This window comes from Pseudomonas sp. MF09156 (assembly GCF_059862305.1).
Genome location: NZ_JCBCUR010000001.1, coordinates 1,135,861 through 1,190,795, shown reverse-complemented (window position 1 = coordinate 1,190,795; position 54,935 = coordinate 1,135,861). Strand labels below are relative to the sequence as shown.

General features: G+C 63.2%; 45 protein-coding genes and 1 pseudogene (1 of these 46 running past the window's edge). 23 read left to right on the top strand and 23 right to left on the bottom strand.

Going from position 1 to position 54,935, the window contains the following annotated elements; translation table 11 throughout:
• Positions 1-268: 268 nt before the first annotated feature.
• The 8 genes from AC19YY_RS05715 to AC19YY_RS05680 form a co-directional block, all read right to left on the bottom strand.
• Positions 269-1,672: an amidase gene (locus AC19YY_RS05715; RefSeq protein ID WP_170043525.1), complete on the bottom strand. Its 1,404-nt coding sequence runs from the start codon at positions 1,670-1,672 to the stop codon at positions 269-271.
• Positions 1,669-2,940: a Zn-dependent hydrolase gene (locus AC19YY_RS05710; protein WP_169956858.1), complete on the bottom strand. Its 1,272-nt coding sequence runs from the start codon at positions 2,938-2,940 to the stop codon at positions 1,669-1,671. The genes AC19YY_RS05715 and AC19YY_RS05710 overlap by 4 nt, the downstream gene beginning before the upstream one ends.
• A gap of 13 nt (positions 2,941-2,953) precedes the next feature.
• Positions 2,954-3,649, bottom strand: a complete 696-nt coding sequence (locus AC19YY_RS05705; RefSeq protein ID WP_169956857.1) for an ABC transporter ATP-binding protein — start codon at positions 3,647-3,649, stop codon at positions 2,954-2,956.
• Entirely contained in the window at positions 3,649-4,398 is a 750-nt protein-coding gene (locus tag AC19YY_RS05700) for an ABC transporter ATP-binding protein (protein ID WP_169956856.1), read from the bottom strand. Before AC19YY_RS05700 ends, AC19YY_RS05705 begins: the two co-directional genes overlap by 1 nt.
• Positions 4,395-5,405 carry a branched-chain amino acid ABC transporter permease gene (locus AC19YY_RS05695; protein ID WP_169956855.1) on the bottom strand — a complete coding sequence of 337 codons (1,011 nt, stop codon included), beginning with the start codon at positions 5,403-5,405 and terminating at the stop codon, positions 4,395-4,397. Before AC19YY_RS05695 ends, AC19YY_RS05700 begins: the two co-directional genes overlap by 4 nt.
• Before the next feature lies 1 nt (position 5,406).
• On the bottom strand, positions 5,407-6,267 hold the full coding sequence (locus AC19YY_RS05690) for a branched-chain amino acid ABC transporter permease (RefSeq protein ID WP_169956854.1): 861 nt from the start codon (positions 6,265-6,267) through the stop codon (positions 5,407-5,409).
• Between the two features lie 68 nt (positions 6,268-6,335).
• The gene (locus AC19YY_RS05685) at positions 6,336-7,538 is read right to left on the bottom strand and encodes an ABC transporter substrate-binding protein (RefSeq protein ID WP_169956852.1); all 1,203 of its coding nucleotides are present in this window, start codon (positions 7,536-7,538) and stop codon (positions 6,336-6,338) included.
• A gap of 208 nt (positions 7,539-7,746) precedes the next feature.
• On the bottom strand, positions 7,747-8,514 hold the full coding sequence (locus AC19YY_RS05680; protein ID WP_057441603.1) for a FadR/GntR family transcriptional regulator: 768 nt from the start codon (positions 8,512-8,514) through the stop codon (positions 7,747-7,749).
• A gap of 309 nt (positions 8,515-8,823) precedes the next feature.
• Here AC19YY_RS05680 and AC19YY_RS05675 point away from each other — a divergent pair, with 309 nt between their 5' ends.
• The gene (locus tag AC19YY_RS05675; RefSeq protein ID WP_169956851.1) at positions 8,824-9,729 is read left to right on the top strand and encodes a LysR family transcriptional regulator; all 906 of its coding nucleotides are present in this window, start codon (positions 8,824-8,826) and stop codon (positions 9,727-9,729) included.
• Here AC19YY_RS05675 and AC19YY_RS05670 read toward each other — a convergent pair.
• The 6 genes and pseudogenes from AC19YY_RS05670 to AC19YY_RS05645 all read right to left on the bottom strand — a co-directional run bounded on the left by AC19YY_RS05670 (position 9,726) and on the right by AC19YY_RS05645 (position 17,500).
• Entirely contained in the window at positions 9,726-10,421 is a 696-nt protein-coding gene (locus AC19YY_RS05670) for an alpha/beta fold hydrolase (RefSeq protein ID WP_169956850.1), read from the bottom strand. The two genes, AC19YY_RS05675 and AC19YY_RS05670, sit on opposite strands and share 4 nt — an antisense overlap.
• 187 nt (positions 10,422-10,608) lie before the next feature.
• Entirely contained in the window at positions 10,609-11,955 is a 1,347-nt protein-coding gene (locus tag AC19YY_RS05665) for an OprD family outer membrane porin (RefSeq protein WP_170043528.1), read from the bottom strand.
• A gap of 23 nt (positions 11,956-11,978) precedes the next feature.
• Positions 11,979-12,068, bottom strand: a pseudogene (locus tag AC19YY_RS05660) (outer membrane lipoprotein carrier protein LolA); the annotation flags it as partial.
• 34 nt (positions 12,069-12,102) lie between these two features.
• Positions 12,103-13,455, bottom strand: a complete 1,353-nt coding sequence (locus AC19YY_RS05655; RefSeq protein ID WP_262377070.1) for a citrate-proton symporter — start codon at positions 13,453-13,455, stop codon at positions 12,103-12,105.
• Between the two features lie 95 nt (positions 13,456-13,550).
• The gene (locus tag AC19YY_RS05650) at positions 13,551-14,939 is read right to left on the bottom strand and encodes an amidase (RefSeq protein ID WP_500603934.1); all 1,389 of its coding nucleotides are present in this window, start codon (positions 14,937-14,939) and stop codon (positions 13,551-13,553) included.
• A 1,166-nt stretch (positions 14,940-16,105) separates the two neighbouring features.
• Positions 16,106-17,500 (bottom strand): aminotransferase-like domain-containing protein, encoded by a 1,395-nt coding sequence (locus tag AC19YY_RS05645; RefSeq protein ID WP_500603946.1) that lies wholly within the window; start codon positions 17,498-17,500, stop codon positions 16,106-16,108.
• A 131-nt stretch (positions 17,501-17,631) separates the two neighbouring features.
• Between AC19YY_RS05645 and AC19YY_RS05640 the strand changes: the two genes are divergently transcribed.
• Together AC19YY_RS05640 and AC19YY_RS05635 are read left to right on the top strand one after the other, a co-directional pair.
• On the top strand, positions 17,632-18,267 hold the full coding sequence (locus tag AC19YY_RS05640; protein WP_169957171.1) for a LysE family translocator: 636 nt from the start codon (positions 17,632-17,634) through the stop codon (positions 18,265-18,267).
• A 118-nt stretch (positions 18,268-18,385) separates the two neighbouring features.
• The gene (locus tag AC19YY_RS05635; RefSeq protein ID WP_169957172.1) at positions 18,386-19,444 is read left to right on the top strand and encodes a diguanylate cyclase; all 1,059 of its coding nucleotides are present in this window, start codon (positions 18,386-18,388) and stop codon (positions 19,442-19,444) included.
• Positions 19,445-19,505: 61 nt separating this feature from the next.
• Here the strand turns inward: AC19YY_RS05635 and AC19YY_RS05630 are convergent, their stop codons facing one another.
• Together AC19YY_RS05630 and AC19YY_RS05625 are read right to left on the bottom strand one after the other, a co-directional pair.
• A complete protein-coding gene (locus AC19YY_RS05630; protein ID WP_500603933.1) occupies positions 19,506-22,568 on the bottom strand; it encodes an efflux RND transporter permease subunit in 3,063 nt (1,020 codons plus the stop codon).
• A gap of 2 nt (positions 22,569-22,570) precedes the next feature.
• Positions 22,571-23,683, bottom strand: a complete 1,113-nt coding sequence (locus AC19YY_RS05625) for an efflux RND transporter periplasmic adaptor subunit (protein ID WP_500603932.1) — start codon at positions 23,681-23,683, stop codon at positions 22,571-22,573.
• A gap of 286 nt (positions 23,684-23,969) precedes the next feature.
• On the opposite strand from AC19YY_RS05625, the gene AC19YY_RS05620 reads away from it, so the two are divergent.
• Positions 23,970-25,910 carry a TonB-dependent receptor domain-containing protein gene (locus tag AC19YY_RS05620; protein ID WP_500603931.1) on the top strand — a complete coding sequence of 647 codons (1,941 nt, stop codon included), beginning with the start codon at positions 23,970-23,972 and terminating at the stop codon, positions 25,908-25,910.
• On the opposite strand, the gene AC19YY_RS05615 is transcribed toward AC19YY_RS05620, so the two are convergent.
• Both AC19YY_RS05615 and AC19YY_RS05610 read right to left on the bottom strand, forming a co-directional pair.
• Positions 25,907-27,223 (bottom strand): ATP-binding protein, encoded by a 1,317-nt coding sequence (locus AC19YY_RS05615; protein ID WP_500603945.1) that lies wholly within the window; start codon positions 27,221-27,223, stop codon positions 25,907-25,909. The two genes, AC19YY_RS05620 and AC19YY_RS05615, sit on opposite strands and share 4 nt — an antisense overlap.
• 29 nt (positions 27,224-27,252) lie before the next feature.
• A complete protein-coding gene (locus AC19YY_RS05610) occupies positions 27,253-27,990 on the bottom strand; it encodes a response regulator (protein WP_169957178.1) in 738 nt (245 codons plus the stop codon).
• A 179-nt stretch (positions 27,991-28,169) separates the two neighbouring features.
• Here AC19YY_RS05610 and AC19YY_RS05605 point away from each other — a divergent pair, with 179 nt between their 5' ends.
• The 3 genes from AC19YY_RS05605 to AC19YY_RS05595 all read left to right on the top strand — a co-directional run bounded on the left by AC19YY_RS05605 (position 28,170) and on the right by AC19YY_RS05595 (position 31,100).
• Positions 28,170-29,045, top strand: a complete 876-nt coding sequence (locus AC19YY_RS05605) for a pirin family protein (RefSeq protein ID WP_432755411.1) — start codon at positions 28,170-28,172, stop codon at positions 29,043-29,045.
• A gap of 70 nt (positions 29,046-29,115) precedes the next feature.
• Entirely contained in the window at positions 29,116-30,558 is a 1,443-nt protein-coding gene (locus AC19YY_RS05600; RefSeq protein WP_170057887.1) for a mechanosensitive ion channel family protein, read from the top strand.
• A 104-nt stretch (positions 30,559-30,662) separates the two neighbouring features.
• Positions 30,663-31,100, top strand: coding sequence for a carboxymuconolactone decarboxylase family protein (locus AC19YY_RS05595; RefSeq protein WP_169957183.1), 438 nt, complete (start codon positions 30,663-30,665; stop codon positions 31,098-31,100).
• A gap of 174 nt (positions 31,101-31,274) precedes the next feature.
• Here the strand turns inward: AC19YY_RS05595 and AC19YY_RS05590 are convergent, their stop codons facing one another.
• Positions 31,275-33,437 carry a TonB-dependent siderophore receptor gene (locus AC19YY_RS05590; protein ID WP_500603930.1) on the bottom strand — a complete coding sequence of 721 codons (2,163 nt, stop codon included), beginning with the start codon at positions 33,435-33,437 and terminating at the stop codon, positions 31,275-31,277.
• A 192-nt stretch (positions 33,438-33,629) separates the two neighbouring features.
• On the opposite strand from AC19YY_RS05590, the gene AC19YY_RS05585 reads away from it, so the two are divergent.
• Positions 33,630-34,409 carry an acetoin reductase gene (locus AC19YY_RS05585; RefSeq protein WP_169957189.1) on the top strand — a complete coding sequence of 260 codons (780 nt, stop codon included), beginning with the start codon at positions 33,630-33,632 and terminating at the stop codon, positions 34,407-34,409.
• Positions 34,410-34,620: 211 nt separating this feature from the next.
• Here AC19YY_RS05585 and AC19YY_RS05580 read toward each other — a convergent pair whose 3' ends face one another.
• Positions 34,621-36,483, bottom strand: coding sequence for a sigma-54-dependent Fis family transcriptional regulator (locus AC19YY_RS05580; protein WP_500603929.1), 1,863 nt, complete (start codon positions 36,481-36,483; stop codon positions 34,621-34,623).
• Between the two features lie 309 nt (positions 36,484-36,792).
• Between AC19YY_RS05580 and AC19YY_RS05575 the strand changes: the two genes are divergently transcribed.
• From AC19YY_RS05575 to AC19YY_RS05565, 3 genes are read left to right on the top strand one after another with little or no spacing between them, the layout of a single operon-like run.
• Positions 36,793-37,773: a thiamine pyrophosphate-dependent dehydrogenase E1 component subunit alpha gene (locus tag AC19YY_RS05575; protein ID WP_500603928.1), complete on the top strand. Its 981-nt coding sequence runs from the start codon at positions 36,793-36,795 to the stop codon at positions 37,771-37,773.
• 23 nt (positions 37,774-37,796) lie between these two features.
• Positions 37,797-38,816, top strand: coding sequence for an alpha-ketoacid dehydrogenase subunit beta (locus tag AC19YY_RS05570; RefSeq protein ID WP_432755415.1), 1,020 nt, complete (start codon positions 37,797-37,799; stop codon positions 38,814-38,816).
• On the top strand, positions 38,813-39,916 hold the full coding sequence (locus tag AC19YY_RS05565) for an acetoin dehydrogenase dihydrolipoyllysine-residue acetyltransferase subunit (protein WP_500603927.1): 1,104 nt from the start codon (positions 38,813-38,815) through the stop codon (positions 39,914-39,916). Before AC19YY_RS05570 ends, AC19YY_RS05565 begins: the two co-directional genes overlap by 4 nt.
• Before the next feature lie 114 nt (positions 39,917-40,030).
• On the opposite strand, the gene AC19YY_RS05560 is transcribed toward AC19YY_RS05565, so the two are convergent.
• A complete protein-coding gene (locus AC19YY_RS05560) occupies positions 40,031-40,927 on the bottom strand; it encodes a helix-turn-helix domain-containing protein (RefSeq protein WP_172314251.1) in 897 nt (298 codons plus the stop codon).
• A gap of 138 nt (positions 40,928-41,065) precedes the next feature.
• On the opposite strand from AC19YY_RS05560, the gene AC19YY_RS05555 reads away from it, so the two are divergent.
• From AC19YY_RS05555 to AC19YY_RS05540, 4 genes are all read left to right on the top strand, one after another.
• Entirely contained in the window at positions 41,066-42,424 is a 1,359-nt protein-coding gene (locus AC19YY_RS05555) for a glutamine synthetase family protein (RefSeq protein ID WP_170043234.1), read from the top strand.
• Positions 42,425-42,454: 30 nt separating this feature from the next.
• Entirely contained in the window at positions 42,455-43,543 is a 1,089-nt protein-coding gene (locus tag AC19YY_RS05550) for a polyamine ABC transporter substrate-binding protein (RefSeq protein WP_500603926.1), read from the top strand.
• Entirely contained in the window at positions 43,540-44,835 is a 1,296-nt protein-coding gene (locus tag AC19YY_RS05545) for an NAD(P)/FAD-dependent oxidoreductase (protein WP_500603925.1), read from the top strand. The genes AC19YY_RS05550 and AC19YY_RS05545 overlap by 4 nt, the downstream gene beginning before the upstream one ends.
• A gap of 86 nt (positions 44,836-44,921) precedes the next feature.
• Positions 44,922-46,277 (top strand): MATE family efflux transporter, encoded by a 1,356-nt coding sequence (locus tag AC19YY_RS05540; protein WP_170043195.1) that lies wholly within the window; start codon positions 44,922-44,924, stop codon positions 46,275-46,277.
• A 19-nt stretch (positions 46,278-46,296) separates the two neighbouring features.
• On the opposite strand, the gene AC19YY_RS05535 is transcribed toward AC19YY_RS05540, so the two are convergent.
• A complete protein-coding gene (locus tag AC19YY_RS05535; RefSeq protein ID WP_432755420.1) occupies positions 46,297-46,902 on the bottom strand; it encodes a hypothetical protein in 606 nt (201 codons plus the stop codon).
• 146 nt (positions 46,903-47,048) lie between these two features.
• Here AC19YY_RS05535 and AC19YY_RS05530 point away from each other — a divergent pair, with 146 nt between their 5' ends.
• From AC19YY_RS05530 to AC19YY_RS05495, 8 genes are all read left to right on the top strand, one after another.
• Complete coding sequence (locus AC19YY_RS05530) at positions 47,049-47,549, top strand: sigma-70 family RNA polymerase sigma factor (protein WP_169957014.1); 501 nt, start codon at positions 47,049-47,051, stop codon at positions 47,547-47,549.
• Positions 47,550-47,581: 32 nt separating this feature from the next.
• Complete coding sequence (locus AC19YY_RS05525) at positions 47,582-48,550, top strand: FecR family protein (protein ID WP_170043233.1); 969 nt, start codon at positions 47,582-47,584, stop codon at positions 48,548-48,550.
• A gap of 84 nt (positions 48,551-48,634) precedes the next feature.
• Positions 48,635-51,040: a TonB-dependent siderophore receptor gene (locus tag AC19YY_RS05520; protein ID WP_170043194.1), complete on the top strand. Its 2,406-nt coding sequence runs from the start codon at positions 48,635-48,637 to the stop codon at positions 51,038-51,040.
• A gap of 204 nt (positions 51,041-51,244) precedes the next feature.
• The gene (locus AC19YY_RS05515; RefSeq protein ID WP_262380943.1) at positions 51,245-52,075 is read left to right on the top strand and encodes a hypothetical protein; all 831 of its coding nucleotides are present in this window, start codon (positions 51,245-51,247) and stop codon (positions 52,073-52,075) included.
• A 224-nt stretch (positions 52,076-52,299) separates the two neighbouring features.
• The gene (locus AC19YY_RS05510) at positions 52,300-52,647 is read left to right on the top strand and encodes a hypothetical protein (RefSeq protein WP_172314239.1); all 348 of its coding nucleotides are present in this window, start codon (positions 52,300-52,302) and stop codon (positions 52,645-52,647) included.
• A gap of 45 nt (positions 52,648-52,692) precedes the next feature.
• The gene (locus AC19YY_RS05505) at positions 52,693-52,830 is read left to right on the top strand and encodes a hypothetical protein (protein ID WP_170057895.1); all 138 of its coding nucleotides are present in this window, start codon (positions 52,693-52,695) and stop codon (positions 52,828-52,830) included.
• A complete protein-coding gene (locus AC19YY_RS05500; RefSeq protein ID WP_169957017.1) occupies positions 52,820-53,167 on the top strand; it encodes a hypothetical protein in 348 nt (115 codons plus the stop codon). Before AC19YY_RS05505 ends, AC19YY_RS05500 begins: the two co-directional genes overlap by 11 nt.
• Positions 53,157-53,771 carry a type III secretion effector protein gene (locus AC19YY_RS05495; RefSeq protein WP_169957018.1) on the top strand — a complete coding sequence of 205 codons (615 nt, stop codon included), beginning with the start codon at positions 53,157-53,159 and terminating at the stop codon, positions 53,769-53,771. Before AC19YY_RS05500 ends, AC19YY_RS05495 begins: the two co-directional genes overlap by 11 nt.
• Before the next feature lie 13 nt (positions 53,772-53,784).
• Here AC19YY_RS05495 and AC19YY_RS05490 read toward each other — a convergent pair whose 3' ends face one another.
• A protein-coding gene (locus AC19YY_RS05490; RefSeq protein WP_170043192.1) for an MFS transporter crosses the window boundary here: on the bottom strand, positions 53,785-54,935 show its 3' portion. The gene runs 1 nt beyond the window's last position; 1,151 of the gene's 1,152 nt are visible here — the last part of the coding sequence; the start codon is cut by the window's right edge — 2 of its three bases fall inside, at positions 54,934-54,935; its stop codon occupies positions 53,785-53,787.

Here is a 54,935-nt window from a genome sequence, read left to right as displayed (position 1 = left end):
GTAGCCGCGACACGGCCATGGATGGCCGATCGCGGCGGGCCCACGGAGCAATGCCTGACTGCGGGCATGCCGAGCCTAGGCGAGGCACCGAGTGGTGGGGCAAAAGCGCTTTGGTTACTTTCGCGCTTTTCGAAAGTGACCCGCCGTAAGGGCGGAACCCTAAGTGGCCGTGACCGCAGCAACGGATATGTACACCCCCCCAAAAGAGCGAGCTGCCTAGAGACTCATGCCCCAAGCAGGCAATCCAGCCCCCCCATCAGACTGGGTATCAACCCAAGTCTTTCGGCGCCTGCAAGTGCTGGGTCGGGAATGCCTGGGCGTATACCTGGCACACCCGCAACACCTGCTCATCGGCAAACCGCGCACCCACCACATGCAAGCCCACCGGCAATCCATTGGCCGCCAACCCGCACGGCACCGAGGCCGCCGGCTGCTGGGTGAGGTTGAACGGATAGCTGAACGGCGTCCACTCCATCCACTCGCCCAGCCCAGAGCCCGGTGGCACGTTATGCCCGGCATCAAAGGCGGTGATCGGCAGCATCGGCGAGACCAGTAGGTCGTAGTGCTCATGAAACGCCGCCATGCGCGCCACCAATGCCGCCCGGGCTTCCAGGGCCGCGTTGAAGTCGCCCAGGCTGAGGCGTTCGCCCTGTTGCGCAATGCGCAGCAGGCCGGGGTCGAGCAGGTCGCACTGGGCGCCGCTCAACTGCCCGGTCAGGCGCGCCGCGCCGGCGAACCACAGGGTGTTGAACACCTCCAGCGGGTCGCTGAACCCCGGGTCGATCTGTTCCACATGCGCCCCCAGTTGCACCAGGCCCGCGACTGCCTGCGCGACCACCTTGGCCACCTGCGGGTCGACGTCCACGTAGCCAAAATCAGGGCTGTAGGCGATGCGCAGGCCCTTGAGGTCCGTGCCCGGCGTGAGCCATGGCGTGTTGCGCGGCGCGCCGATCAGGCCGTCCCGGGCATCCGGTTGGGCCACGGTTTGTAGCATCAGCACGGCATCTTCCACGGTGCGGGTCATCGGTCCCAGGTGCGAGAGGATCGTCATCGAGCTGGCCGGCCATTGCGGCACGTAGCCAAAGGTCGGCTTGATGCCGAAGGTGCCGGTAAAGGCGCAGGGAATGCGGATCGAGCCGCCGGCATCGCTGCCCTGGTGCAACACGCCAAGGTTCAGCGCCGCCGCCGCGCCCGCGCCGCCGGACGAACCACCGGCCGTGGTGCGCGTGTCCCAGGGGTTGCGGGTGATGCCGTACAGCGGGTTGTCGGTCACGCCTTTCCAGCCGAATTCCGGGGTGGTGGTCTTGCCCAGCAACACTGCACCGGCCTTGCGCATAAACGCCGAAAAAGGCGCATCGACGTCCCACGGCCCGGTGGCGGATGAGGTGCGTGAGCCCTTGCGCGTGGGCATGCCGGCCGTCAGGGTCAAATCCTTGATCGACGCCGGCACCCCGTCCAGCGCACCGCAGGGTTGGCCCTTGAACCAGCGCTGTTCCGAGGCTCGCGCGGCGTTCAAGGCGCCTTCGGGGTCGACGTGGCAGTACGCGTTGACCACCGGGTTGTAGCGCTCGATACGCAGCAACGTGTCTTCGGTCACTTCCACCGGCGACAGGCTTTTATCGCGGTAGCGTGCCAGCAGTTGCACGGCCGTCAGGTTGGCGATATCAGTCATGCTGCGGGACCTCCCTGGGCTGCATTGACCATGGCCCGCAGCAAGACCGCGCAGCCGGCGGCCAAATCATCCGGCGCGGCATTTTCGATTTCGTTGTGGCTGATGCCGCCTTCGCACGGCACAAAAATCATCCCGGCCGGGCCCAGTTCAGCGACAAAAATTGCGTCGTGCCCGGCGCCGCTGACAATGTCCATGTGGCTCAGGCCCAGCACCTGGGCGGCATCGCGCACGGCGTTGACGCAGGTGGGATGAAAGTCCAGCGGCGGGAAGTCGGCGGTGGGCGTCAGTTCATAGCTCAAGCCATGCTGCTGGGCTGTGGCCTCGATCACCTGGCGCACTTCATCGACCATGGCCTGCAGCTTGTCGGCATGCAGGTGGCGCAGGTCGATGGTCATCTGCACTTGGCCTGGGATCACGTTGCGCGAGCCCGGATGCAGGGTCAGGCAGCCGACCGTGCCGCAGGCGTGAGGTTGCTGTTGATGGGCAATGCGGTTGACCGCGCTGACCACCTGCGCGGCACCCACCAAAGCATCCTTGCGCAGGCGCATGGGCGTGGGGCCGGCGTGGGCCTCGACGCCGGTGAACGTCAGGTCGAACCACTTCTGGCCCAGGCAGCCCATGACCACGCCAAGGGTGATGGCCTGATCTTCCAGCACCGGGCCCTGCTCGATATGCGCCTCGAAATAGGCGCCCACCGGGTGCCCGAGTACCGCGCGCGGGCCGGCGTAGCCAATGCGCTGCAACTCGGCGCCCACCGACAGGCCTTGCTCGTCCTGTTTGTCGAGGGTCTCCTGCAGGTCGAATTTGCCGGCAAACACTCCCGAACCCATCATGCACGGCGGGAAGCGCGAGCCTTCTTCGTTGGTCCACACCACCACTTCAATCGGCGCTTGGGTCTGGATCTGCAAGTCATTCAGGGTGCGGATCACTTCCAGGCCGGCCATCACCCCATAGCAGCCGTCGAACTTGCCGCCGGTGGGCTGGGTGTCGATATGGCTGCCGGTCATCACCGGTGGCAGGTCCGGGTTAAGTCCGGCGCGGCGGGCAAAAATATTGCCGATCGCATCCACAGTGACGCTGCACCCGGCCGCCGTACACCACTGCACAAACAGGTCGCGGGCCTGGCGGTCGAGGTCGGTCAGGGCCAGGCGGCACACGCCGCCCTTGGCCGTGGCGCCGAGTTGGGCCAGGTCCATCAGCGACTGCCACAGGCGGTCGCGGTTGATCAGCGGGGCGTTGCTCTTGAGCGGTTGCGCAAAACTATTCATCAGCAGTCTCCGGTCAGGCACTCAGGGCCAGGTAGCGGTTCTTGATCGTCGGGTCGGCGCGAAAGGCCTCGGCGCTGCCTTCGTAGACCACGCGGCCCTGTTCGAGCACGTAGTGGCGGTCGGCAAGCTTGTCGCAGACCAACAGGTTCTGCTCCACCAGCAACACCGGCAGGCCGTCCTCCTTGATCTTGCGCAGGATCTTCACCAGTTCGTCGACGATCACCGGGGCCAGGCCTTCGGTGGGTTCGTCGAGGATCAGCAGCTTGGGATCGTTGAGCAGGGCGCGGGCGATGGCCAGCATCTGTTGTTCGCCCCCGGACAACGCATGGCCGGCGTTTTTGCGCCGCTCCTTGAGGCGCGGGAACATCGCGTACACGTCCTCCATTTGCCAACGGCTGGTCTTGCGCACGGCGATGCGCAGGTTTTCTTCCACCGTGAGCAGGCGGAAGATCCCGCGGTTCTCCGGCACCAGCGCTAATCCCTGGCGGGCAATTTCAAAGATTTTCTGCCCCACCAGCGGTTTGCCGTTGAAGTGAATCTGCCCCTGGCGCGGGCAGATAATCCCCAGGATGCTGCGCAGGGTGGTGGTCTTGCCGGCGCCGTTACGGCCGAGCAGGGTCACCAGTTCGCCGGGGTTGACGGTCAGGGACACGCCCTCCAGGACGTGGCTCTTGTCGTAGTAGGAATGGATATTGTCGACGGTCAGCATCAGGCGGCCTCTCCCAGGTAAGCAGTGCGTACGCGTTCGTCGGCGCGCACGAATTCCGGTGTGCCTTCGACCAGGATCTGCCCGTGGCTCATCACCGTGATGCGTTGGCTGATGGACATGACGATGCTCATGTTGTGCTCGATCAGCAGCACCGTATGGTCACGGCCCAGGTCGCTGATCAGTTGGGTCATGATCGGGATGTCATCGATGCCCATGCCCGACGTGGGCTCGTCGAGCATCAACAGCTTGGGCTTGGAGCAGATCGACATGCCCACCTCCAGCACTCGTTGCTGGCCGTGGGACAGTTCACCGGCCAGGGTCTCGGCGCGGGCGGTGAGTTGCAGGCGCTCCAGGACCTGGTCGGCCATCTCCAGGTGTTCGCGCTGGCTATCCACCCGCCGCCAGAAGTTCAGGGCGCGTGCGCCGTCACGGCCCTGGGCGGCCAGGCGCAGGTTTTCGCGCACGCTGAGGTTTTGGAACAGGCTGGTGAGCTGGAACGAACGGGCCATGCCCAGGCCCACACGGCCGTGGGCCGGTTTGCGCATCAGGTTCTGGCCGTCGAAGTGGATTGCGCCTGCGGTGGCCTGGCGCTCGCCGGTCAGGCAGTGAAACAGGCTGGTCTTGCCGGCACCGTTGGGGCCGATGATGGTGTGGATGGTACCGGCCTCGACCTTGAGATTGACGCCGTTGACGGCATGGAAGGCGCCGTAGGCCAGTTCCAGGTCTTTGGTTTCCAACAGGATGCTCATAGCAGCTCCTCCTTGGTCACGGCGGCGGCCTTGCGGCTGCCACGCACACGTTCGAACAGCGCCGACAGGCCGCCCCACAAGCCTCCGCGCATAAAGATCACCACCAGGATCAGGATCACCCCCAGCAGCATCAGCCAGCGTGGCCACAGGTCGGAGAGAAAGTCCCCCAGCAGCACAATGGAGCCGGCGCCCAGCAATGAGCCGAACAGCGAGCCGGTGCCGCCGACGATGGTCATGATCAGGATGTTCTCCGACATCACCAGGTCGATATTGGACAGCGGCACAAAGTGCAGGAGCATGGCGTACAGCGCCCCGGCAATCCCGGTGACCGCGCCAGACAGCACAAACACCAGGATCTTGAAGTGGCGCGTGTCGTAGCCGATGGCCGAGGCGCGGGTTTCGTTTTCGCGGATCGCCATCAGCGTGCTGCCGAACGGTGACGCGATGACCCGGCGTGCGCCGATAAAGATCAGCAGGAACAGCACCGCGACAAAGCCATAGAACACCCGGGCGTCGGCCAGGGACAGCAGCACCGTGTCACCGATGCGGATTTCCGGGCGTGGCACACTGAGCAGGCCGTTGTCGCCGCCGGTCCAGTCGCTCAGGGTGTAGGCCAGGAAGTAGGCCATCTGGCTGAAGGCCAAGGTCAGCATCACGAAGTAGATGCCGGTGCGGCGGATCGCCAGGGCGCCCACCAGGAAGGCCAGGAACCCGCCGACCAGGGCCGCGCCGAGCAGCGCGCTGAACAGGCCCAGTTGCAGGTGGATCATCAGCAAGGCGGCGCAATAGGCACCGGCGCCGAAGAAGATGCCTTGGCCGAACGACAGCAGCCCGGTGTAGCCCAGCAACAGGTTGCAGGCCAGGGCGGCGAGGGCAAAGATCAGGATCTCGGTCGCCAGGGTCGCCGAGGGCAGGATCAACGGCAGGCCGATCAACACCGCCAGCACCCACAGCAACATGGCCCTGGATTGGGTCTTGGCGAACGGCAGGGGGTTTTTCTCACTCATCTCAAGCTCTCCCGAACAGGCCATAAGGGCGTACCAGAATCACCACGGCCATGGCGCCGTAGATCATCAGGCTCGCGCCTTGGGGCCACAGGGTGGTCATCAGGCTCTGCACCACGCCCACCAGCAGGCCGCCCACCAGGGCGCCGCCGAACGAACCCATGCCGCCGATCACCACCACCACGAAGGCGATGCCGAGGATCTCCGGGCCGACAAAGGGCTGGGCACCGCGCAACGGGGCAAACAGCACCCCGGCGATCCCGGCCAGGGCCACGCCAAGGGCGAAGGTCATGGAGAACAGGCGGAAAATATTGGTGCCCAGCAGGGATACCGTCTCGGTGCTTTCACTGCCGGCCCGCACCAGGGCGCCAAAGCGCGTGCGCTCCAGCAGCAGCCACAGGCCCAGGCCCACCAGCCCCGAGAACACAATCAAAAACAGGCGGTAGTAGGGGTACACGAAGTCGCCGACCACCAGTACCCCGCGCAGCAGTTCCGGCACGGCGACGCTCTTGCCCACCGGGCCCCAGATCATCACGCTGGCTTCCTGGATGATCAACGCAATGCCCAGGGTCACGAGGATCTGGAACATGTGCGGCAGGTGGTAGATGCGCTGGATCAATAATCGCTCGATCAGCCACGCCAGTGCGGCCACCACCAGCGGCGCGATCAGCAGGGCCAGCCAGAAGCTTTCGGTGAGGCTGACGACGGTGTAGCAGATGTACGCGCCCAGCAAAAAGAACGCGCCGTGGGCGAAGTTGACGAAGTTCAGCAGGCCGAAAATGATCGTCAGCCCGACCGCAATCAGAAAGTAGATCATCCCCAGGCCCAGGCCGTTGAGAATCTGGAACAGGTAAAGATTGAGCATGCAGGAATCCTCCAACAGGCGGCCGCGGTCAACGGCCCTGTCGTGTGTTACCGGTGAAAGTGGGCGGATCAGCCGAGCTTGCAGCCCGTGGCTTCTACCGGTGGGAACGACTGGCCGGCGCTGAGGACTTTGGCCAGGTCATCCTTGTCGGCCATGTCGCCCGTGGCCTTGCCCACCAGCAGGTAGTAATCCTTGATCACCTGGTGGTCGCCGGCGCGGATCGTTTCCTTGCCGGTCGGGCCGTCGTAGCTCAGGCCCTGCATGGCCTTGGCCACGGTGGGGCCGTCGAAGCTGCCGGTGGCCTTGATGGTGTCGAGCATGACCTTGGTGCTGATGTAGTCGGCGGCCAGCGGGTAGGTGGGGTTGATCCCGTACTTGGCCTGGGTCAGCTTGACCAGTTCGCGGTTGAGCGGGGTGTCGACCTGGTGCCAGTACTGCGCGCCGAGGTACACGCCTTCGAGCACATCGCTGCCCAGTTCCTGGAACTGGTCGAGGCCTGCGGACCACACCAGCAGCACTTTCATGCGCTCCTTGATACCGAAGTTGACGGCCTGGCGCAGGGTGTTGGAGGACTGGCTGCCGAAATTCAGCAACACCAGCACATCGGGCCGGGCGGCGATGGCGTTGGTCAGGTAGCCGGAGAATTCCTGTTCCTGCAATGAGTGATAGCTGTTGCCCACGTGCTCCAGGCCGCTTTCGGCCAGCACGCTCTTGGCGCCTTCGAGCAACGCTTCGCCGAACACGTATTGCGGGGTGATGGTGTACCAGCGCTTGGCCTCGGGCAGCAGCTTGATCAGCGGCACCAGGGTTTCGCGGATCGCGCCATAGGTGGGCACCGACCAGCGGAAGGTCGCGCCGTTGCAGTCCTTGCCGGTGACTTCATCGGCGCCTACCGGGGTCATGAACACCCCGCCAACCTTATCGACTTCCTTGGCCACCGCCAGCGCCGATGACGACAGGGTGCAGCCCTGGAAGAACCGCGCGCCGTCCTGGCCAATCGCCTCCTGGACCTTGCGCACTGCCTTGCCGGCGTTGCCTTCGGTATCGATCACCTTGTAGTTCAGTGGGCGCCCGAGGAGCTCGGGGTACTGCGCCACGGCCAGGCGTGAACCCATGTCGGCAAACTTGCCATAGCTGGCAAAGGCGCCAGACATGGACTTGAGGCCGTAAAAGGTAAACGGTTCGGCGGCGAATGCCCCGCGCACGCTCAGCGGAAGGCTGAGCGCGGCGGCGGCGGTGAGGCTGGCTTTCAACAACGTACGACGCTGCATGGGGTGACTCCCTGGTTTAGTTATTGGCAGGAGTGGCAATGGCGATACGGTGGAGCACGGCCTGTGGGCAGGCCTTTTTTATTGAAGTCAAACACGGTTGAAACTGTAGGAGCTGGCTTGCCTGCGATAGCGGTTGATCAGTTGAGAAAATTTGCCTGACCGACCGCTATCGCAGGCAAGCCAGCTCCTACAGGGATTTGTGGTGTGTTCAGGAGTGGTCGAACTCCAGCAAAAAATGCGGGCTGACCTGGCCTTCCAGCGCGGTCATGTGGTGTTCGGCGTCGCACATGTGTTCATGCATCAGGCTGCGCACGGCCGCTTCATCGTTGGCACGAAACGCGCTCAACAGTTGCTTGTGATAGTCCAGGTTGGCCGCGTCGAACTGCTTGCGCTTGGGCTTGTAGGCCTTTTTCAGCACCACCAGGTCGCGCAGCAGGTCGTTGAGGAACTGCGCCATGAAACTCAGCAGCGGGTTGGGGCAGGCCCTGGCCAGCAAATTGTGGAACTCCAGTTCCGCCAGGCGTTGCTCACGCTGGCCGGCTTCGCTGTCTTCCGGGGCGCTGCAAAAGTCCACGTTGTCTTGCAGGGCGCGATAGTCGTCTTCGCTCAGGCGTCCCAGCACCGACACGGCCAGCTCCACCTCGATCACTTTGCGCAACTGGTACACCTGCTCGCCATCCAGGTGCTGGAAGTGCAGGTAGTTGCGCAAGGCACGGCTGGCCGGCTCCGTGCCGGCCTGGTTCAGGTACGCGCCACCGGTTGGGCCGGTGCGGGTGCTGACCAGGCCTTCGACCTCCAGGGCCTTGAGCGCTTCGCGGGCCGAGCCCTTGGAGCACTGGAAGCTCTCCATCAGCTCGCGCTCGGTGGGCAAGCGGTCGCCGGGTTTCAAGGCATCGGTGACGATCGAGCGCTTGACCGACTCGACAATCACATCGGAAAGCTTCTGGCGTTTGCGTCGCAGGGGGCGGCTGAGCATGGTTTTCTATTTATCGTATTAATGCGGATAAATAGCACTTAATAGGGGTTGGGACGGGGCGTCAACGGCGGGGGTCGTTTTCAGGTAAAACAGGTCGTAAACCACCTTTGGACTAGCAGGCCAACTCAAATCAACTGTGGGAGCTGGCTTGCCTGCGATAGCGGTTTATCAACTGAGAAAATATTGCCTGAGCCACTGTTATCGCAGGCAAGCCAGCTCCTACAGTTGAGTTGTGGAGTTAGGCAGATTGAGCCTGGCGCAGTAATTGCGTGCCTTGGTGCTCCAGTCTTTGTGCAGGAGCACCCGAGCATGCAATTACGAGCCTTGCGGTATTTTCACGAGGTGGCGCGCTGCGCCTCGTTGCGTAAGGCGGCCGAGCGTTTGTACGTCACGCCCACTGCCGTCAGCCGGCAGATCGAACACCTGGAACACTTCTTTGGCGCCGCGCTGATTGAGCGCGGCCCGCGCGGTATCCGCCTGACGGTAGAGGGCGAGTGCCTGGCCGAGCAGGTCACCAGTACCCTGCGCGGCCTCGATCAGGTGCGCGATGTGATCGCCAGCCGGCAAAGCCAGGTGGCGGGTAACATCAGCATTCATGTGTCAGAAAGTATCGTTTCCACGGTATTGGCGCCGGTACTCGCGGCGTTCTACCGGGCGCACCCCAAGGTCACGTTCAATATCGTGATCGCCAGCGCCTCGGCCACTCTGGATGCACTGTGCAGTGGCGAGGCCGACCTGGGCCTGGCGTTCTATCTGCAGGAGCGGGCCGATGTGGAAGTCACCGCGCAATGCGAGTTGTGGCACCGCGTACTGGTCAGCGCCGAACACCCGTTTGCCCAGCGCGACAGCATTGAGTTGCGCGAGCTTGAAGGCCAGCCCCTGGCCATTCCCGACTCGGCGTACGGCGTGCGCCAGGCCTTGGAGGCGGCGGCGAAAAAGCGTGGGGTGACGATCCAGCCGGTGTTTACCACCAGCTCCCTGGAAGTGCAGAAAAGCCTGGCCCGGCAACGGGCGGCGGTCTTGATCCTGCCCCAGGTGGATGCCGATGCCCGCGACCTGGGTGATGGCCTGGTGGCGGTGCCGATTGCCGATGAGCACCTGGGGCGGATTCGCATTGACCTGTGCGGCTACCGCAACCGACCGCGCTCGGTGGCGGTCCTCAAATGCCAGGACATGCTGGCCAGCGCCATGCAGCGTTGCGCGCTGGTGGACTAATCGGCCAGGCAACGGGTCGACGACGGCGGCTGTCTGCCCTGGGCCAGGTAGATGCCGGCCCAGCGGTTCACGCACTGGCTGGCATCGGTGGTGGTGCTCTGTAGATAGGGGCCCTTGAGCCGCAGGGTGGCGGGCAGCGTGTCGGATGCCTGGGCGGTGCTTGCGTCGGGCTCGATCAGCACCATGCGCTCGACACGGTCGGCAAACAATTGGGCGTACTCGGCACCCAACAGATTGCCCTGGGCGATGCCCAGGAAGCTGACGCGTTGCTCCCCCAGTTGCTGGCGCACGAACTCCATGTCCCACGCCGATTGTTCATTGGCCACGCCCTTGCGCGGGCTTAGTTCAACGACGTCGTAGAGGCGCGTCAGCGTGCGGTATGCCTCGGTGTTGTAGTACTTCCAGACGGTTGCCAGATGCACCGCGAACACCCCATGCAAATTCGCCTGGGCCGTGGCCGGTCGCGCGAAGATCACGCCCCGGCGCTCCAGGGGCTGCTGGGCACCGACCCGGGTGAGGGTCAGGCGGTAGGTGCGTGCGTCAGGGGCCTGGTGGTCCAGCGGCACGGTGACAATGCCGCACTGGGTACGCGCCACCACCTCCTGGTCAAGCGCCCGCCCGGGCAGGCGCGGGCAATCCACCAACCATTCGATACCGGGCGCCGCGGCATGGCCGGGAGAACTCAAGAGCATCATCCATCCACTGATGAGGCAAAGCGCTGCTGCTTTCAAAGGTTTCATCCGCGTTCCTGGGTAACCGTCCATAGGGAACAGGCTTTTTACCAAGGGCGGCGGCGAGCCAATGCCGGAGCAGTCGCATGTAGGGTGTAAGAATTCTGAATTTTACCCGTCGGCAACTGCTGATGCCGACGGGCGGGTGTCAGAACAGGTTGATGGGGAAATTGCCGACGATCCTGAATTCGTCATAGCTGCCGTCAATCTGCCCGCCACTGGCGCGGTGGTTGTAGACGATGGTGCGCAGGACCGAGTTTTTCAACTTCCCCGATTGCACCACATACGCCAGCATCAAGCCGTTTTCGTTGTGCTTGGCGTTGTCCAGCCCGCGCACGTTGTAGCCGGTGTTGTGGCCGTTGCGATCACCCTCGTAGTGCGTGCCGTCGATGCCCCAGCCCTTGGCGTGCCACAGGCTGGCGGTCAGGCCGGGCACGCCGTAGGCGGCCAGGTCAAGGTCGTAGCGCAGTTGCCAGGATTTTTCGTTGGGGCCGTTGTAGTCCGAGTACAGCGAGTTGGCCATGTAGTTGCCGGTGGACTCCCACACATAGTCGAAGTACTCGTTGCCGAACACCTGTTGCCAGGCCAGGGTCAGGCTGTGGGCCTGGTGGTTGGCAGTCACGGCCAGGCTGGCGGCGTCGTTGTCGATGTAGCCCAGGCGCTGCTGGCCGGAGTCCTCGGTGTGGTAGTAGTGCAGGGCGGTCTTGAGGGCGAGCGTGTTTTTGTCGCCGATGCGATGGGTCAGCCCCAGGTAGTACTGGTCCCACATGTCCTCGAAGCGCGAGCCGTAGAGGCTGGCTTCCAGGCCGTAGCCCGGCTTGAGCGTGGCCCCCAGGTAACTGATGCGCGCGCCGCTGTAGGCGCGGTTGCCGAAGGTGGTGGTCAGGCGCTCGGCGCCGGTGCCGGTGCGCGGGATGGCCCGGTCGAAACTGCCGCCCTGGATCGACAGCCAGTCCAGTTCGTTGCTGTACAGGCCCACGCCCTGGAAGCTGGAGGGCAGGGCGCGGTTGTCCTTGTAGCGCAGGATCGGGTTGTCGGTCATCAGGCGCCCGGCCTTGAGCTCGGTATTGGACAGGCGCAACCGCACATCGCCCACCCCCAGCCGGCTCCAGGTCGGGATCGCATCGCCGTCGCTGTCCACCAGCACGCGGTCGCCGCCATTGGCCACCTTGCCATGCCCGCGCTGCAGGTTGACCGCACTGAATACGCCGATATCCACCCCCACGCCAATCACACCCTGGGTGTAGCCGGAGCTGTATTTGAGCATGGCGGTCTGCACCCAGGTTTCGCGCACGCGGGTGCGTTCGATGCCACCGGGTTTCTTGATGCTCAGGTAGGTGCTGCGCTGGGTGTGCTGGTTGGAATAGTAGTGACGCAGGTTCAGGTCCAGGCTGCTGCCCTCGATAAAGCCCGGAGCGCTGGCCTGGGCGTTTTCTTGCGCATAAGCCTGGGTGCCGGTCGCCAGGGTGGCGGCCAGGAAAAGACGTGGATACATGGTTAATCCCCACACAAAGAAGAAACTGTAGGAGCGAGCTTGCTCGCGAAAAGCCGGAGACCGCCGCGTGCATCCAGAATGCGCGCGTTATCGTTGACGGTCTTCGCGAGCAAGCTCGCTCCTACATGAAGGGTGCATACGCGCTGTTCAGCGAACCGGGGCTTCTGCGAGCCGGGTTTCGCGGGCCGGGGTGCCGGGCAGCACGGGCCGGGTTTCCTTGGCGAACCAGGCAGCGGTGAGGCACACCAGGTTGGCGATCAGCAGGTACCACACCGGTGACATCGGGTCGCCCGTGGTGCCGATCAACCAGGTGATGATGATCTGCGCAGTGCCGCCAAACGCCGCCACACCAAACGCGTAGACGATGGAGAAACCGGTGGAGCGCACGGATTTGGGGAAGCTCTCCACCAACAGCACGATCAACGCCGCGCCGCTCATGCCATGCAGGCCCGAGAGCACTGCCAGGGTCAGGAGGAAGGTCGACGGGCTGGGGTGTTCGGTCATCAATTGCAAGGCCGGGAACAGGATCAGCAACAGCACCACCCGGGGCGTCATCAGGATCACCCGGCGCCCGAAACGGTCGCACAACATGCCGCCGGCCACCGCGCACACTGCCATGGCCGCGCCGGCCACCAGGGTCGAGAGCATGGAAATACTGGTGGGCAACTTCAGCTCTGTCAGGGCAAAGGTGGTCATGTAGTTGAGGAAGTACTGGGTGATGGTGCTGCCCGAGAGGATCAGCAAACCCAGGACCAGCGCGCGCCGATGCTTGCCGCAGACTTCGCGCACCAGATCGCCGGTGCTGGTGGTTTCGCCCTGGCCGTGGAAGGTCTCGGCCAGGTTACGGCGGATATAGATCCCAATCGGCAACACCAGCAGGCCAAACACGAACGGCACGCGCCAGCCCCAGCTGTTGAGGTCTTCGGGGGACATCACTTTGGTCAGGGTATAACCCACCAGCCCTGCGGCCATGGCGGCGACACCCTGGGCCACCACTTGCCAACAGGCGTAGGTGCCGCGTTTGTGCGCTGGCGCGGCTTCCAGGATATAGGTGGTGGCGGGGCCGGCTTCACCGCCCCAGGCCAGGCCCTGGATCATGCGCGTCACCACCAGCAGGATCGGCGCGGCAATCCCGATGGTCTCGTAGCCGGGCAATATCGCAATACTGCCGGTGCCCACCGCCATCATCACCAGGGTCAGCAACATCGCCGGCTTGCGCCCGACGCGGTCGGCGTAGGCGCCAATCAGCACCGCGCCCAGGGGCCGCACGATAAAGCCGATGCCAAAGGCGGTGACCGAGAGCATCAAGCTGACGAAGGCGCTATCGGACGGGAAAAACGTGTGGCCGATCATCACCGCGAAGGTCGCGTAGACCCCAAAGTCGAAAAACTCCACGGCATTGCCCAGCACCACGGCAAAGATGCTCTTGCGGCCGGCGTCCGGCGATGGCGTTTCGGGTGTGTGCTCGGGACCCTCGCGAGTCAATTGTTCAGTGTGCATACCAGCCCCTCGATTTTAGTTATAGGTCGCCCAGGCCCCGGCCTTGTGGCCGGGGAGCGGGCGTGTGGGTGGGCAGTTCAGTTACAGCGTCAAGGTCAGTTCGGGTTCGGCCATTGGTGGATTGCGCCACGCCAGCTCTCATAGGTTTTTGCGATTTGCAGCAGCCAGATATCGGCAAAGCGGGGGGCGATCATCTGCAGGCCGATGGGCATGCCATCGGCGGCGTAACCACAGTTGATCGACAGCGCCGGTTGCTCGCCCATGTTCCAGGGCACGGTGAACACGATGTGTTCGAACGGCAATTGCGGGTTATTGCTCGGCGATGGCCATTGGGCGGGGAACGCGTTGACCTGGTTGGTGGGCGACAGGATCAGGTCCAGGTCGCTGAAGGCCTGGGCGGCGCGGCGGCGCATCTCGAAGGTCTGGTTGAACCCCTGCACCGCCTGTACGCCGCTGATGTCGGCACCAGGGGCGGCCCAGTCGCGGATGTACGGCAAGACTTTATCGAACTGCTCGCTGCTCAAGGCCGACAAGTCGCCCCATTGCCGGGCGCGCCAGAACTGGTCGAGGCCGTCGAGCTGGGCGCGGTCCATGATCGGCGGGATCAGCGTGACCCTGGCGCCATGGGCTTCGAACAGGCGTGCGGCGTGCTCCACCGCCTCACACACGAAACCTTCCGGTTGCAGGCCGGCACCTGGCTCGAGCATCAGGCCGACCCGCAGGCCCTTGACCGACAGCGGCTGGTTGCTCCACTCGCTGGTGAGCGGCGGCAGGCTGGTGGCGTCGCGGGTATCGGGGCGGGCCAGGTGCTGCATCATCAAGACGCAGTCGTCCACCGTGCGGGTCATGGGCCCGGCGGTGCGGCCGGTGTAGTACGGGTCGATCGGGATGCGCCCCAGGGTCGGCTTGAACCCCACCAGGCCACACCAGGCGGCGGGCAGGCGCACCGAGCCACCGATATCGGTGCCGATATGCAACGGCCCGTAACCGGCGGCGGCCGCCGCGCCAGCCCCCGAGCTGGAACCGCCGGTGTTGTTGGCGGTGTTCCACGGGTTGCGGGTGATGCCATGGAAGCTCGACAAGCCGGAGGAGAGCATGCCGAAATCCGGGACAGTGGTCTTGGCCAGCACAATCGCCCCGGCTTCGCGCATCCGCGCGGCGGGCGGGGCGTCCCTGAGGGCCGGGGTCAGGCGGGTGGCGGCGCTGCCGAGGGGAATCGGCGTGCCTTCGGTGGCTATCAGTTCCTTGATGGTCACGGGCACACCATCAAGCACGCCGTTGGGCTGGCCTTTGTTCCAGCGCTCGGTGGCGGCCTGGGCTTGCCGGCGTACCTGCTGTGGATCGAAGGCGTACAGCGCGCGGATCTGCGGCTCCCAGCGGTCGATATGGCCCAGCAGGTGGTCGTAGTAGTCGATGGGGGAGAGCTGGCGGCTGGCGAACTGCGCCAGCAATTGCGTGGCCGTGAGGTCGTGAAGATCGGTCATTGAGCGCTTCCTGGTGATGGGCCCTGGGGCTCATGGCGGGTGGCTGTTGGACCCGACTATATAAACCCTGGGCAGCAGCGACCATCACATTCGAAGCGGTGCAGTGTTGCGTTTTTGTGTGCACTCAATTGTCACGACTCTGGGCGCCGGCAATCCCTAATACCAGTCAGTCAAGCGCACATCCCCTGTGGGAGCGGGCTTGCCCGCGATAGCGGCGGTTCAGCCACTATTTTTGGCGGCTGGTATACCGTCATCGCAGGCAAGCCAGCTCCCACCTTTGATTTGTGGTGTGGCCCAAACTACTGCCCCGACGCACATCCCCTGTGGGAGCGGGCTTGCTCGCGAAAGCGGCGGTTCGGCCACTGTTTTTGGCGGCTGGTATACCGCCATCGCAGGCAAGCCAGCTCCTACCTTTGATTTGTGGTGTGGCCCAAACTACTGCCCCGACGCACATCCCCTGTGGGAGCGGGCTTGCTCGCGAAAGCGGCGGTTCAGCCACTGTTTTTGGCGGCTGGTATACCGTCATCGCAGGCAAGCCAGCTCCTACCTTTGATTTGTGGTGTGGCCCAAGCTTCTGCCCCGACGCACATCCCCTGTGGGAGCGGGCTTGCTCGCGATAGCAGCGGTTCAGCCACTATTTTTGGCGGCTGGTATACCGTCATCGCAGGCAAGCCAGCTCCTACCTTTGATTTGTGGTGTGGCCCAAACTACTGCCCCGACGCACATCCCCTGTGGGAGCGGGCTTGCTCGCGAAAGCGGTGGTTCAGCCACTGTTTTTGGCGGCTGGTATACCGTCATCGCAGGCAAGCCAGCTCCTACCTTTGATTTGTGGTGTGGCCCAAGCTTCTGCCCCGACGCACATCCCCTGTGGGAGCGGGCTTGCCCGCGATAGCGGCGGTTCGGCCACTGTTTTTGGCGGCTGGTATACCGTCATCGCAGGCAAGCCAGCTCCTACCTTTGATTTGTGGTGTGGCCCAAGCTTTTGCCCCGACGCACATCCCCTGTGGGAGCGGGCTTGCTCGCGAAAGCGGTGGGTCAGTCAACATCAATGTTTGCTGGGCCGACGTCTTCGCGAGCAAGCCCGCTCCCACATTTGATCTTCACTGCGTTGAGCATTGCGTTCGCTTGACTGATCGGCATTACGGCAAGCCCGCTCCCACACTGGATCAGCGCAACAATTGCTCGATGGCTTTGCACACCCGTGGATCATCACAATGCGCCACATTGAAGCGCATAAAATCATGCAGCCCCGGCTCATACCCAAACAGTGCCCCCGGCGCCAACACCATGCCGCGCTTGAGCCCGGCCTCGGCCAGTTGCTCACCCTTGACCCCGGCCGGCAGGCGCGCCCAGATAAACATCCCCGCTTCATACCCCATGGGCAGCTCACAGCCACAGCGGCGCAACCACTGTTCCACCCGCGCACCGGCTTCCAGCAGGCGCTGGACCATGCGCTTGCGGTGCCGCGCATAGCTGCCTTCGCTGAGCAGGCGGTAGACCAGTTGCTCGAACAACTCCGAGGTCACGCCGCCGCTCATCAACTTCATGTTGGTCAGGTTGGCCGCCAATTGCGGCGCCGCCACCACATAGCTGACCCGGGTATTGGCGCTGAGGGTTTTCGAGAAGCCCGACAGATAGGTCACCTGCTCCAGCCCGGCGAGTGCCGCCAGGCGGGGCGGCGGGTTGGGGTGCAGGTCGCCGTAGAGGTCGTCCTCGATGATATGGCAGTGATACTGGCGCATCAGTTGCAGCAGCCCAAAGGCCTGGGCCGCGCTGAAGGAATGGCCGGTGGGGTTGTGCAGGATGCTGGTGGTCACATACAGGCTGGGCCGTTCCTCGCTGAGCAACTGCTCCAGGGCCGCCAGGTCGAAACCATCCGGGCCGCGCGGCAGTGTCACCACCTTGACCCCATGCAACGCCAGGTTGGCGTGGAAGTTGAAGTAGCACGGCGCATCCAGCAGCACCGTGTCACCGGGGCGGGCCAGCAGGCGCATCAACATGTCCAGGCCTTGCAGGGTACTGGGGGTGGTGATGATCTGTTCCACCGGCACCGCCAGCCCATCGCCCAGGAGTTTTTGTTGCAGGGCCTGGCGCAGCGGCAGGAAACCCGCCGGCGTGCCCATGCCGGAAACCCGCAGGGACGGGGCCCGTACCACACTGCGCAGGGCCTGGCGCATGGTCTCGGAATCGAGCCAGTCTTCGGGCAAGTGGCCGCCACCGGGGCGCAGTTCGCCCTGGCCGGTCAGCATCGGCCGGCGCAGCACACTGAGCAAATCCTGGGGCAGCAGGTCCACCCAGTTGCTGGACGATGGCTGCGTCTGGCGCTGGGCCACAAAGTGCCCGCGGCCCTGGCGCGAGGTCAGCAGGTGTTGGCCGCGCAGGCGGTCCAGGGCTTCATTGACGGTGAATTTTCCGACACCCAACTGTTGCCCCAACTCACGCACCGACGGCAGTTTGCTGCCAGCGGCCAATTCGCCTTGTTCGATGGCACGGGCGAACGCCTCGACGATCTGCTGGACCTTGGGGGCGCGCTCATGAAAGTGGATCTGCGGAAGGGCCATCGCGATGTCCTGAAGTTTGCCGGTCACTTTACCGGTAAAGCCTGCATGAATAACCGCCGAGTTTACCTGCCCGGCGCCGAATCTGCGCCCTAGACTGCGCAACATTCCTTGCCGCCGTGAAATTACCCACCATGGTCACTGCCCTTACGCTGTCTTCGTTCCTGTATTTCCTGGTGTTGTGCAGCACCCTGGCCTTCAGCCCCGGCCCCATGACCCTGCTGCTGCTGAGCCTGGGGCTCAAGGACGGCCTGCGCCACTCCTTGCCGGCACAGTTCGGGGCCAGTGTGTCGTACCTGATTTCGATCCTGATCTTTGCCGTGGGCTTTTCCGAGCTGATCAAGGGCTACCCGCTGATTACCCAGGGCATCCAACTGGTGGGCGTGGCTTACATTCTGTACCTGGCCTACAAACAGTGGACCAGCAGCGGCGTGCAGATCAACACCAGCGGGCAAGGGCCAGAGACGCCCCGTGGCCTGTTCGGCAAGGGCTTGCTGACCGGCCTGTCCAACCCCAAGGCGATCATTCTGTTCAGCGCGGTGTTCCCGCAGTTTGCCGCCGTGGGGCAGGACAGCGCCGCCGGCGACATCGCGATCCTCGGCCTGACCTTCCTGGTCCTGCAGTTCGCCAGCGGCTGCCTGTATTGCTACTTCGGCCAGCGCATCAAGCATGTGCTCGAGTCGCCGCGCAAGCGTGTGCTGTTGCAGAAGGTCACGGCGGTGTTGCTGCTGGCCGTGGCGATGTTACTGGCCCGTGGATTCTCCAGCTAGGCGCCTGGCGTCAAGGGTTTGGCAAGGTGATGGGCGCCTGGGATAACCCTCTGAGCGGTAGTGGCTATTTGCCGGTGCCCTGATAGACTTCCAGCATTCATCCAGGATCAGCCAGATCATGCCAGCCGCAGGAGGAAAAGGACTTCCGCTCGCCAGACGCCTGTACAAATCGCGGACCCTGGGGCTCACGCTCGGTTTCGTCTGTGTATTGGCCGGCATGTACCCGCTGGATCCGCCAGGCTGGGTCTGGGCCTGGATGCTGCTCAACGCCTTCGCCTGGCCGCACCTGGCCTACCAACTGGCACGCCGCGCCGAAAACTCCCTGCGCGCCGAACGCCGTCATCTATTGGTGGACTCGTTTTGTGGCGGCTTCTGGGTCGGTGCCATGCACTTCAACCCGCTGCCCAGCGTCACCACGCTGTCGATGATGACCATGAACAACGTCGCCATCGGTGGGCTGCGGTTCATGTTGATGGGCTGGGTGGCCCAGGCACTGGGCATCGGGGTGGCGCTGCTGCTGTTCGCCCCGGCCTATATCGCCCTGACCACGCCCGCCCAGCTTTACGCCTGCTTGCCGATCCTGATGCTCTATCCGCTGGCCCTGGGCTGGATCTGTTATCGCCAGGCCATCACGCTGGCCCGGCACAAGCGTGAACTACTGGCCCTGAGCCGCACCGACAGCCTGTCCGGCCTGCTCAACCACGGCGCCTGGAAAGACCATCTGGAAATCGAATTCGAACGCTGCCGGGGCGGCCAGCAGGGCGCTGCGATTGCCCTGATCGATATCGACCATTTCAAGATCATCAACGACACCTACGGTCACGTCACCGGCGACATCGTGCTGCGCCAACTGAGCAAGATCCTGCGCCAGAACCTGCGCGCCACCGACCTGGCCGGGCGCTACGGCGGCGACGAATTCTGCGTGATCCTGCCGGACATGCCCCTGGGCCACGCCACCGAAGTGATGGACGCACTACGCGACCGCTTCAGCTCCCTGGGCTACGCCCAGGATCCGACCTTGCGCGCCAGCCTGAGCATTGGCCTGGCGCCGTATCAAGCGTCCCACGGTGATGCGACCAGTTGGTTGAATGATGCCGACCAGGCGTTGTATGAGGCCAAGAGTAGCGGGCGCAATCGGGTGCGTTCGGTGCAGGGCGGGTGGGTGCGGTCGGTTTGAACTGCCGGAACTGAATCCGCGCTCAGTGCGCCAGCGGCGGTCCGCCCGCACCCAGGGGTTTTTATGATGTGTGCAGGGTTGTCGTGCGCCCCAATACCAAACTGCACAGCGCCGGCAAGAACAGCAGCGTCAATAACGTCCCCACCAACACCCCGCCAATCAGCACATACGCCAGGGACGACCAGAACACCGACAAGGTCAGCGGAATAAACGCCAACGCTGCCGCCAGCGCGGTCAAGATCACCGGCCGCGCGCGGCGTACGGTGGCTTCGACGATCGCTTCGCCACTCGCCATGCCCTGTTCCTGGTTCTGGCGGATCTGGTCGGTGAAGATCAGGGTGTTGCGCATCAGGATCCCGCCAATCCCGATCAGGCCCAGGATCGCATTGAAGCCAAATGGCTGGTTGAACAGCAGCAAGGTCGGCACCGCGCCGATCAAGCCCAGCGGGGCGGTGGCGAAGACCATCAACATCACGCCGAACGAGCGCACCTGGAACATGATCACCGTGAGGGTCAGCAGGATCATGATCGGGAACAGTGCCGCCAGGGCCACGTTGGCCTTGGCGCTTTCTTCCACCGGGCCGCCGATGTCCAGGCGATAGCCGGCCGGCAGTCGCGCGATCAGGGGTTGCAGGTCTTTGTAGACAGCCATTTCCACATCGGGCGGTTGCACGCCGTCGACGATGTCGGCGCGCACTTCGACGGTGCTCGCGCGGTTGCGACGCTTGAGGATCGGCTCTTCCATCACCGCCTGGAAATGCCCGACCTGGGCCAGGGGCACCGACACCCCGGCGCTGTTGGTCAGGGTCATGTTGTCGAGGTTGCCGAGGTCTTCACGCTGGCTGCCCTGGGCGCGGGCCACCACCGACACGGTGCGGTTGCCTTCGCGCACTTCAGTGATGGGGTTGCCGCTGAGCAGGGCGTTGAGCTGGGATTTCACTTCGTTGGGGGTGAAACCCAGCAGGCGCAGGCGATCCTGGTCCAGCACCAGGCGATAACCGCTGCTGCGCTCGCCCCAATCGAGGAACGCGTCCTTGGTCAGGCGGTTGGCGGCAACCACCTGGCGCACTTCCTCGGACAGGCTGCGCAACACGTTCACGTCGGGGCCAGACACGCGAAACACCACCGGGAAGGGCACCGGCGGGCCGAACAGCAATTGCGTGACCCGCACCCGCGCGGCGGGGAATTCGCCGCTGGCGATACGCTCGCGCATACGCAGTTTCAAGGCGTCCCGGGCATGGGCGTCGGGGGTTTGTACGATCAGCTTGGCGAACGCCGGGTCGGGTAACTCGGGGTTCAGCGACAGGAAAAACCGTGGAGCACCGCCGCCCACATAGGTATCGACCATGCGGGTCTGCGGCTCTTGCAGCAGCGCCTTTTCCAACTGCGCCGCCACCGCCTCGGTGCTTTTGAAGGCACTGCCCGGCGGCATATACACCTCCAGAATCAGCTCGGAGCGGTCGGAGTTGGGGAAGAACTGCTTCTTCACCACGCCCAGGCCCAAGCCGCACAGTACAAAGGCCGACACCACCAGCCCGGTCACCAGCCAGCGCCGGCGCACGCAGGTTTGCACCAGGTGGCGCAGTTTCTGGTACCAGGGGCCGGCGTAAATCGCGTCGTGGCCGCCGGGCACCGGTTTGATATTGGGCAGCAGCCTGACCCCCAGGTACGGGGTAAACACCACCGCCACCAACCAGGAGGCGATCAGGGCAAAACCGACGATCCAGAAGATATTGCCGGCATACTCGCCCGCGCCAGAACGGGCAAAACCCACCGGCAGAAAGCCGATGATCGTCACCAGGGTACCGGTCAGCATTGGTGCGGCGGTGGAGCTCCAGGCGAAGGTGGCAGCATGGATGCGGTCGAAACCTTCTTCGAGTTTGACCACCATCATCTCAATGGCAATGATCGCGTCGTCCACCAGCAGGCCCAGGGAAATGATCAGCGCACCGAGGGTGATGCGGTCAAATTCGCGGCCGGTCAGCAGCATGATCACAAACACCATGGACAGGGTCAGCGGCACGGCTGCCGCCACCACCAAACCGACACGAAAGCCCAGGGCCAGCAGGCTGATGACCATCACCACGGCCAGGGCGACGAAGAATTTGAGCATGAACTCATCGACCGCCAGGCTGATGTTTTTCGCCTGGTCGGAGACTTTTGCGAAGTTGACACCCAAGGGCAGGTCCGCCTGGATTTTGCCCTCCTGGGCCTTGAGGCTCTTGTCCAGGTCCAGGCCGTTCCAGTGTTTCTCCATGATGATGCCCAGCATCAAGGCCGGGTCGCCCTGGTGCCGGATGCGGTAGCTGGGCGGGTCTTCATAGCCACGGCTGACGGTGGCGACATCGGCGATGCGCAACACTTTGCCGTCCACCGGCAGCGGCACGTTCTCGATCAGCGCCAGGCTGTCGAAGGCGCCGTCTATACGGATATAGGCGCGGGGGCCGGCGGTTTCGACAAACCCCGACGGCGCCACGGCGTTTTGCGCGGCGAGGGCGGTGAAGATCTGCTCGGGCTTGATCCCCAGGGTTGCCAGGCGCTCATAGGAAAACTCGACAAACACCCGCTGCGCCTGTTCGCCGAGAATATTGACCTTCTTCACCCCTGGCAGCCTGAGGAAGTCCTGGCGCATCGTTTCGGCCATCTGCACCTGCTGGCGATGGGGCAGGTGTTCGGCTTCCAGGGCGTACAGGGCGAAGTACACATCGGAATATTCATCGTTGAAGAACGGCCCGATCACGCCCTTGGGCAGTTTGGCGGCCTCGTCGCTGAGTTTTTTGCGGGTCTGGTAGAACAGGTCCTGGATTTCATTGGGGCGCGTGGACTCGAGGAAGGTCATGCGCATCGACACAAACCCCGGTTGGGCGATGGTTTCCACACGATCGTAGTAGTCCAGTTCCTGTAGGCGCTTTTCCAGGCGGTCGGCCACTTGTTCCTGCATCTCCTGGGCCGTGGCACCGGGCCAGGCGGCGGTGATGGTCATGACCTTGACGGTGAACAGCGGGTCTTCGGCGCGCCCCAGCTTGGCGAAGGAAAAAATCCCCGCGGCGAGGATCGCCAGGATCAGGAACAACGTGACGGCGCGGTATTTGACCGCCAGGGCGGAAAGGTTGAGGCCATGCATGCTCAAGGTTCCTGGCGGCGATTGAGGGTCAGTGCCTGGGCGGGCAACAGGCGTACGCTGTCCCCTGGGTGCAGCAGGTGCGCACCGAGGGCGACGATCAGTTGGTCGGGGCTGACCCCGCCGCAAAGCAGGGCGTCTTCCTGGCCCAGGCTGGCCACCGTGACCGGGGCGAAGCTGACTTTGTCATCCGCGCCAATCAGCCACACGCCGGTTCCGTTACCCGCATCGTGCAGGGCGCCGATCGGCACGCGGGTGTGTGGCGGCTGGCCGTTGCCTTGCAGGCGCAGGGTGATGGTGGAACCGAGGGCGAAACGCTCAACCCTGCCGTGCAGCACATAGCGCGCGCGGTAGGTGCGGGTGACGGGATCGGCGCTGGCCGACAGTTCGCGCAGGGTTGCGTTGAGAGCCTGGTCCGGCGCGCCGAACGGCAGGGCCAGGGCTTTTTGCGAGGCGCGGTCGCGCAGGTTTTCCGGCAGATGGATGATCGCTTCCCGTGCGCCGTCGTGGGCCAGGCGCGCGACGATCTGCCCTTCGGCCACCACCTGCCCGCGTTCCACCCGCACATCGGTGATCACCCCGTCGCCATCGGCCCGCAGCACCGAGTAGGTGCGACGGTTTTCGATCTGGCTGGCATCCGACTGGGCGGCGGCGAGCTGCGCTTGAGCGACCTGCAGGTTAGTCGCGGCCTGGTCGAAAATCTGCCGTGATACCGCGCCGGTACTGGCCAGTCGTTGATAGCGGTTGGCGTCATCGCGGCGCTGGCGCAGTTGCGCCTGGGCGGCGTTGACGCGGTTTTTTGCCGAGCGCAGTGCCAGCTCGAAGTCGCCGATATCCAGGACCAGCAGGGTGTCGCCCCGGGACACATGCTGGCCGGGATCGACCTTGCGTTCGATCACCTTGCCGCTGACCCGAAAACCCAGGTCACTTTCGGTACGCGCCGCGACCACCCCGGTATAGGCATTCTGCTGGCTGGCGGCGGCTTCGACTTTGGCCGCCAGCACCGGGCGCGCAGGGGCTGCGTTGGCGCTGGGGTCGGCCTGGCTGTTGCAGCCGCTGAGCAGGATCAACAGCGCCAGGGGCGGGAAAAGGCGGTGAAGGGGAGGGCGTGGGCTCATTTCAGGCTCCTGGTGGCGCTGGGTGAATAAAATTACGTTCGTAATATTTGCAGAATATTACGACCGAAATATTATTTAAGCCAGCCCTCGATCAGGTTTTGTACGAGTCGGCTTGCCGGCGATCGCGGTGTATCAGTCGATAAATCCATTGGCGGGCCCGCCGCCATCGCTGGCAAGCCAGCGCCTACAAAAGCGCATGCGGGTGCAGTTGTCACACTTTGTCCAAGTTATCCGGGTGTAGATGATTACGATTCTCTTTTGAGATAAATCCTGAAGGTCTACGCCCATGCTTCCTGCTTTTCGTTTTGCGCCGCTGGCCCTGCTGGTGGCTGGCAGTCTCAACGCTCACGCCGATGAGCCTGCGTCACTGCAACTCAATGAGGTGGTGGTGACCGCCTCGGGCTTTGCACAGAATGTCGAAGACGCGCCGGCCTCGGTCACGGTGATCGATGGCGAGGCCTTGCGCCGCAAGTCGTACCGCGACCTGGGCGATGCGGTGCGGGATGTCGAGGGCGTCACGGTGAATGGCGGGGCCAATGAAACCGACATCTCGATCCGTGGCATGCCCGCCGACTACACGCTGATCATGGTCGACGGCAAACGCCAGAGCGCCCGGGAGTCGCGGGTCAATGGCAACAGTGGCTACGAGCAGAGCTTTGTGCCGCCGGCCGCCGCCATCGAGCGCATCGAAGTGGTGCGCGGGCCGATGTCGTCGCTGTACGGTTCCGATGCCATCGGTGGGGTGATCAACGTGATCACGCGCAAGGTGTCGCCGCAGTGGGGCGGCTCCGTTGGCTATGACTACTCGGCCCGCCAGCACAGCGACCAGGGCAATGCGCGCCAGACCCAGTTCTACCTCAGCGGCCCGCTCAAGGAGGACCTGCTCGGCTTGCAGGTGTGGGGCCGTTACCTCGACCGCCAGGCCGATGACGATATTGAGCAGACCAATGGCTTCAGTAAAGCCGATCACCGCGACCTCACCGCGCGCCTGGCCTTCACCCCGGGCATCGACCACGACATCCTTCTTGAAGCCGGCGCCACGCGCCTGAAAAACGGCGATGGGATCAGCGCCAACTGGGCCACCCGCGAGCAGGAAAACAACCGCGATCACTGGTCGCTGTCGCACCAGGGCCGCTGGGGCTGGGCCACCTCGGACATTGCCTTTGCCCAGGAAACTTCCACCCGCGAAGGCCGCGCCACGCCGGCCCAAACCGATATTTTCGGACGCAAGCCCGAGGTCAAGAACAGCGTGTTCGACGCCAAGTTGGTGGTGCCCACGGCCCATAACGTCAGCACCGTGGGCATGCAGTGGAACGAAAGCCAGCTGACCGACTGGAACCAGGGCCTGGGCGACCGTGTGGACTACGAGTTCTCGGTGGTGCAAAAAGCCCTGTTTGCCGAGAACGAATGGTCGGTCACCGATAGCTTCGCCCTGACCACCGGCCTGCGCCTGGATCATCACGAAGAATACGGTGCCCATGTCAGCCCACGGCTGTATGGGGTGTGGCGCGCCAGCGAGCAGTGGACGTTCAAGGGCGGCATCGCCCGTGGCTTCAAGGCCCCGGAGATCCGCGCGGTGGTGGCGGACTACGCCTACCTGCGGCGCAACCGTTTCGTGATGTTCGGCAACCCCGACCTCAAGCCGGAAACCAGCACCAACTACGAAATCTCGGCGCTGTGGAGCAACCGTGACGATCTGTCGGCGGGCGCGACCCTGTTCTACAACGACTTCCAGGACAAGCTGTCCACCGTCACCACCGACCAGCGCTGGAACGGCTACACCATCATGGAGCGGGTTAACGTCGACAAGGCGATCATCCAGGGCGTGGAGCTCAACGGCCAATGGGATATCAACCCCAGCGTGCTGCTCAAGGCCAACTACACCTACACCGATTCCGAACAGAAAACCGGTGCCAACGCTGGCGCGCCCCTGGCCTTGACCCCCAAGCAAAAGGCCAATGTGCGTAGCGAATGGAGTATCAACGACCGCGCCCAGGCCTGGGCTTCGTTGAGCTATTACGGTGAGGAAACCGGTAACACCATCACCAGTGAAAAACCGGCGCCGGGCTACACCACCGCCGACCTGGGCGGCTCCTTTGATGCGACCGAATCCCTGACCCTCAATGCCTCCCTCAATAACCTGGCCAACAAGCGCCTGGACGACGAGACCTACGGCACCGTGAACTACGGGCGCACCTTGTGGATGGGGGCCACGTTCAACTTCTAAGGCGCTGCAGGCAACCGCACCACCGCGCAGAGACCTGCCGGTGGGCGGTTCTCCAAGAGCAGTTCGCCGCCATGGGCCTGGATGCACGACCGTGCAATCGCCAGGCCCAACCCCAGGCCACCGCCGCTGGCGCCCAGCTGTACGAAGGGTTCGAACACCTTGTTCAGCCAGTCCTGGGGCAGGCCGGCGCCATGGTCGAGAATCTCCACGCACAGCACCCCCGTGTCCTCGTGCTTGAGGCTGATACAGGCATCGCCGCCATGTTTGACCGCGTTGTCGATCAGGTTGGCCAGGGCGCGCTTGAGCGCCAGCGGCCGGCAATCGAGCAGCAGCGGCGGGGCGCCCAGCCAGGTCACTGGTTGTTGCAGGCGCCGGTAACGCTTGGCCAGGTCATCCAGTAATGCGCTCAACGAGGTTCGGCGGGTGGCTTCCTGCACGGCGTCGTCGCGCACGAAGTTCAGGGTTTCGCGCACCATGGCGCTCAGCTCGCCGAGGCTGTCGAGCATGTCGTCCCGCTCAGGGCCTGGCTCCAGCAACTCAACCTGCAAGCGCAGTTCGGTGAGCGGGGTGTTGAGGTCGTGACTGATCGCCGCCAACATCCGCGTGCGCCCTTCGACATGCCGGGCCAGGTTGGCCTGCATGGTGTTGAAGGCGGTGGTCAAGTCACGGGCTTCCTGGGGGCCGCTCAAGGGCAGCGGTGCGATCCATTCGCCCCGGCTGACCCGTTCGGTGGCCTGGGCCAGGGTTTTCACCGGGCGCACCACCCGCGCGATGAAAAACATCACGATCAGCAGCACCGGCACCGTGGTCACCGGCAGGCTGTAGGCCAATACGCGGCCCCATTCATACGCCCCGGCGGGATGCTGCAGCGCATTCAGGTACTGGCCGTTCGGCAGGCCGATGCTGCTGCGCAACCGCAAGGGCGCCCAGCCGGCGGGGCTGAACACATGGGTGCGGGCGTTGGCGCCGCTGATGCGTTCCAACTGCATGCCGATGGGCACGTCTGGCGGCAGTTGCAGGTGTTGGCGCAGTTCGTTGGCCAGGCGCCGTTCTTCGGGGCGCAGTTCAAACGGCTCGACTTCGGCCCGGGGGGCGATCCAGAAACGTGCGTTCTCGGTGTTCATCGCGGCCAACAGGTGCGCCGGCTCTTCGCCGCCCAGGCCGGCGGCATGGTGTGCGATCACCAGGCGTTCCAGGCTGAAACTGCGCGACAGCGGGTGGATCAGGCTGCCGGTGCGTTGCAGGAACAGCATGGCGATGGCGTTGGAGGCCAGCAGCGCCAGCAGCAACAACAGGCTCAGTTGCTGCACCAGGGTGCGCGGCCATAGGCGGCGCCAGCGGTTCAAGCGGCGCACGGGGTGACGTCGGCCGCCAGCAGGTAGCCGCCGCCCCAGATGGTGCGCAACAGGTCCGCCGCCGCGCCGTCGTGGGCCAGTTTGCGGCGCAGGCGGCTGACCTGGCGGTCGATGGTGCGGTCACTGACATCACTGTCGGCGGCGGCGGTCAGGTCGATCAGGCGCTCGCGGGGCAACAGGGTGTTGGGATGCTCGAGGAACACTTGCAGCAGCCGGCTTTCGGCGGTGCTCAGTTGGATCGGCGGGCAGCCTGCGCGGGTCAGCAGTGCGCTGATGGCGCTGAAGTGCCAGCCGGCGAAGCCGTAGCTGCGGCTGGCCGGCGCCATGGGGGCCTGGCTGCGGCCCTGGCGGCGCAGCACGCTGTGGATGCGCGCCACCAGCTCACGGGGTTCGAAGGGCTTGGTGATGTAGTCGTCGGCGCCCAGGTCCAGGCCGCGAATGCGGTCGGCGGCGGCATCGCGGGCGGTCAACAGGATCACCGGGGTGTTGCTGCGCCGATGCAGTTGGTTGCACAGCTCAAAACCGTCGCCATCGGGTAGCAGCACATCCAGCACGATCACATCGAAGGCCTGGGTCTTGAGCAGTTGCCACATGCCCGCTGCATCTTCAGCGGTGCGCACCTCGAAGGTGTGGCGACGCAAATAGATGGCCAGCGGCTCGCGGATCTTGCGGTGGTCGTCCACCACCAGGACGCGCGGCGCTACAGGCGCAGGGGCAAATGGCATGGCGGCCCTCGGGGGAGTTGAGCGGGAGAGCGGGGATATTACTACGAGTCATTATCATTCACGTATTTTATGACACGCCGCCATCAAGTCGTCCCATGTGTGGAACGATGCGAGCCAAATCCGCTGTCTACCGCCTTATTGGTATTGGATTTAAGGTGTATGCACATTGGAGGACCCTCATGAAAAACATCATCGGTATCTACACCAGCCCACGCAGCCACTGGGTAGGCGACGGTTTCCCGGTTCGCACGCTGTTTTCCTACGACACCATGGGCAAGCACATCAGCCCGTTCCTGCTGCTGGACCACGCCGGCCCGGCGGATTTCACCCCCACCACCCAGCGGCGTGGCGTAGGCCAGCATCCCCATCGCGGCTTTGAAACCGTGACCATCGTCTACGAAGGCGAAGTCGAGCACCGTGATTCCACCGGCGCCGGCGGCACCATCGGCCCGGGCGATGTGCAGTGGATGACTGCGGCCAAAGGGATCCTGCACGAGGAGTTCCATTCCCAAGCCTTCGCCAAACGGGGCGGGGCCCTGGAAATGGTGCAGCTGTGGGTCAACCTGCCGGCCAAGGACAAAATGAGCGAGGCCGGCTACCAGACCATCCTCGACGGCGATATCCCGTCGTTGCCCCTGGCCAATGGCGCCGGCAGCCTGCGCCTGATCGCCGGTGAGTTCGCGGGCCGCACAGGGCCGGCGCGCACCTTCACGCCGATTGACGTGTGGGACCTGCGCCTCAACGGCGGCAAGGCCGTGACCCTGGACCTGCACGCCGGGCGCAATACCGCGCTGGTGGTGCTCAAGGGCACCGTGCAAGTCAACGGTCAGGAACTGGCACGCGAAGGGCAACTGGTGCTGTTCGAGCGTGATGGCGCGCAGATCAGCCTGGAGTCCAACGCCGACGCCATGGTGCTGCTGCTCAGTGGTGAACCCATCGACGAGCCCATCGTCGGTCACGGCCCGTTCGTGATGAACACCGAGCAAGAGATTCACCAGGCCTTCGCCGACTTCCAGTCCGGCCAGTTCGGCCAAATGCACGGCGCCTCCCGCTGATTGGGGGTGCCCTATACCCGCCAACGCCATTTCATGCGATCTTCAGGGCATTCGCCCTGGAGTCGCCTGGATGCTGTCTTTCATCTCCGCTCACCCGATGCTGTGCGCCCTGGCGCTGATCCTTATCGATATCGTCGTCTGGCGTCTGTTTTCAGCCAGTTCCGGCAACTGGAAACTGATCGCGCGCCTGGGCATCTTCGCCGTGTTCAGTGCCGTGCTGTTCAACGACGGCATGAACCCCATGCAACTGGCGCCCTATGCCGACAACACCCCACTGCACCTGGCCGCCACCGCCTTGCAGATCGGCTGGTGGTTGTTCGCCGCGCGCACCCTGACGGTGTTGCTCGGGGCCTTGATGATGCAGCGGGTCGGCCACACCGGGCGCTTGCTGCAAGACCTGATGGGCGCGGTGATCTTCCTGATCGCGATCATCGCGGCCATGGCCTACGTGCTCGACCTGCCGGTCAAGGGCGTGCTGGCCACCTCCGGCGCGGTGGCGATCATCGTCGGCCTGGCGCTGCAAAGTACTTTGAGCGACGTGTTCTCCGGGATTGTGCTCAACACCACCAAGCCCTACCAACTGGATGACTGGATCTCCATCGACGGCACCGAAGGCCGGGTGACGGATATCGACTGGCGCGCCACGCGCCTGCAAACCTCCCAGGGCAGCATGGCGGTGATCCCCAACTCCCTGGCGGCCAAGGCCAAGATCATCAATTTCTCGCGCCCGGCCGACATGTTCGGCCTGGCGGTGAGCCTGCAAGTCAGCCCTCACGCGCGCCCGCAAACGGTATTGGAAGCCCTGGAACGGGCCATGCAAGGTTGCCGGCAATTGCTGGCCAAGCCGGCGCCGAGTGTGGCGTTCAAGACCTCCACCGGGGGTGGCGTGGAATATGAAATCAGCGGCTTCGTGCCGGCCATGGCCCTCAAGCGCGAGGTGCGCAACCAGCTTTATGACCTGGCCTACCGGCATTTGCAGGCGGCCGGCGTAAGCCTGCTGTCCAGCGCCGAAAGCCCGACCACGCCGGCCACCACGCCCGCACGTGCACTGCTGGAAAGCTCGAATATCTTCTCGACCCTGCGCCAGGAAGAGAAGGAAACCTTCAGCCAGAACATGACCCTGCACACCTTCCGCGCCGGCGAGATGATCCTGCCGACCGGGGAGGTCAGCGATCACCTGTTTATCATTGAGTCCGGGGTGGTTTCGGTGATGCTGGTCAAGGCCGGGCACAAATTCGAAGCCGGGCGCATGGGGCCGGGCGAGGTGATTGGCGAAGCGGGGATTCTGGGGGAGCAAAGCGTGCCCGCGGACTTTGTGGCCAAGACCTACTGCACCCTCTATCGCATCGAAAAGGAATACCTCAAGCCGTGCCTGGACGCGCGCCACGACATCAGCGAGGCCATGCAGAACCTCCTGGATTTCCGCCTGCACGCCGCCCAGCACCTGACCCAGGACGCACCCATCGTGCCGGTGAAAAAGGGCTTCTTGCATTGGCTGCGCAGCCGGGCCTGAAGCGCCTGGCATTGGCTACCTGTTCTTCGTCAGGATTGGCTATTTGTGCGAGGCAGTGGGGGGATTAAGCTGGGCGCCAATTCCCACTGTCCAGGAGTCACACAATGCACGCCCGCACCGATTTCTACACCGCGTCCCCTGACGCCATGAAAGCCATGCTCGCCCTGGAAGCCGCCGTCGGCAAACTGTCCATTGAACTGCCGCTGCTCGAACTGGTACGCCTGCGCGTCTCCCAGATCAACGGCTGCGCCTTCTGCCTGGACATGCACACCGCCGATGCACGCAAGGGCGGCGAGACCGAACGGCGCCTGTGCACCCTCTCGGCCTGGCGCGAAACGCCGTTCTTCACCCCGCGCGAGCGTGCCGCCCTGGCCTGGGCCGAAAGCTTGACGCTGATCAGCCAGACCCACGCGGCGGATGAAGATTATGCGTTGCTCAATGCCGAGTTCAGCGCCGCCGAGCAGGTTGACCTGAGCGTGGCCATCGCCACCATCAACAGCTGGAACCGCCTGGCGGTGGGCTTTCGCAAGATGCCCAAGTAACGACATTCAAGGGTAGCCGCTGGCCAATGTAGGAGCTGGCTTGTGTGGGAGCTGGCTTGCCTGCGATGCAGGCGCCTAGGTCTTACAGATGCACCGAGGTGATGCCATCGCAGGCAAGCCAGCTCCCACATAAGCCAGGTTTCCCATAAGCCAGGTTTCACATTGGGTCGGGGGTTAGAAGTTGATGGAAGCACTCAGGCGCGCCGTCAATGGTGCACCCTGGAACAGGTAGTCATCGCCCATGTATTCGCCCGCATCACGCCAGTAGCGCTTGTCGAACAGGTTGTCGACGCTCAGGCGCAACACCGTTTCATAGCCATCGACTTTGGTGGTGTAGCGGCTGCCGATGTTGACCAGCGCATAATCCCCCACTTCCACATTGCCGGTGCGGTTGGCGTTCTTGCTGGCGCTGTATTGCACGCCGCCGAGCACTGCCAGGCCGTTGACCCAGGGCAGGGCGTAGTCGGCGTACACACTGGCGCGCAGCTTGGGCACGTTGATTGTCTGGTGATCTTCGTACTGCGGGGTGCCGCTACCGTTCACCCGTGCCCGAATCGCCGCCACGCTGGTGGCGATCTGCAGACGCTCGGTGGCCCAGCCGTTGGCGGACAGTTCCAGCCCGGTGTTCTTCTGCTGGCCCTGCTGCACGTAGGTGAATTCGCCGGCGCTGTCTGGCTTGGCGTACTGGTAGGCCTGGCGCGTCTGGAACACTGCGGCGGCGAAGCTGATGCGGCGCCAGTCGTATTTCACCCCGGCTTCGATCTGCCGCGAGACGGTCGGGGCGAGGATTTCCCCATCGTTGCTCGCATACCACGGTGCCTCACCGCCCAGTGACAGGCCCTTGCTGTAGCTGGTGTACAGCGAGATGTTTTCCACTGGCTTGTAGATCAGCGCAGCGTTGGGCAGGAACTCGTACTGCTGGGTGTGACGCTCCTGCACGCCATATCGATCGAAGGCTTTTTCATCCAGGCGCACTTCGCGGCCACCGAGCACGGTTTGCCATTGCTCGTTGAAACTGATGCGGTCGGTAACGAACAACCCGTACTGGCGGCTGTCGAGGCGCCGGTGGCTGTCGTTCAGGGGCTTGTCGGTGGGCGGGAAGGTTTCCGGGTCCTGATCGATATTGCCGCTGCCGACGTATTCATTGACTGACTTGCGCTTGTCGATCACCCGGCGAAAAGCGCTGGTGCCGAAGGTCAGTTCATGGCTCAGGCCGGCCGTGCTGAACAGGCCGGTCATGGCCGCCTGGACTTCATCATTGCGCCGGGTGTCGTCAGGGCTGCGGTAGTCAGCGATATCGTAGTTGCCTTCCGGGCTGAAGTAGTTCGGCACTTTGACGCCTTCGCAGCTGGGGGAGCCGTAGCAACCCCAGGCAAACGAACTGTAGTCATCAATCACCACCTTGCTGCGGGCCGCGCTGACGCTGCCTTTCCACTGGTCACTGAAGCGGTACTCGAACTTGCCGTTGAGGTTCAGCGAGTCGATCCCCACCTGCTTGGCGCCGCTCTGGTGGCCGAGCAGTTTTTTCGGTGAGGCGTCGTGGGGCACTTCGGTGCCGCCGAGCAACTGGTAGCCGGGCACCGAGCGCTGTTGTTTGTCCTGGTATTCGGCATCCAGTTGCAGCACGGCGTCGGGGCTGATGTTCCAGTCGAAGGCCAGGGATACAAAGTCCCGCTGGCCATTGGCGTGCTCGACATAGGAATTGAGGTCTTCATGGGCGACGTTGGCGCGCAAGCCAAATTGCTGCTCGCTGCCAAACCAGCCGCCGACGTCGGTGGCGATATAGCCGCTGCCGCGATCATCGGTGGACACCGTGACCGAGCGCACGTCTTCCGGGCGCTTGGTCACGTAGTTGATCACGCCGCTGGGCTCGGAAATCCCGCTTTGCAGGCCCGCCAGGCCCTTGAGCAACTCCACCCGCTGCTTGTTTTCCAGGGCCACGTTCTGCTCGCCGGTGATGGTGCGGCCGTTGATCTTGTAGCTGCTGGCGGCATTCAGGGAAAAGCCCCGGACCACGAAATTTTCGTAGTAGCCAATCGGTGCGTAGCTTTCGCCCACCGAGGCGTCGTTGCGCAGCACTTCGCTGAGCAGGCGTGCCTGCTGGTCCTTGATCAGCGCGGCATTGATCACGGTGATCGAGGCCGGGGTGTCGAGCAGCGGCGCCTCATCGAAGCCGCCGACCGACGCGCTTTGCGCACGATAACCGGACTCATCCTGGCCCTGGATGGTCAGCGCCGGCAGTTCCAGCTCAGCCGCCAGGCTGTTGCCAATGCCGCCGCTGAGCAGCAGGCCGAGGGCCAAATGTGAGGTGACGACGGGGCGAAAACGCAAAACCATGGGGGCAAGGCCTTAAAGCGCGGGGCGGGGGCGCATAAGCTAGGCATAAGTGCGCGTCTTTACAAGTACTCGCCTTGGCCCGGCTGCTTGAGACGTTGCGTCTCAAGCCCCACGCCAATCCGTCCGGGCCTCGACAGCGTGACCCCGCACCTGCGATAGACAAGGCTTCGTTTATCGTTGCAGGAGATCATCATGGGTATCGCTGGAAAAGTTGCACTGGTGACCGGTGCCGGGCAAGGCATTGGCCGGGCCATCGCCCTGCGCCTGGCGCGGGACGGGGCGGATATCGCGCTGGTCGACATCAATGGCGCCAAGCTCGAAGCCGTGGCGGCCGAGGTGGTGGCACTTGGGCGCAAGGCCTCGGTGTTCATCGCCGACGTGTCCAAGCGTGAACAGGTGGTCGCGGCGGTCGAGCATGCGCACCAGACCCTGGGTGGCTTTGACATCATCGTCAACAACGCCGGGGTGGCGCAGATCGATTCGCTGCTGGACGTGACCCCGGAACAGGTCGAACGCACCCTGGGCATCAACGTGCAGGGCGTGTTGTGGGGCATCCAGGCTGCCGGCAATAAGTTCAAGGCGCTCAAGCAGAAGGGCAAGATCATCAACGCCTGCTCGATTGCCGGGCATGAAGGCTTTGCCCTGCTGGGCGTGTACTCGGCGACCAAGTTTGCCGTGCGCGCCCTGACCCAGGCGGCGGCCAAGGAACTGGCAAGCGCGGGGGTGACGGTGAATGCCTATTGCCCGGGCGTGGTGGGCACCGATATGTGGGTCGAGATCGACAAGCGCATGGCCGAGATTACCGGCGCGCCAGTGGGGGCAACGTACAAGAAGTACGTGGATGGGATTGCCCTGGGCCGTGCAGAAACGCCGGAGGATGTGGCGGGGCTGGTGGCTTACCTGGCCGGCCCGGATTCGGACTACATGACCGGGCAGGCGCCGTTGATCGACGGTGGCCTCGTGTACCGCTAACCCCCAGACTCGACTCGGTAAAAAATCTGGGAGCGGGCTTGGATCTTCGTACATTGAGCACCGTGTGCATCCTGCAGTGACAGCTGAAATGCAATCTATCAATGTAGGAGCTGTCGAGCCTTGGCGAGGCTGCGATGGCGGCGGCATTGCTGGGATTGATGCTGGTTGACCCACCGCTATCGCTGGCAAGCCACATTTGGATTGCATTGGGTCAGGGGTGTTTACCCGGCATATCAATGCCCAACTGCTTGACCCGGCGATACAGGGTCGCGCGGGAAATCCCCAGCGCCTGCGCCGCCGGCAATGGCTTCCAGCGATGGCGTACCAGGGCATCCAGCACCACTTGCCGCTCCGGGCTCATACTTTGCTCAAGCTCGAGCTCCAGCCGCTCACCACGCACCTCCACCGGCAAGTCCGCCAGTTGGATCGTGCCGCCTTCACACACCGCACAGGCATACGCCAGCACATGGCGCAGTTGCCGCACATTGCCCGGCCAGGCATAGCCCAGCAGCAACTCCAACGCAGCCTGGCCGATGCCGACCGTGACCCCGCTGCTGCGGGCCTCCTGTTCCAGCAGCCGGTTGATCAACGCCAGTTTGTCGGTGCGTTCGCGCAGGGGCGGCAGGGTGACGCGGGCGCAGCCCAGGCGAAAGTACAGGTCTTCACGGAAACGCCCGTCACTGACCAGGGTCGCCAGGTCGCGGTGGCTGGCGCAGATCACCTGGATATCCACCGCGCGGGTTTTTGCCGCGCCCAGCGGGGCCACTTCACCTTCGGCCATCACCCGTAGCAAGCGTGTTTGCAGGGCCAGGGGCATATCGCCGATTTCATCGAGAAACAGCGTGCCGCCGTGGGCCTGCTGCAACAGTCCGGTCATGCCCTTGCTGGACGCCCCGGTAAACGCGCCGGCGACATAGCCGAACAACTCGCTTTCGATCAGGTTCTCCGGGATCGCCGCACAGTTCACCGCCACGAATGGCCCGTCGCGGCGCGCGCTGCGGGCGTGCAGTTGGCGGGCGAAGACTTCCTTGCCGGCCCCGGTCTCACCCTGCACCAGCACCGGCAGGTTGCGATCCTTGACCCGCACGGCCAGGCGCAGGTGTTCTTCCACGCGTGGGTCGACCTGGGAGCTCGGCAGCGCCCGCGCCGGTTGGCGTCGCGGGGTGTTGACGCGCACTTGCAGCACCCCAGGTTCTCCCAGCCACTGCAGTTGCTGGACCGACTGATCGGTCACTGCGCGCAGGGCATCGAGGTCGAACACCTCGCCGATATGCACCGGCACCTGGCCAAAACGCCGGCGCAAGGCCTGGCGGGCCTTGCTGTTCAAGGCTTGCAGGCGCCCGTCGTGGTCCCAGGCCAGCAACAGGTCGGGTTGGCTGTCGACATAACCCGGTGTGCTGTGGGCCTGAAGCACCCAGTGCTTGGCAGCGCTGTGCATGAAGAAGGCGTTTTCGATGGCCTGGGCGCTCTGCGCCACCATCTGCCGCACCAGGTGCTGGCTGCGACGGTCATCCGGGGATTGCAGCGCCGAGGCATCCATCACCCCCAGCAGGTTGCCCTGGGGGTCGAAGATCGGCGCGGCGGAGCAGGTCAGGTTGATAAAGGCGGCGCGGAAGTGGTCGCGTTTGTGCACCGTCACCGCTGCCTTGCTGGTCAGCACCGTGGCCACGCCGCAGGTGCCTTCTTCGGCTTCCGACCAGCAGGTGCCCAGGTACAGGCCGGCCTTGCGGCAGTCGCTGCGGATGGCCGCGTCTACGCGGTGGTCGATGGTCTGGCCCTGGGCGTCGGTGAGCATCACGCAGTAGTCGGCGTGGCGCACGCGGTGGTGCAGTTGGCTGACTTGCTCGCTGGCAATGCGCATGAACAGTTCGGCGCGCTCGCGGCATTCCTTGAGCAGCGGCTCGCTGAGGATCCGCGGGCCCTGTAGGGAACCGGGGTCCAGGTGGTGTTGTTCCATGGAGCGGCGCCATGAATCGAAAATCAGCGACGGCACCGGTGCCTGGGGCAGGCGGTCGGCATTGCGGACCACGCGACTGACGCAGTCGACGTGCTCCCTGGAGTTCGCGGCGAGCATAAGGCCTCCGGTTCTCGATCTTTGTTGTTATGCCCGCCATTAAGCGCCCGCGGGCGCAGGGGGACAAGGGCGGCCTGACCAACTGCCCGCCTTGAGACGCAACGTCTCATCCTGCCTGAGACGCAGCCTGCACGCTGCAATGCGCCGTCTCATTGTGCGGTGGCATCCCGCACCGGCACAACCGCACGGCACTGCTCTGGATCAAGGCTTTGCCAGGTTTTTCCGGGCCTTGGCACAGGCTGTGCTGAACAGGTTGCAGCTGGCCGCAGCCAGCCTTTTGTGTGTCGAGACAACCTGGAGAACAACAAGATGTCCACTCACCTGTCCACCGATCAACTGCTGCATGCCTACACCGTGATGCGCACCATCCGTGATTTCGAAGAGCGCCTGCACGTGGAATTCGCCACCGGCGAGATCCCCGGTTTCGTGCACCTGTATGCCGGCCAGGAAGCCTGCGCCACCGGAGTCATGGCCCATCTCAACGATGAAGATTGCATCGCCTCCAACCACCGTGGCCACGGCCATTGCATCGCCAAGGGCGTGGATGTGTTCGGCATGATGGCCGAGATCTACGGCAAGAAAACCGGGGTCTGCGGCGGCAAGGGCGGCTCCATGCACATTGCCGACCAGGAGAAGGGCATGCTCGGCGCCAACGGCATTGTCGGCGCCGGTGCACCGCTGGCGGCGGGCGCGGCCCTGGCGTCCAAGCTCAAGGGCAGCCAGGGCGTGGCCGTGGCATTTTTTGGCGACGGCGGTTCCAACGAGGGCGCGGTGTTCGAGGCGATGAACCTGGCCGCGATCATGAAGCTGCCATGCCTGTTCGTCGCCGAGAACAACGGCTATGCCGAAGCTACCGGTTCCGGCTGGTCGGTGGCGTGCAAGGACATTGCCGAGCGCGCCGTAGGTTTTGGCATGCCGGGGGTGATTGTCGATGGCAATGATTTTTTTGCCGTCCACGCGGCGCTGGGCGTGGCGGTGGCGCGGGCGCGCCAGGGCGAGGGGCCGACCCTGGTCGAGGTCAAGTTGCACCGCTTCTACGGCCACTTTGAAGGCGATGCGCAAACCTATCGCGGCCGTGACGAGGTGAAAAACCTGCGCGAAACCCAGGATTGCCTGGCGCTGTTCCGCCAGCGCTGCAGCGCCGAAGGCTGGTTGCAGGCGGCGCAGTTCGAGCGCATCGACGCCGAAGTCGCGCAGTTGATCGACGACGCCGTGGGCCTGGCCAAGTCCGATCCCAAGCCCCAGGCCGCCGACCTGCTCAGCGATGTCTACGTCGCCTACCGCTCATAACAACAAGACCCGGAGAGAATTTCATGGCTCGTAAAATCAGTTATCAGCAGGCAATCAACGAAGCCCTGGCCCAGGAAATGCGCCGCGACCAGAGTGTCTTTATCATCGGCCAGGACGTGTCCGGCGGCACCGGCGCCCCTGGCGAGCAGGATGCCTGGGGCGGCGTACTGGGGGTGACCAAGGGCCTGTACCCGCAGTTCCCTGACCGCGTGCTGGATGCGCCGCTGTCCGAAGTCGGTTACGTGGGCATGGCCGTCGGCGCCGCCACCCGGGGCATGCGCCCGGTGTGCGAGTTGATGTTCGTCGATTTTATCGGCTGCTGCCTCGACCAGTTGCTCAACCAGGCCGCCAAGTTTCGCTACATGTTCGGCGGCAAGACCACCACGCCGTTGGTGGTACGCGCCATGTACGGCGCCGGCCTGCGCGCTGCGGCTCAGCATTCGCAGATGCTCACCTCGATGTGGACGCACATCCCGGGCTTGAAGGTGGTTTGCCCGGCCACGCCCTATGACGCCAAGGGCATGCTGATCCAGGCGATCCGCGACAACGACCCGGTGATTTTCCTCGAACACAAGATGCTCTACAGCCTGCAAGGCGAAGTGCCGGAGGAGCTGTACACCGTGCCCTTCGGCGAGGCCAACTTTGTGCGCGAAGGCAACGATGTGACCCTGGTGACCTACGGGCGCATGGTGCATATCGCCCTGGAGGCTGCGGCCAACCTGGCGCGTCAGGGTATCGACTGCGAAGTGCTGGACCTGCGCACCACCAGCCCGCTGGATGAAGACAGCATCCTCGAAAGCGTGGAGAAAACCGGGCGCCTGGTGGTGATCGACGAGTCCAACCCGCGCTGCTCCATCGCCACGGATATCAGCGCCCTGGTGGCCCAGCGCGGATTTTCCTTCCTGCGCGCGCCAATCGAGATGGTCACCGCGCCGCACACGCCGGTGCCGTTTTCCGATGCCCTGGAAGACCTGTACATCCCCGACGCGGCGAAGATCGAGGCCGCGGTGCGCAAGATCGCTGACAAGAGGACTGCGGCATGATCCATACCTTGACCATGCCCAAGTGGGGGCTGTCGATGACCGAAGGCCGGGTCGATGTCTGGCTCAAGCAGCCGGGCGACCGGGTAGAGAAGGGCGAGGAAGTGCTCGACGTGGAGACCGACAAGATCTCCAGCAGTGTCGAGGCGCCGTTCAGTGGAGTGTTGCGCCGGGTTTTGGCCCTGAGCGACGAGACGTTGCCGGTCGGCGCATTGCTAGCGATTGTGGTGGAGGGCGAAGCCACCGACGCAGAGATTGATGCGGTGATCGACCGCTTCAATGCCGGCTTTGTCTCCAGCAGCGCCGAGGCGCAGGCGTCGGGGCCGAGTGCGCAGAAAGTCGAGTTGGGCGGGCGCCTGCTGCGTTATCTCGACCTTGGCGAGGGCGGCATACCGCTGGTGCTGATCCACGGGTTTGGTGGCGACTTGAACAACTGGCTGTTCAACCATCCGGCCCTGGCTGCCGAGCGCCGGGTGATCGCCCTGGACCTGCCGGGACATGGCGAGTCGGGCAAGCACTTGCACAGTGGCGATGCCGAGGAGTTGAGCCTGGCGGTACTGGCGTTGCTCGATCACCTCAAGCTTGAACGCGTGCACCTCGCTGGGCATTCCATGGGCGGATTGGTTTCGTTGACGGTGGCGCGCCAGGCACCGCAGCGGGTTGCCTCGCTGGTATTGATCGCCAGCGCCGGCCTGGGTGCGGATATCAACGGTGACTACCTGCAAGGCTTCACCGAAGCCAACAACCGTAACGCGCTCAAGCCGCAACTGGTGCAACTGTTCAGCGACCCGGCGTTGGTCACGCGGCAGATGCTGGAGGACATGCTCAAGTTCAAGCGCCTGGAGGGGGTGGACCAGGCGTTGCGGCAACTCAATGCCAAGCTGTTTGATGGCGGTCGGCAGATGCTTGACCTGCGTGCAGTGGTGGGGCAGCAACCCAGCCTGGTGATCTGGGGTAGTGACGATGCGATCATTCCGGTGCGGCATGCCCAGGGGTTGCAGGCCCAGGTTGAGATCTTGCCGGGGCAGGGGCATATGGTGCAGTTGGAGGCGGCGGAGCAGGTGAATCAGTTGCTGAGCCTCTTCCTCAAATCTCCAGCCTGATAGCAATCAAATGTGGGAGCGGGCTTGCCCGCGAATACGGTGGGTCAGTCAGACATTCATTGCCTGACACACCGCTTTCGCGAGCAAGCCCGCTCCTACAGGGTTGAGCGTGTATCAACCATGACGCTTGAGGGTTTCGCTGGGCAGCTCCTTGAACAACGCGCGGTAGCTATTGGAAAACCGCCCCAGGTGCCAGAACGACCAGTTCATCGCGACCTGCGCCACGGTGGAACCCGCTGAGCTCAACAACTCGCGCCGCGCGCCGTTCAACCGGCGCAGGCGCAACCACTGCGCCGGGCTCATCCCGGTGTAGGTCTTGAAGCCCTGCTGCAACTGGCGCAGCGGCACGCCGGCGATCTGCGCCAGTTGCAGCAGGTTGACGGTTTCATCCGGCGCATCCGCCGCCCACGCGCCAATGCGCGCCATCAACCGGCGTTCTTCGCTGCGGCGCTGCAATGAGTGGCGGTCCAGGCACACACAGGCGTTGTCGAGGATAAACAGGCAATCGTCGAGCAGTTGCCGGGTGAGGGCGTCGCGGCTGATCGGGTCGATCTCGCAGGACAAGCGCGTCAGGGTGCCACTGAGCCAGCGGCTGAACAACGCGTTCTGTTGGCAGGTCAACGGCGCCATGAACAGGCCTTCGAGCCTGGCCACATCCAGGCCATGGCGTTGCACGAACTGGGGGCCGAACACCACCGCCACTTCCCGGTAGTTTTCCGGGGTGATCCAGGTGTTGCGGCTTTCGCCATTGAGCAGGTACAGCGCGTTGTCGCTGCCGTCGAAACAGAAGGCCAGGGCGCCCGGCGGCGCGTTGAAGTGCTGCTCGACGCGGGTGTTCATGCACTCTTCGTACACCTGCACCCCCTGCAGGTCGAGGTAGCGGATCTGCCCGGCAAAATGCCCCGGGGACATCTGCTGGTACTGCTGCACCCAACCGGGTGTCGCACTGCATTGGGCGGCCACATCACCGGTGGTGAAGGCCTGTACGCGCAAAGCGGTTGCCTGTGTCATGGGTGATCCGTGCGCACTCTATTGGTGCGTTGTGGGTCGTGCAAAGTGGATAGATGCCTGGGTAAGGCTGGCCCAAGATAGACCTCAATGCGCCGCAAGTACAAGCCGGCGCAGCACCCAACCCATGCCGAGGTCTTTATGAATGCCCCTTTCGATCAGCTGTCCACCTGGCTGAAAGAACACAAGATTACCGAAGTCGAATGCGTGATCAGCGATCTGACGGGCATTGCCCGCGGCAAGATTGCGCCCACCAACAAGTTCTTGCATGAGCGTGGCATGCGCCTGCCGGAAAGTGTGTTGCTGCAAACGGTAACTGGGGATTTTGTCGACGACGACATCTATTACGACCTGCTGGACCCGGCCGATATCGACATGATCTGCCGCCCGGTGGCCAACGCCACCTACGTGGTGCCTTGGGCCATCGAACCCACCGCCATCGTGATCCACGACACCTTCGACAAGCAGGGCAACCCCATCGAGTTGTCGCCGCGCAATGTGCTGAAAAAAGTCCTGCAACTGTATACCGACCAGGGCTGGCAGCCGATTGTCGCGCCGGAAATGGAGTTTTACCTGACCCAGCGCTGCGAAGACCCGGACCTGCCGTTGAAAACCCCGGTGGGCCGTTCCGGGCGTGCCGAAACCGGGCGCCAGTCGTTCTCCATCGACGCGGCCAACGAGTTCGACCCGCTGTTTGAAGATGTCTATGACTGGTGCGAAGCCCAGGGCCTGGACCTTGACACGCTGATCCACGAAGACGGCCCGGCGCAGATGGAAATCAACTTCCGCCACGGCGACGCCCTCGACCTGGCCGACCAGATCACGGTGTTCAAGCGCACCCTGCGCGAAGCGGCGCTCAAGCACAATGTGGCCGCGACCTTCATGGCCAAACCGGTGGCCGACGAGCCGGGCAGCGCCATGCACCTGCACCAGAGCGTGGTGGAGATCGCCACGGGCAAGCCGGTGTTTGTCGATGCCGACGGGCAGAAGAGCCCGCTGTTCTTGCATCATATTGGCGGCCTGCAGAAATACATCCCGATGCTGCTGCCGATGTTCGCGCCCAACGTCAACTCGTTCCGCCGCTTCCTGCCCGACACCTCGGCCCCGGTCAACGTGGAGTGGGGCGAAGAAAACCGCACCGTCGGCCTGCGTGTGCCGACCTCCAGCGCCGACGCGATGCGCGTCGAAAACCGTCTGCCGGGGGCCGATGCCAACCCCTACCTGGCCATCGCCGCCAGCCTGTTGTGCGGCTACCTGGGGATGATCGAAAAGATCGAACCGAGCGCCCCGGTCGAAGGCCGTGCCTATGAGCGCCGCAACCTGCGCCTGCCGATCACCATCGAAGATGCCCTGGCGCGCATGGAGGCCTGCGATACGGTCAAGCAGTACCTGGGGGACAAGTTCGTGCGGGGCTATGTCGCGGTGAAGCGTGCCGAACATGAAAACTTCAAGCGGGTGATCAGCTCCTGGGAGCGTGAGTTCCTGCTGCTGAGTGTCTGACTCCATCATCAACTATAAAAAGGTGTCGATATGCGTCTCGTCAAACAGCTTCTCCCACTGGCCCTGGCTGCGGTGTTCAGCAGCGCCAGCCACGCCGCGCCGACGGTCAGTGTCTACAACTGGACCGATTACATCGGCGAGACCACCCTGGCCGACTTCCAGGCCAAGACGGGGATCAAGGTGGTCTACGACGTGTTCGACTCCAATGAAACCCTGGAGGGCAAGCTGCTGGCGGGGCGTACCGGGTATGACGTGGTGGTGCCGTCCAATCACTTTCTGGGGCGCCAGGTAAAGGCCGGCGCGTTTCTTGAATTGGACCGCGCGCAATTGCCCAACTACCCGAACCTGGACCCCAAGCTGCTCAAGCTGCTGGAGCAGAACGACCCCGGCAATGCCCATGCGGTGCCGTACCTGTGGGGCACCAATGGCATTGGCTATAACGTCGACAAGGTCAAGCAAGTGCTGGGCATCGACCACATTGATTCGTGGGCGGTGATGTTCGAGCCCGAGAACCTGAAGAAGCTGCAGCAATGCGGCGTGGCATTCCTGGACTCGGCGGATGAAGCATTCCCGGCGATCCTCAACTATATGGGCATGGACCCGCGCAGCGAGAAGGTCGGTGATTATGAAAAGGCCGAAGCCAAGTTGCTGACGCTGCGCCCATACATCACCTATTTCCATTCTTCCAAGTACATCTCGGACCTGGCCAACGGTGATATCTGTGTGGCCTTCGGTTACTCCGGCGATGTATTCCAGGCGGCCAACCGCGCCAAGGAAGCCAAGAACGGCGTGAACATCGCCTATGCGATTCCCAAGGAGGGCAGCAACCTGTGGTTCGATTTGCTGGCGATTCCCGTAGACGCCACCAACCCGCAACAGGCCCACGCGTTTATCAACGACCTGCTGGACCCCGAGGTGATTGCCAAGGTCAGTACCTACGTCGGCTACGCCAACCCCAACCTGGCGGCGAAGGCCTTCATGGCGCCGGAGTTGGTGAACAATCCCGAGGTGTACCCGCCCCAGGACGTGCTCGACAAACTGTACATTTCCACCACCCCCAGCCCGGCCATCATGCGTGTGATGACCCGGGCCTGGAGCAAAGTGAAGTCCAACCGATGAACCAGTCCCAAGACCATGCCCGTTCCTATTACCTGGCGTCCGCCAATGCCATGCCCGAGCGCGCGGCACTGGCTGCGGACCTGAGTGCCGATGTGTGTGTGATCGGCGGCGGCTTTACCGGCGTCAACACCGCCATCGAGCTGGCCCAGCGCGGTCTGTCGGTGATCCTCCTGGAAGCCCGGCGCATTGGCTGGGGTGCCAGCGGGCGCAATGGCGGGCAGTTGATCCGGGGTATTGGCCATGACGTTTCGGGTTTTGCCCGGTACGTGGGCGAGGAGGGCGTGCGTTACCTGCAACGGGCCGGGATCGATTCGGTGGCCTTGGTGGGTGAGCGCATCCGTGAGCACGGGATCGACTGCGACCTGCGCTGGGGCTTTTGCGAGTTGGCCAACACTCCGGCGCAATTCGCCGCGTTCCAGGGCGAGCTGGACAGCCTGGCCACCCTGGGTTACATGGCGCAAACCCGGCTGGTGGCGGCGCAGGACATGGCGCAGGTGGTCGGCTCAACCCTGTACGCCGGTGGTTTGGTGGACATGGGCTCGGGCCACTTGCATCCGCTGAACCTGGTGTTGGGCGAAGCCCGCGTGGCCGAGGCGCTGGGCGTGCGGATTTTCGAGCACAGCCCGGCGTTGCAACTGAGCCATGGCGACACCGTGCAGGTGCGCTGCGCCGGTGGCACCGTACGGGCCGGCAGCCTGGTGTTGGCGTGCAATGCACACCTCGACGAACTGGAGCCACGCCTGAGTGGCAAGGTGCTGCCGGCCGGCAGCTATATCATCGCCACCGAGCCGTTGCCGGCTGCGCTCGCCGACGAGTTGATCCCACAGAACCTGGCGCTGTGCGACCAGAAAGTCGGCCTGGACTACTACCGGCTTTCGGCGGACCGTCGGCTGTTGTTCGGCGGCGCCTGTCATTATTCGGGGCGTGATCCGGTGGATATCGCCGCGTATATGCGGCCGAAGATGCTCAAGGTGTTTCCACAGTTGTTCAACACGGCCATTGAGTTCCAGTGGGGCGGCAAGATTGGTATTACCGCCAATCGCTTTCCCCAGGTGGGTCGGTTGCAGCAGTATCCCAACGTGTTTTACGCCCAGGGTTATTCGGGGCATGGGCTCAATGTCACGCACTGGTGCGCGCGGTTGCTGGCCGAAGGGATCCACGCGGGTGTCAGCCAGGGCCTGGACACCTTTAGCCGGGTGCCGCACATGACCTTTCCCGGCGGCAAGGCTTTACGCTCGCCGTTACTGGCGCTGGGCATGTTGTGGTATCGGCTTCGGGAAATGCTGGGATAGGTGGGTAGCGGTTTAAAACACAGCAGGATCGGATCCAATACGCTATAACCCCTCGGTCGCTGTGTCATTCCGAGGCCCCGCTTTTCATGCAGAACCCTTTGCAACGCCCGCTGTGGCAGGTCTACCTGTTCTTTCTTGCGCCGATGGTGCTGTCCAACTTCCTCCAGAGTTTTTCCGGCACCCTCAACGGCATCTATGTCGGGCAGATGCTTGGCACCCAGGCGCTGGCAGCCGTGTCGGGGATGTTTCCCATCGTGTTCTTTTTTATCGCCCTGGTGATCGGCCTGGGGGCGGGCGCTTCGGTGCTGATCGGCCAGGCCTGGGGCGCCGGGGAAACGGCGCTGGTCAAAGTCATCACTGGCGCGACACTGACTTTGGGCGCGTTGATCGGGATCCTCGCCGCCGTGCTCGGCAGCCTGTTCGCGCGCCCGGCCATGCAGGCATTGGGCACGCCGCTGGATGTGCTGGACGACGCCGTCGGCTATGCCCAGGTGATGATGCTGATCATGCCGCTGCTGCTGGTGTTCATCCTCTACACCCAACTGCTGCGGGGCGTGAGCGATACGGTGTCGCCGCTGCTGGCGCTGATGGTCTCGACGGTGGTTGGCCTGTTGCTGACCCCGGCCCTGATCCGCGGCTGGCTGGGGCTGGCGCCCATGGGCATCCAGAGCGCGGCCTATGCTGGCCTTGTGGCCAACGCCGTGGCCATGCTGTTTCTGGTGCTGCGCCTGCGTCATAAAGACCATGTGATGGCGCCGGATCGCGCATTGCTGGCGGCCTTGCGCCTGGACCGGGCGATCCTCGGCAAAGTCCTGCGCATCGGCCTGCCCACCGGCTTGCAGATGGTGGTGCTGTCGTTGTCGGAGCTGGTGATCCTGGCGCTGGTCAACGGCCACGGCTCCCAGGCCACGGCGGCGTATGGCGCGGTGACGCAGATCGTCAACTATGTGCAATTCCCGGCGCTGTCGATTGCCATCACCGCCTCGATCCTCGGCGCCCAGGCCATTGGCGCCGGGCGCCTGGAACGCATCGGGCCGATCCTGCGCACCGGCCTTGCCATCAACCTGTGCCTGACCGGGAGCCTGATCGTGCTGGGCTATGTGTTGTCCCACTGGCTACTGGGCCTGTTCATCACCGATGACCAGGCGCGGGTCCAGGCCGAACACCTGCTGCACATCATGCTCTGGAGCATTCTGGTGTTCGGCTTCCAGGCGGTGATTGGCGGCATCATGCGCGCCAGCGGCGTGGTGCTGATGCCGGTGGCGATCTCGATCTTCTGCGTGCTGGGTGTGGAGCTGCCGGTGGCGTACCTGCTCAATGCACACTTTGGCCTGGAAGGGGTGTGGATGGCGTTCCCGGTGACTTATCTGGTGATGTTGGGGTTGCAGACGGCGTATTACCGGTTGGTGTGGCGGCATAAGCAGATCAAGCGGTTGGTGTGAGAACCGTCGGTGTCTCAGGTCAGCCTTTGAGTGCTTCGTTCACCCTGTGCCACTTATTAAATCCAGGATCAACATCTGCCACTTCAAAGATAATCATGGGGGCCTTGGTTGAAGTGACTTTTCCGGTGGCGGGGGCCGAGTCGAGGCTTTCTCCTTGCGCATCCTGAATTTTTTTGGCTTCGACCGAGGAGAGGACTTGCGCTTTAGTGGCGCGTGCCGTGATTGCTTGAGCCATTTTTTTTTCGTAGATACTCTTCACGTTACTTGAGCTGAGGATGTAATACCTGGGGGCTGCTGCAGCGTTTTCTGAGGTTTGCGCAGGACTGATGGTGGCGGCAGGTTCAGGAAGATAGACGAACACCCACACAATATGAGATGCCGCTTGCAGTGCTTGCTTGCCAACAATCCAGGTCTCGATTGAGGCGGACTTGACTTCAACCCGTGCTGCCCTGTTACCGGTGGGCGAAAAAACAACGACATCAGCACTCTTGGCGTTTCCATAGGTAATCGACGCTTGAATATGATGACGGTACAGCTCTGAGGTTACGCCGAATTCGCCGGACATCTGGACGAATTGTTTATTCGACTTGGTTGTCTTTGGTTTATTTGTTTTCTTGGTGGTCATGGAGGCTTGCACCCGAGGAAAACTGGATAGTGGCACAGTGGCATGGTTATTGTCAGAAGCCATTATCAGGGAGGGCGACCGTCAGCAATTGCTCTGCTTAATAGGAAGCATTACTATTCACGCCCCGCCTACCCAGTGCATCCTCGATGACTCCTCAGCCGCCCCGCAGACCAGGCTTTTTCGCGTACTACGAGGAGTTGGTCGGGACCTGGACGCGTCGCTTGCGCAATCGCCAGCAGGCCGAGGACCTGGCCCACGATACATTCGTGCGGGTATTGGAGTCCAAGGCGGCGCTGGTCGAGCAGCCGCGTGCCTATTTGCACCAGACGGCGCGCAATATTGCGGTGGATGCCTATCGCCGTGCCGACCGGCGTGAAGCAATGGAGCTGCAAGGCCTTGACCAGAGTGCGCCGCCAAGTGGCGACCCGGAGCATTTCATGCATGCAGTGCAGTTGGCGGACTCCATCGAGCGGGCCCTGGCCGAATTGCCCCTCAATTGCCGCAAGATTTTCATCTGGCAAAAGGTCGAGGGCCTGACCCAACAGGAAATCGCCGAGCGCCTGGGGTTGTCTAAAAACATGGTGGAAAAGTATATGATCCGCACCCTGCGGCATCTGCGCGAGCGCCTGGACGCGCTGGCCCCATGACCAATGCCCGCTTTGAAACAGGATCTTCCATGATGGATACCCGTGAGTGTGCCTGTGGCAGCGCAGCGGTGCGTGACGAGGCGGCGCTGTGGTTCGTGCGTTTGCAGGATCAGCCCCTGAGCGATGCGGACCAGTGTCTTTTCGACACATGGTGTGGGGAGCATCCCGCCCACCAGTACGAATTCGAGGTGCTGCAAGGGCTGTGGAGCGCCGCCGACCTGCTGCCCAAGCGCCGTTTGCAGGCCCTGGTCGATACGCCTGTGCCGCGCAAGCGGCGTGGAGCAGTGCGCTATGCCATGGCGGCTAGTGTGCTGGCGGTGGCCGTGGGTCTTGGGCTGTTCAGCGGCCTGGATCATCCGGCGGTGTACGACGCGCAGTTCAGCACGGTGTTGGGTGAGCGTCGCCAAGTGGCGTTGCCCGACGGCTCGCTGATGGACCTCAATAGCCGCAGCGTGGTGGCGGTGCACTACGAAAAGGGCCGGCGTGGGATAGAGCTCAAGCAGGGCCAGGCGCTGTTCAGCGTCGAGCACGACACCAGCCGGCCTTTTGTGGTGCGGGCCGGGGCCGGGCAGGTGACGGTTACCGGCACGCGGTTTGATGTACGCCGCGACGATGACCAGACCCGCGTGGTGGTCGAGGCGGGAACGGTCAAGGTGCAAGGGCATGCCGCGCAGCCGGTGGTCACACTGACGGCGGGCCTGGGGACATCCATCGACAACCAGGGCGCGGTCGCGGCGGCCCGCCCGGTCAACGCCCAGGCACTGCTGGCCTGGCAGACCGGCAAGCTGGTGTTCAACGACGCCAGCCTGGCCGAGGTGGCGCGGGAAGTCTCGCGCTACCGCGAAAAACCCTTGCGGGTCAGCACCGCGGCCAGCGAGTTGCGCCTGACCAGCGTGTTCAAATCCAACGACACCGATGCCTTGCTCAAGGCCTTGCCGCACATCCTGCCGGTGGCTCTGCGCACGCTGCCGGACGGCAGCCAGGAAATAATTTCACGTTAGATTCAGGTTTTTTCCGAGTTCTTCGTCTTCTTGTCCAACTGCAACTGGTTTGCATTAACAGCCGCGCTTTCCTGGGATTACGACGTGAAAAAACTCGCTGCGAACAACAATAAAACCTGGCGCTGGGCGCCCCTGGCCCTGGCATTGGCGATCAATGCCGCACTGCCTGCGGCCTATGCCGACGATGCCATCCATATCAAGGCCCAGCCTTTGGGCGCGGCGCTGAGCCAATTGGGCCAGCAAACCTCGCTGCAAGTGTTTTTCAGCCCGCAGATGGTGGCAGGCAAACAAGCCCCGGCCGTCGATGGCAACCTGTCGCCGGAACAGGCCTTGCGCCAGTTGCTGCAAGGCAGCGGCCTGGAGTACCAGATCGATTCGGGCTCGGTGACATTGCATCCGGCCTCCACGGGCACTGGTGAAGCGGGCTCGCCCCTGGAGCTTGGCGCGACCTCGATCAAGGTCGTGGGCGATTGGCTGGGCGATGCCAATGCCGAAGTGGTGCAGAACCATCCCGGCGCGCGTACGGTGATCCGGCGTGAAGCCATGGTGGAGCAGGGCGCGATGAATGTCGGCGACGTGTTGCGCCGGGTTCCCGGGGTGCAGGTGCAGGAGTCCAACGGCACCGGCGGTAGCGATATTTCCCTCAACGTCGGTGTACGTGGCCTGACGTCGCGCCTGTCGCCACGCTCCACGGTCCTGATCGACGGTATTCCTGCGGCGTTCGCGCCCTATGGCCAGCCCCAGTTGTCGATGGCACCGATTTCCGCCGGCAACCTGGAGAGCATCGACGTGGTACGCGGCGCTGGCTCCGTGCGTTATGGACCGCAGAACGTCGGCGGCGTGATCAACTTCGTGACCCGGGCGATCCCCGAGACCTTTTCCGGTGAGGTCGGCACCACCCTGCAAACCTCTTCCCACGGTGGCTGGAAACATGTCGACAACGCCTTCATCGGTGGCACCGCAGACAATGGCATTGGCATGGCGCTCCTGTATTCCGGGGTCAATGGCAACGGTTATCGCGATAGCAACAATGGGAACGACATCGACGATGTGATCCTCAAGACCCACTGGGCGCCGACCGATCAGGACGATTTCACCCTCAACTTCCATTACTACGACGCCACTGCCGACATGCCCGGCGGCCTGACCCAGAAGCAGTTCGACGCCAACCCTTACCAGTCGGTGCGCGACTGGGACAACTTCAGCGGCAGGCGCAAGGATGTTTCGTTCAAGTACATCCGCCAGATCGACGACCGTACCCAGGCGCAAGTGCTGACCTACTATTCCGACAGCTTCCGTGGCAGCAACATCGCCAACCGTGACCTGGCTACTATCGGTTCCTATCCGCGTACCTACTACACCTTCGGTATCGAGCCACAGGTGTCCCATGTCTTTGACCTGGGGCCCACCAGCCAGGAAGTCAGCGTGGGCTACCGCTACTTGAAAGAAGGCATGCACGAACAGGCCACACGCCTGAACCTGACCAATAACGTCCCTACGCCGGGGCCGCAGAGTGATGGCCATGTGTACCAGGACCGCACCGGTGGCACCGAAGCCAACGCGTTCTATATCGATGACAAAATCGATGTGGGCAAATGGACGATTACCCCCGGTATCCGCTTTGAAAGCATCCGCACCCAATGGCATGACCGCCCGGTGCTGGCACTCAATGGCACTCCCGTCCAGGAGAAGCGCCGCGAGATCAAGAACAACGAACCGCTGCCGGCACTGAGCGTGATGTACCACGTCTCCGACGCCTGGAAACTGTTCGCCAACTACGAAACGTCCTTCGGCAGCCTGCAGTATTTCCAGCTGGGCCAGGGCGGTAATGGCGACCAGACGGCCAATGGCCTGCAACCGGAAAAAGCCAAGACCTACGAGGTCGGCACCCGCTACAACGACAATGTGTGGGGCGGCGAAGTGACGTTGTTCTACATCGACTTCTCCGACGAATTGCAGTACGTCAGCAATGACGTGGGCTGGACCAACCTGGGCGCCACCAAGCATGCGGGTATCGAAGCCTCTGCCCGCTACGACCTGGCCAACCTTGACCCGCGCCTGGATGGCCTGAGCGCAAATGCCGGCTTTACCTACACCAAGGCGACCTCCGAAGGTGATGTGGCCTTTAAGGGTCGTGACCTGCCGTTGTACTCGCGGCAAGTGGCAACCCTGGGCCTGCGTTATGCGGTCAACCGCTGGACCCATAACCTGGATGCGTATGCCCAGTCCGGGCAGCGGGCGCCAGGTACCACCAGCACCTATATCACCCAGCCGACTGCGGACGGCCAGTACGGTGATATCCCGGGGTATGTGTCGGTCAACGTGCGCAGTGGCTATGACTTTGGCGCGCAACTGTCGAACCTGAAGCTGGGCGTGGGGGTGAAAAACGTGTTCGACCAGCAGCACTACACCCGGTCCAGCGATAACAACTCCGGGATCTACCTGGGTGAGCCCCGTACGTTCTTTGTGCAGGCGAGCGTGGGGTTCTGACGCGTGCTTCCTACGATCCTTCTGACGAAAGCGAAGGGTCGTAGGGACGCGTTTCCTACCTTTATTTTGTGATTTTCTGCACTTTGCGGAACCGAACTCCGTAGGCCTGCCACACACCTTCAGCTCATCGTGTGCGGGCACCCATTGTCTGGGTGCCTGGGACCGTGAGGTGAACTGTGTCAACAAGCCGCACTGGAGAACATTATGTCGGTAACTGCATTCAATCAGCCTGTCGTCAAACTACCGAATGACGCCACACCTCAAGGGGCTGAGGCAAAGGCCAGCACCTCGGGCGCTGCGGCGCCGGCCGCCGGGGCAGCCTCCAAGGGGCCCAGTTTCAGCGGGCCGCAGAGTCAGTCGGGGCCGGTGTTCGCAGCACCGCAGCCGATGGCACAGGGCGATGCAGCTCGGGGGGCTGCGCCTGCGTCCTATGGGGGGCCGCCGCCAAGGCCTGTTGCGCAGAAGCCCGATCCTATCTACTCAAAACGCAGCCATGATCAGTTGGCCCAGCAACTGCTGGATAACTTCCAGTCGTTCAAGGATCCGAGCAACCCGTCCTACATCACGCCCCAAGGTCTGAAAGACAAGGCACAGATGCCCCTGACCGGCTACTCGAGCAAGGATCAGGACACCCGGCTGGCCAGGGAGATCCTGAAACGTCCGGACCTGCTCAAGGCGCTAGACCGTGACGGTCGTACGGGGGCGCTGGATGCCCAACTCACCCGACAAAACATTTATGACGTCATACGCTCGGACAACCCGTTGAAGTTCAAGGACGACGCACAGCTGGCCAAGGACATGCTGAATAACTTCAATCAGTTGAAAGGAAATTTCTGGAACAAAGACATCAAGTTCGCCGATCTCGATGCCAAGGCCCAGCGCCCGCTGACGGGTGACCCGTACCGGGACCAACTCACCCAACTGGCCAGGGAGGTCAATAACCGCTCGAACCTGCGCCAACAAATGGACAATACGGCCAGCCCCGATTATGACGGCAGGATCAGCAGACAAGCCTTGAAGAAGTTGTCCCGTTAAGCCGCGGGTATTGCAGCGCAAGCATAGAACCGGGATGGGCCGCGAGTATTACGCGGTGTTTCCCGGTTCGGCCATTAACGATGGCAGGGCTGGCTGAAAGTGCCAGCGTCCGCTCATCGCCTGCCACTTCAATGAACAGGAACTGTTTTCAGCGGTCTGCCACATAGCTTGTAACTGACGGCCTTTATGACGCCGACGGTTTCACTCAAAGAGAGGGTGTTGACATGACTTCTACGTCGTTTGGAACTCAAACTCCTGGCTTGCCACAATCCCTTCTTGCACCACCTTGCGAAACCCGCGCGCAGTGCCCACGTTTCGATGCTCAGCACCAGGGCGTGGCTGGCGAGGGAGGTGCCGAGGTTCAGCGAGCGAAGGGTTTTTCCGCACAGTACACATTCAAGGCCCCGGCGGCGGATGACTTCGCCAAAGGCATGCTTGCTCACCGAGCCACCGCGACGCCAGGCTCTGATGTGTCGACAACGGCGGGTACCACGGTGGGGTTGATCAATGCAATAAAGGCCATGCTGGGTGTTTCGAAATCCGTGGCATTGCCGCCCCAAAAACCTGACTGAAGCCGCGCCCAGGCCCCCTCCGTTGTTTACATGTAGTCATCGAAAATGATCGACCGCCCCGGAACCATTGCCGGTGCTTGGCCACATACTTTGCGCTTTTTGGAAACCACCCTTGTAGTGACGGTGGTGATAGCCGGTCTGAGTATGGATCTAGAAAAGGTGGATATGAAACATGGCAATTGACGGTGGGGTACCTCTCCTGCGGCCTGATGTTACGAGCCGCCATGATGCGATACCGGATGACGCACAACAGAAAGCTCATGCTGCTTCAATCGAGAGCACGCCGCGTGGGTGGCAGGTTGATAATCAGCCTCTGCCCAGCACGATTCGATCTTCGGGTTTCCGGCGCCCCTTGCGGTGGGCCACGCCTGACGAAGTCACTCTGCATCATCAGGAACTCAGAAACACGCCTTCGGCGCGTACCTCCCATATGAACCCCTATACCCAATTGCCGGATAGCCAGTTGGTGAAGGCCTTGGGTGATCATTTTTCCGTGCTGGAAAACTTTCATGAAAACTGAAGGCTTGAAACTGGTGGCGTTGCGACGGATCGCGGGTGAAAAAATGACGGACACACCAGCGCTCAATAACGCCATTCTGCTGGCCAAGGCCCTGCTCCAGCGCCCGCGACTGATCGACGCGATCCTCGACGAGGAGGGCTTGATTACGCGGCAAAGCCTGTCCAAAGCGGTACAGGGAGTGTTTGGCAACAGCGACCCGAATGCCTTCAGTTCGGATCCCTTTCACGCCAAGACCAACGTCGAACTGGTGCAGGCGTTCAGGGCGGCATTTGATGAACTGCGTGACAGGTCCCGGGATCGCACGGGCTTTTTCGAGAGCGTCGGCTACGTGCAGATCGAGCGGCTTGTTTCAATCAGCAAGGACCCGGACGAAACGGACCAGGAAGGCGCCGTTATCCGGGACCCCGTCACGGGGTTAGCGAAAAAAATGTACAGCGAACAACTGGTGTACATGTCAAAAAACCTGGTGGACCGCCCCAGGCTCTTGAACTCGCTGGAACGCATCCATTCTGGCTGGCGACGCCTTTACGGCAGCCATTACCAGAAGGGCTGGTTGAGCAACAAGGACCTGGACGGCTGGCTGGAAAACAACAAGACCCTGTAGGGTCTTGAGCGCGTTACACCCGCAGGATTTTCCCGCTGATCGCCACCCCCAGCAGGAGCGCGGCGATCAACACAAAGGCCACGCTCAAGCTGCTGCCATGGGCGATAAAGCCGATCAGCGCGGGGCCGGCGAGAATACCGGCATACCCCAAGGTGGTAATGGCGGGCACTGCAATATGCTCCGGCATGACGGTTTGCTTGCCGACTGCGGTGTACAACACCGGGACGATATTGGAGCAGCCGGCGCCTACCAGGGCATAGCCCAGCAGCGCGGTTTCCCAGGCTGGGAGCAGGGTAGCCAGGAGCATGCCGGCAGTGGCCAGCAAGCCGCCGATCACGATCACCCGTTTGGCCCCCAGGCGACGCACAATGGCATCGCCGGTCAGGCGTCCGATGGTCATGGTCAGGGCAAATGCCGCATAACCCAGGCCCGCATAGGCTTCGTCGAGGCCGCGTTCGTCACTGAGGAACACCGCGCTCCAGTCGAGCACGGCACCTTCTGCCAGGAACACGATAAAACACAGGCAGCCGATAAACAGCACTACCCCGTGGGGGATGGCGAAGGCGGGGCCGGAGCTTTCGCTGCCGTAGGGCAGCAAGTGCGGGGCCGCCTTGAGCAGGGCGGCCAGGGTAATCACGATGACCACCAGGGTGGCCGACAGCGGTGACAGCCCCAAGCCCAGCAACGCGCTGACCCCCGCCGCCCCGACAATCCCTCCCAGGCTGAACAACCCGTGGAAGCCCGACATCATGGTTTTGCCACTGGCCCGTTCGACGATCACCGCCTGCAGGTTGACGGTGGAGTCCACCGTGCCCAGGCCCGCACCAAACAGAAACAATCCTGCCATCAGCAAGGGTATCGAGCTGACGGTGGCCAGCATCGGCAAGGCCACGCAGAGCAGGAGCGTGCCGGCGCTGAGTACGCGCCGGCAGCCATAGCGTGAAGCCAGCGCGCCGGCCACCGGCATCGCAATGATCGAGCCCACCCCCAGGCACAACAGCAATAGGCCCAGGGTGCCTTCGTTGAGATTTGCGCGGGCCTTGGCATAGGGCACCAGAGGCGCCCAGGCGGCAATGCCGAAGCCGGCAATAAAAAACGCGATACGGGTCGACATTTGTTCCAGGCGCCCGGGAACCACGGGCGCAGGGGTGGGAATGGCAGTCA

Coding starts and splice junctions, on each gene's coding strand:
- AC19YY_RS05715 (WP_170043525.1), bottom strand. CDS start 1,672: ATGACTGATATCGCCAACCTGACGGCCGTGCAACTGCTGGCACGCTAC.
- AC19YY_RS05710 (WP_169956858.1), bottom strand. CDS start 2,940: ATGAATAGTTTTGCGCAACCGCTCAAGAGCAACGCCCCGCTGATCAAC.
- AC19YY_RS05705 (WP_169956857.1), bottom strand. CDS start 3,649: ATGCTGACCGTCGACAATATCCATTCCTACTACGACAAGAGCCACGTC.
- AC19YY_RS05700 (WP_169956856.1), bottom strand. CDS start 4,398: ATGAGCATCCTGTTGGAAACCAAAGACCTGGAACTGGCCTACGGCGCC.
- AC19YY_RS05695 (WP_169956855.1), bottom strand. CDS start 5,405: ATGAGTGAGAAAAACCCCCTGCCGTTCGCCAAGACCCAATCCAGGGCC.
- AC19YY_RS05690 (WP_169956854.1), bottom strand. CDS start 6,267: ATGCTCAATCTTTACCTGTTCCAGATTCTCAACGGCCTGGGCCTGGGG.
- AC19YY_RS05685 (WP_169956852.1), bottom strand. CDS start 7,538: ATGCAGCGTCGTACGTTGTTGAAAGCCAGCCTCACCGCCGCCGCCGCG.
- AC19YY_RS05680 (WP_057441603.1), bottom strand. CDS start 8,514: ATGCTCAGCCGCCCCCTGCGACGCAAACGCCAGAAGCTTTCCGATGTG.
- AC19YY_RS05675 (WP_169956851.1), top strand. CDS start 8,824: ATGCAATTACGAGCCTTGCGGTATTTTCACGAGGTGGCGCGCTGCGCC.
- AC19YY_RS05670 (WP_169956850.1), bottom strand. CDS start 10,421: ATGCTCTTGAGTTCTCCCGGCCATGCCGCGGCGCCCGGTATCGAATGG.
- AC19YY_RS05665 (WP_170043528.1), bottom strand. CDS start 11,955: ATGTATCCACGTCTTTTCCTGGCCGCCACCCTGGCGACCGGCACCCAG.
- AC19YY_RS05655 (WP_262377070.1), bottom strand. CDS start 13,455: ATGCACACTGAACAATTGACTCGCGAGGGTCCCGAGCACACACCCGAA.
- AC19YY_RS05650 (WP_500603934.1), bottom strand. CDS start 14,939: ATGACCGATCTTCACGACCTCACGGCCACGCAATTGCTGGCGCAGTTC.
- AC19YY_RS05645 (WP_500603946.1), bottom strand. CDS start 17,500: ATGGCCCTTCCGCAGATCCACTTTCATGAGCGCGCCCCCAAGGTCCAG.
- AC19YY_RS05640 (WP_169957171.1), top strand. CDS start 17,632: ATGGTCACTGCCCTTACGCTGTCTTCGTTCCTGTATTTCCTGGTGTTG.
- AC19YY_RS05635 (WP_169957172.1), top strand. CDS start 18,386: ATGCCAGCCGCAGGAGGAAAAGGACTTCCGCTCGCCAGACGCCTGTAC.
- AC19YY_RS05630 (WP_500603933.1), bottom strand. CDS start 22,568: ATGCATGGCCTCAACCTTTCCGCCCTGGCGGTCAAATACCGCGCCGTC.
- AC19YY_RS05625 (WP_500603932.1), bottom strand. CDS start 23,683: ATGAGCCCACGCCCTCCCCTTCACCGCCTTTTCCCGCCCCTGGCGCTG.
- AC19YY_RS05620 (WP_500603931.1), top strand. CDS start 23,970: ATGCTTCCTGCTTTTCGTTTTGCGCCGCTGGCCCTGCTGGTGGCTGGC.
- AC19YY_RS05610 (WP_169957178.1), bottom strand. CDS start 27,990: ATGCCATTTGCCCCTGCGCCTGTAGCGCCGCGCGTCCTGGTGGTGGAC.
- AC19YY_RS05605 (WP_432755411.1), top strand. CDS start 28,170: ATGAAAAACATCATCGGTATCTACACCAGCCCACGCAGCCACTGGGTA.
- AC19YY_RS05600 (WP_170057887.1), top strand. CDS start 29,116: ATGCTGTCTTTCATCTCCGCTCACCCGATGCTGTGCGCCCTGGCGCTG.
- AC19YY_RS05595 (WP_169957183.1), top strand. CDS start 30,663: ATGCACGCCCGCACCGATTTCTACACCGCGTCCCCTGACGCCATGAAA.
- AC19YY_RS05590 (WP_500603930.1), bottom strand. CDS start 33,437: ATGGTTTTGCGTTTTCGCCCCGTCGTCACCTCACATTTGGCCCTCGGC.
- AC19YY_RS05585 (WP_169957189.1), top strand. CDS start 33,630: ATGGGTATCGCTGGAAAAGTTGCACTGGTGACCGGTGCCGGGCAAGGC.
- AC19YY_RS05580 (WP_500603929.1), bottom strand. CDS start 36,483: ATGCTCGCCGCGAACTCCAGGGAGCACGTCGACTGCGTCAGTCGCGTG.
- AC19YY_RS05575 (WP_500603928.1), top strand. CDS start 36,793: ATGTCCACTCACCTGTCCACCGATCAACTGCTGCATGCCTACACCGTG.
- AC19YY_RS05570 (WP_432755415.1), top strand. CDS start 37,797: ATGGCTCGTAAAATCAGTTATCAGCAGGCAATCAACGAAGCCCTGGCC.
- AC19YY_RS05565 (WP_500603927.1), top strand. CDS start 38,813: ATGATCCATACCTTGACCATGCCCAAGTGGGGGCTGTCGATGACCGAA.
- AC19YY_RS05560 (WP_172314251.1), bottom strand. CDS start 40,927: ATGACACAGGCAACCGCTTTGCGCGTACAGGCCTTCACCACCGGTGAT.
- AC19YY_RS05555 (WP_170043234.1), top strand. CDS start 41,066: ATGAATGCCCCTTTCGATCAGCTGTCCACCTGGCTGAAAGAACACAAG.
- AC19YY_RS05550 (WP_500603926.1), top strand. CDS start 42,455: ATGCGTCTCGTCAAACAGCTTCTCCCACTGGCCCTGGCTGCGGTGTTC.
- AC19YY_RS05545 (WP_500603925.1), top strand. CDS start 43,540: ATGAACCAGTCCCAAGACCATGCCCGTTCCTATTACCTGGCGTCCGCC.
- AC19YY_RS05540 (WP_170043195.1), top strand. CDS start 44,922: ATGCAGAACCCTTTGCAACGCCCGCTGTGGCAGGTCTACCTGTTCTTT.
- AC19YY_RS05535 (WP_432755420.1), bottom strand. CDS start 46,902: ATGACCACCAAGAAAACAAATAAACCAAAGACAACCAAGTCGAATAAA.
- AC19YY_RS05530 (WP_169957014.1), top strand. CDS start 47,049: ATGACTCCTCAGCCGCCCCGCAGACCAGGCTTTTTCGCGTACTACGAG.
- AC19YY_RS05525 (WP_170043233.1), top strand. CDS start 47,582: ATGGATACCCGTGAGTGTGCCTGTGGCAGCGCAGCGGTGCGTGACGAG.
- AC19YY_RS05515 (WP_262380943.1), top strand. CDS start 51,245: ATGTCGGTAACTGCATTCAATCAGCCTGTCGTCAAACTACCGAATGAC.
- AC19YY_RS05510 (WP_172314239.1), top strand. CDS start 52,300: ATGACTTCTACGTCGTTTGGAACTCAAACTCCTGGCTTGCCACAATCC.
- AC19YY_RS05505 (WP_170057895.1), top strand. CDS start 52,693: ATGATCGACCGCCCCGGAACCATTGCCGGTGCTTGGCCACATACTTTG.
- AC19YY_RS05500 (WP_169957017.1), top strand. CDS start 52,820: ATGGCAATTGACGGTGGGGTACCTCTCCTGCGGCCTGATGTTACGAGC.
- AC19YY_RS05495 (WP_169957018.1), top strand. CDS start 53,157: ATGAAAACTGAAGGCTTGAAACTGGTGGCGTTGCGACGGATCGCGGGT.